Here is a 56,298-nt window from a genome sequence, read left to right as displayed (position 1 = left end):
TAATTTGATTAACGCGCGATGTCAGCCAACCCGTCATTGCGAGCGAAGCGAAGCAATCCAGACTGGTTCTGCGGCGGGATTCTGGATTGCTTCGCTTCGCTCGCAATGACGAAGAATGCGGCGACAGCGCGTGTCACAACGCACGATTCGAGTATGCGGAAGCAGACCCCTCACCCAGTCAGCCCGCGTCGACCAGCGGTGCTGCCCTCTCCCGCAAGGGGAGAGGGCACTGCAATGCGCAGCTCGCTCTCAATGCGTCCCCGACCATATCTGGATACACCCGATCGCGACCTCGATCAGGATCAGCACCACCACGGCGATCTCGAGGCGCAGCGAGCGCTGGGTGTCGATGATGTCGGTCAGCGCATTGGCGGTCTCGGATACGGCGGTGAGCTTGCGCTCGAGCGTGTCCAGACGCTCCTTCAATTCGTACTCGTCTTCGAGGCGGGCATAGAGGCGGTCGAGCTCGGGCTTCTCCCAGAGCACATCGGGCTTCTCGGCAACCGCGACGCGGCCCGCAACGCGCTGCTGCACCAGCAGCGCGTTGCCGATCAGTTGCAGAATGGCCCTGCGCCGGCGCGGCGTGCGGCCGCGCTCGGCGAGCTCGCGCGCGAACGGCTCGATGACGTCGAACACCGCCGCGACACGCCGTTCGTCGCGTGCCAGCGACGTGCTCTTGGCGAGCGCGTCGGCGACCAGAAGCAGCCGGTCGTCGGAGAATTTGGCGAGGCAGATCGGCCCGCCCGGCTGGATCGCCTCGGCGCTCTCGTCGTTGCAGAGCTGCGCCTGCGCGGTCTCCTCCTCATAGGGGCTGAATTCGCCGATCACACGCGGCTTCAGGCCGTCGATCAGCACCTTCTCCTCCGAAGGCAAAAGGCCGATCAGCACCACGACACCGTAGCGGAAGATCACGGCAAGGCCGGCATGGACGCGGAAGGCGGCCGGCGTCGACGACACCAGCGCGCCGAGCTCGAGGCCCGAGGCATTGATGCGGTCGCCCAGCATCAGCGCCCGGATCCGCAAGGTCGGCGCGGCGGCCGGCCTGGGAGATGTTGACGGCGCGCTAACGGCGAGTTGATCGGCGGTCATGCGAAGCTCTCTCCAGCACCGTGGATTGCCTGCTTTTCCCGTTCCCGGGCGTCGTCTCGCTCCGGATTAATACGGTCAAGGCGAAATTGCGCCGAAATATTCGGCAATATTGCCACCTCGCGCGGAACATCTTTGGATGCGATGGCGCTGTCAGGTTAGCTCCGGCAGTTTACCATCGAACAGCGAAGCCCCGCCGAAAAGTTGCACTCGGCATTGCCGCGTGTTTATGACAACATCATAACAAGTTACGCTTCTCCCGAAGTGCGGACATCGAAGCCTCAATCATGCTGAGCGTCATCATTCCGACCGAGGGCGTCGAGCAGACGGCGGTTGCAACTCTGGCCGCGCTGGTCCCCGGTGCCGCCGCGGGCGTCATCCGCGAAGTGCTCCTGGTCGACGGCACCCGCAACGGCGTCATCGAGCGCGTGGCCGACGTCGCCGGCTGCCGTTTCATCGGCTACGAGGGATCCTCGCAGGGCGCGGCGCTCGCCGCCGGCGCGCTCCAGGCCCGCTCGCCCTGGCTGATGTTCCTGCCCGCAGGCGCCGTGCTGGAAACCGGCTGGATCGATGAGACCACCCAGTTCATCCAGGCCGTCGCGAGCAGCGGCCGGGACCGGGCGGCAGTGTTCCGCTATGCCCGCTCGCCGTACACCGATACTGGATTCCGCGACGTGCTCCGCGCCGTGGCCCGCAAGCTGGTCGGCCCGCTCGGCGATCAGGGACTCTTGATCGCGCGCGACCATTACGACCGGATCGGTGGCTACCCGCCCCAGGCCCGCCGCTCCGAGGCGCGGCTGCTGCGGCGGCTCGGCCGCTCGTCCCGGACCATGCTGCGCAGCCGGATCGTCATGGTCGGCTGACGCCACCAAATACTTGCCAGCGTCAAATAATTATTTGACAATGGCAAGTATCGAGGTGACCCATGGCATTTGACGGGACAGACGACCACATCGCGGCGGTCCGCGCCTTCAACCGCTTCTATACCCGCAAGCTCGGCGTGCTCGACCAGCACCTTGGGCAAAGCCCGTTTTCCCTCAGCGAGGCCCGGGTGCTCTATGAACTCGCGCACCGCGACGATCTGGCGGCGAAAGAGATCGGAATCGAGCTTGGTCTCGACCCCGGCTATCTCAGCCGCATCGTCCAGAGCTTCGACGAAAAGGGGCTGATCACGCGAAGGCCCCTGCCCGCAGATCGCAGGCAATACCAGCTCAGCCTCACCGCCAAGGGCCGCCAGACCTTCGCCAAGCTGAACCTGAGCTCGCAAAATGAGGTCGCCGCGATGCTGGCTCGGCTTTCAGCCGGCGATGCAACGCGGCTCACGCAGGCCATGGCGACCATCGAGGCTGTGCTGGATCCACGTCGAAGCCAGCCTGCGGCCTTCATGCTGCGCAGCCATCGCGTCGGCGACATGGGCTGGGTCATCTCCAAGCAAGCCGCCGCCTATGCCGCGGACTACAACTGGGACATCAGCTACGAGGCGCTGGTCGCCGAGATCTGCGCGCAGTTCATCAAGAACTATGACGCCGCACGCGAACATTGCTGGATCGCGGAAGCCGGTGGAGAGCCGATCGGCTCGATCTTTCTGGTCAAGGCCACGGACGAGATCGCCAAGCTTCGCCTGTTGCAGGTGGAGAAGAAAGCGCGGGGGCTCGGTGTCGGCCGCGCGCTGGTCGAGCAGTGCATCCAGGGCGCTCGCGAGAGGGGTTACAGCAAGATGACGCTGTGGACGCAGAGCATCCTGCTCGCCGCGCGCGGCATCTATCAAAATGTGGGCTTCAAGCTCGTGAAGGAAGAGAAGCACCACAGCTTCGGGGTGGATCTGGTAGGCGAGACCTGGGAGCGGGATCTCTGATTTCGCTGCGGGCGCGATGCGCATGATTATGCCCTCTCCCCTTGCGGGAGAGGGCTGCGACGCCGGTAGACGCGGGCTCAGTTGGGTGAGGGGTTGTCTCAACGAGCACTGGTGTCCGCGGATAAATACCCCTCATCCGGCGCTTCGCGCCACCTTCTCCCGCATCCGCCTTCGCCAAGGCTTCGGCGGACATGAGGGGAGAAGAAAGATAAAGCTACACCGTCGCGCCCTGCGCCTTCGGCCGGCGCAGATGCTCGTCGAGGCGCGGCATGATCTCGACGAAATTGCAGGGGCGCGTACGGTAGTCGAGCTGGGCGGCGAGAATGCCGTCCCAGCCGTCGCGGCAGGCGCCGGGCGAACCCGGCAGGCAGAAGATGTAGGTCGCGCCGGCAACGCCCGCGGTGGCGCGGCTCTGGATCGTCGAGGTACCGATCTTGGCGTGGCTCAGCAGGTGGAATGCGATCGAGAAGCCGTCCATGCGCTTCTCGAACAAGGGCTCGATCGCCTCCGGCGTGACGTCGCGCCCGGTGAAGCCGGTGCCGCCGGTGGTGATGACGACGTCGACGCCGGCATCCGCAATCCAGCGGCGGATGACGGCGCGGATCGCCTCGACGTCGTCGGTGACGATCTCGCGCGCCGCAAGATGATGGCCCGCACCGGTGAGGCGGTCGGCGAGCGTCTGGCCGGACTTGTCGTCGGCGAGCGCGCGCGTGTCGGAGACGGTCAGCACCGCGATGTTCAGCGGGATGAACTGTTTTGCTTCGTCGATGGAGGCCACGACTTCACTCCTGTTTCCCCAGCCACCGCCGTCATCCTGAGGTGCGCGCCTCGAAGGATGGGCCGGGGGCACGTCATCCTTCGAGGCTCGCCAAGAGGCGAGCACCTCAGGATGACGCCACTACTACTGCATTCCCGGTTGCGCAATTGCGCATCATAGTTCGCGCTGCGCTAGGTCCGAGGCACAAAGTCCAGTGTACTACGACCCGCCGCCGAACGTGTTGCAGGCCTGCACCGTGCCCTGCTGGTAGCCGGTCATGAACCATTGCTTGCGCTGCGCGGCCGAGCCGTGGGTGAAGGAATCGGGCACGACGCGTCCCGTGGCCTGGCGCTGCAGCGTGTCGTCGCCGATCGCGCTCGCTGTGGTCAGCGCCGCGTCGATATCGCCGGCTTCCAGGAAGTTCGGACGCTTCTTCGCCTCGCGGTTGACCCAGACGCCGGACAGGCAGTCCGCCTGCAACTCCACCTTCACCTGGAGCGCGTTGGCCTCGGCCTTGCTGCCGGCCTGCTGCTGAAGCCGCGTCACGCGCGGAATGATGCCGAGCAGGTTCTGGATGTGATGGCCGGCTTCATGCGCGATGATGTAGGCGGTGGTGAAATTGCACGCCGACTTGCCGGAGCAGCCGCGGAAGCGCGTCTCGACCTCGCGGAAGAAACCGGTGTCGAGGAAGATGGTGCGATCCGGCGGACAGTAGAACGGGCCCATCGCCGACTGCGCCATGCCGCAGCGGCCGCCATTGGTGGCGTTGCGGAACAGCACGATCTTCGGACCGGTGTAGGACTGGCCGCTGGCCTGGAAGATCTCGCTCCAGCGGTCGTCGATCTCACCGAGGATGCCGGAGATCATGCTGCCCATCTCGTCGGTCGGCGCGCCGCGCTTGGCCGACGTCGACTGGCGGTCGGTCTGGTAGGTCGGCGCCTGGTTGCCGCCGGTGAGGATCTCGGCGCCGCCGATCAGGATGCGCGGATCGATGCCGAAGGCATAGCCGATCAGGCCGAGCACGATGATAGTGCCGATGCCGAGCCCGCCGCCGCCCATGGGCAGGCCGAACCCGCCGCCTCCACCGCCGCCGCCACCACCATCGTCGCGACGATCCTCGATGTCGTCGCTGCGGCGGAAATCATCGTAGCGCATGGTGGCTTCCCTCAGTCCTTGATGGCGTCAATTGGGGCGCAAATGCGCCAAAGTTCAACGCGCCACATACGTAAAATTTCCGTTGCCTTTATCAATATCCCGCTCGGCAATTATTGCCTAGTGCGACAGCATGCCGATGCCAGCAATTTTTTCCGAGGGTTGAGCAATTTTTTCCGAGAGAAATTTGGAGTCGTTTCGCGGCTCCAGCTGCTCCCGCAGCGCGAAGAAACGCGAAATACACTGTAAAACTCGGCGAATGCGAATAGCGAACCACGCACGACGCGCGATGCAAGGCCTGCACACGAAAGCGGCGGATTAAGTCGATTTTTACTTTGCGCCTTCAATGTAACGGCCAGTCGGTTGTTTGGTCCCGCGTCGCCGACAGCGTCGCCTGAGTCAGAGTTCTTGAGTCATGGTAGTGTCGCGTCGCGGGGCGTCTGCAAGGGCGCCCCGCACAAATTTTGAGTCTTCGTCGCATCGCATCATCCTCGGTGATTGCGTCGCCGAGATGTCGAAGCTTCAGGCTGGTTCGGTCGATCTGGTGTTCGCAGATCCGCCGTACAATCTCCAGCTCAAGGGCGATCTCAAGCGCCCCGACGAATCCCATGTCGATGCCGTCAACGACGACTGGGACAAGTTCGATTCATTCTCCGCCTATGACGATTTCACCCGCGCCTGGCTGCTTGCCGCCCGCCGCGCGATGAAGCCGTCGGCGACGATCTGGGTGATCGGCTCCTATCACAACATCTTCCGCGTCGGCGCGATCATGCAGGACCTCGGCTTCTGGCTCCTGAACGACATCGTCTGGCGCAAGACCAACCCGATGCCGAACTTCCGCGGCCGCCGCTTCACCAACGCGCACGAGACCATGATCTGGGCCGCGCGCGACGAGAAGGCCAAGGGCTACACGTTCAACTACGAAGCGCTGAAGGCCGCGAACGAGGACGTGCAGGCGCGTTCCGACTGGCTGATCCCGCTCTGCACCGGCGAGGAGCGCCTCAAGGGCGCCGACGGCAAGAAAGTGCACCCGACGCAGAAGCCGGAAGGCCTGCTCGCGCGCGTGCTGCTGTCGTCGTCGAAACCCGGCGACCTCGTGATCGACCCCTTCAACGGCACCGGCACCACCGGCGCCGTCGCCAAGCGCCTCGGCCGCTCCTATATCGGCTTCGAGCGCGACAAGACCTATGCCAAGGCCGCCGAGGCCCGCATCGCCGCGGTCGAGCCGCTGCCTGAGGAAAGCCTCGCCCCGTTCATGACCGCGCGCGAGGCGCCGCGGGTCGCGTTCTCCGAACTGATCGAGCGCGGCATGATCATGCCCGGCACGAAGCTGTTCGACGCCAAGAAGAAGCTCGGCGCACTGGTTCGCGCCGACGGCGCCATCATGCTGGGCGACAAGGTCGGCTCGATCCACCGCATCGGCGCCGTGGCGCAGGGGGCGCAGGCTTGCAACGGCTGGACCTTCTGGCACGTCGAGACCAAGAAGGGTCTCAAGCTGATCGACGAGCTCCGCGCCGAAATCCGCGCCGGCATGGCGGCGGAATAAGATCCTCTCCGTCGTCATTCCGGGGCTCGCGAAGCGAGAACCCGGAATCCATCGGGCTACAGCGTCGGTGGATGAATGGATTCCGGGTTCGCGCCCAGTGGCGCGCCCCGAAATGACGGCGGCAGTGGTTGAAAGCCGCCGCCGCCAGGACTAGATTCGTCCGATCAGCCCCGTCCTGACCGGTGGGCCCCATGCGACGACAGTCCGAGACCTTGCTGCTGGTGCCGCTGCTGCCGATCTTCCTGGTCGGCATGTTTCCGATGTTCCTGATCGCGCTGCTGGGATTTTTCGGCCTCGCCCTGTTCGGCGTGCTCGTGATCTGCGTAGGGCTCGCCAGCAGCAACGAGGCGCACGACAATTTCAATCACGACGTCATCGTGCATGGCTATTCGCGTGGATCGGAGCGATCGGCGCGGGCCTCCGACATGCATCTTGCCGCGCGGCTCGGGCTGCGGCTGGAAGCCGTCGGCGCCGGGATGATTATTGCGGCGGCGATCGGCCTTTGTTACGCCGGCTGATCTGCGCGGGGCGCAGGTATCGCCCGGCAAACTCTCCGGTTGCCCTCCCCGACGAGCTTCAGGCAAGAGAGGCCGGCCCCGCGGCAATGGTGCTGCGTTCGCTCTCGGCAAGAAACACTGGGAAGATGCTCGATGCTCAAATTCTATTTCAACGGTTCGCCGAACCCGACCAAGGTCGCGCTTTATCTCGAAGAGTCCGGCCTGCCCTTCGAGCCGGTGAAGATCGACACGCGCAAGGGCGAGCAGTTCACGCCGGAATTCCTCAAGATCAATCCGAACGGCAAGGTGCCGGCGATCGACGACGGCGGCACGATCGTGTTCGATTCGAACGCCATCCTGCTTTATCTCGCCGAGAAGACCGGAAAGTTCCTGCCCGCCGCCTCGTTGCGCGGCGAGACGCTGTCATGGCTGATGTTCATCGCCACCGGCGTCGGCCCGTATTCGGGCCAGGCCGTGCACTTCAAGCATTTTGCGCCGAAGGACCAGAACCACGACTACGCCAATAACCGCTATCAGTACGAGACCGATCGCCACTACAAGATTCTCGACGGCCACCTCAAAGGCCGCCGCTACATGGTCGGCGACAGCTATTCGATCGTCGACATGGCGCTGTGGGGCTGGGCGCGGATGGTGCCGTTCAAGCTCGGCGACGACGCCTTTGCGCGATACCCGAACGTGAAGCGGCTGGTGGACGAGATCTCGGCGCGCCCCGCGGCCGCGCGCGCGATCGCGTTGAAGGACAAGTTCACCTTCAAGGCCGAGATGGACGACGAGGCGAGAGGCAACATGTTCAAGCACATGACGACCAAGGTCGCCTGATCGCCCTACGCCTTCAACCCGGGTCCACGCGCATGCGCGTGGACCTTTGCTTTTGAAACGCCCGCGACGATCAGGCGGCGTGGACCGAGTTCAGGAATTTGGCGACCTCCTGCTTCAGCCGGTTGCTGTCTGAAGACAGCGAGCGCGCCGCGGAGAGCACCTGCGAGGAGGCCGAACCGGTCTCGGAGGCGCCGCGCTGCACGTCGCCGATATTGGTCGAGACGCGCTGGGTGCCGTGGGCCGCCTGCTGGACGTTGCGGGAGATTTCCTGCGTCGCCGCGCCCTGCTGCTCAACGGCAGCCGCGACCGCCGAGGAGATCTCCGACAGCCGCTCGATGGTGCCGCTGATTTCCCTGATGGCGCCGACTGATTGCTCGGTGGCGGCCTGGATGTTGGAGATCTGCTGGCCGATCTCGCCGGTGGCCTTCGCGGTCTGCTCGGCCAGCGCCTTGACCTCGGAGGCAACCACGGCAAAGCTGCGGCCGGCCTCGCCCGCGCGCGCCGCCTCGATGGTGGCGTTCAGCGCCAGCAGATTGGTCTGGCCGGCGATGGTGCTGATCAGCTCGACCACGTCGCCGATGCGGGCGGCGGCCTTGGAGAGCTCGCCGACCCGGTCGTTGGTCCTGCTCGCCTGCCCGACGGCCTCGCTGGCAATCCGTGCCGATTCCTGCACCTGGCGGGCGATCTCCGACACCGAGGAGGAGAGTTCTTCTGTCGCGGACGCAACCGCCTGCACGTTGGACGAGGCTTCCTGGGAGGCGCTGGCGACCTCCGTCGACAGGTCCTGGGCTCGCGAGGCGGTCGTGGTCAGCGTGCCGGCCGAGGCCTCCAACTCGTTCGACGCCGACGACACGGTGTCGACGATCTCGCCGACCGCCTGCTCAAACTGGTCGGCGAGCCGGACCATGTCTTTCTTGCGGCTCTCCGCCTGCCGCGCCTCGACCTCCACCTGCTCCGCGCGCAGGCGCTCGGTGTCGACCATGTTGTTCTTGAACACCTCGATCGCCTTGGCCATGTCGCCGATCTCGTCGGCCTTGCCGCGGCCGGGAATCTCGACCTCGAGATTGCCGCCGGCGAGCAGCCCCATCGCGCGCGTCATCGAGGTCAGAGGACCCACGATGCTGCGGGCGATCAGGAAGGCGACGATCAATCCGAACAGGACGGCGAGGCCGCCCGCGACGGCCTGCACCGAGGTCGTGCCCTCGATCACGGCTTCGGCGGTGGTGCGCGAGTCCTTGTAATCCTTCTTCAGGGCGGTTTCCGCGACCTTGAGCTTGCCGATGCTCTCGACGACGAGCGGGGCGAGGTTCTTGTGGTAGATCTCGTCGGCCTGGAGCATCGCGGCCGAGGTCGTCTCGAACGCCGATTTGTAGATTCCGAGCGAGGTCTTCACCGGCGCGAGTGTGGTGCGCAATTCCGTCGCCTGCGGGCTCTTTTCCAGCGCCGTGAGCCGCTGCATGGCCCTGTCCACATTCGTCCTGAAGTTGGCAGGCCCCTTGGTGTCGCGCAGGGCAAGGAAACGCCAGTTTGCGATTTGGACGAGAAGGAGCCTGGATTCGAGGTCCGCAACGAGGGCCGCGGTGTCTTCGTCAACGGCCGCGCGCGCCGCATCGACCAGCTTGCCCATCTTGACGGTCAGCTCGTCGCCGCTCGGCAGCAGCGTCGCCTTGCCCGTTCTCGCCTCGTTGACGGCGTCACCGAGATTGTCACGCAGGCTTCGCATCCTGGCGATGTCGGCGATCAGATCGTTGTAGAGCTTGCGCCGCTCCTCGGAGGCCGTCCCCTTGGCCCCGACCTGCAACAGCTCGGTCGCCGCGGTTTCCCGTTCCGAAGCTTCCTTCATCGCAGGTTCGCTGGCGTCGTAGATGTAGCGCAGATTGGCCCGCTGGATCGCCTGGAGATGGGTCGAGATCTCCAGAACCCGCGCCGTGCTGTCCGAGAACGCCGAGAGTTTTGCGACCTGATCCTGCACGGCCCGCAAGTTCCAGACGGCGACCACCGCCATCACCAGACCGACCGCCACCAAGGCCATGAAGCCTGCGTACAGGCGTCCCCTGATCCGCAAACGAAATTTCGGCATTCCCACTGTCCACCCAGATGCATGTGAATTCGAGCGGCCGAACGTCCGGCGATCGTCACCGGCCACCCTGGCAGCCGCGAGTCGCTTCTCGGCGACCTGCGCTGCACCGCGACACAATGGAGGACACTCGTTAATTGAACCTTCTGATTCTTCGCGCCTGCGCGCACAGGCCCGCACAAAACCTGCTGATTTTGTCGGCAGTTGCGCAAGGTTTTGGCGCAAGGCCCGCAGGCGCATGCAGATCGCTGCATGCGCCGCCCCGGTGGACGTTCGTCACGCCGCCCCTGCGTCATTTTGCCGGGCGTTCTCGACCGCTTCCAGCGGAGCCGAGGCAACGCGCCGCGTCCCTTCCGATCCGATTTTCGCGGCGATCTTATGCAGCTCGTATGCAATCTCCGACCGGGACATCCCACAGTCCTGCAGCTCCCGTTCGGTCATGGCAGCGAACTGACACCGGGCCCGGGACCGCTCCCGCCGGACCCGCATGATCTCCACCAGCGTCCGCCAAGCCCGCACGACCATCGACGGCCGTGACGGACCGGGTCGGTCGGCGGACGCGACGTCGTTCGATCCGGTCAGCTCGCAGCCCTCACGGGTGTTTGCGGAAACGGGCCGAGCGCCCTCTCGGTCAGGATCGAGTCGCAATATTCCCGGATCTCCTTGATCTTGCCGTCCTCCAGGCGAAACACCAGGCAGTAATCGTTGTCGTAGCGCACGCCTTCCGGCGTGACGTTGTCGCCCTTGGCTTCGACCACGACGATGTCGCCATCGGCGATGAAGCGGTGGGCAACGGTGCGCGTCCGGTCGCGCAGGCGGGTGCGCACATAGCCGTGCAGATCGTTGAGGATCGCCTCCTTCCCTAAGAAGGTGCGCGACCAGGAATATTGGCCGGTCACGACCCATCTGGCGTCGTCGGCGAGGCTGGCGGTGAACAATGCGCGGTCGCGCGCGGAAGGATCGGGGTTGGCGGCGGCGGCGAAAATATCCTGCATCAGTTTCTTGTTGGCAGCAGTGCTCATGGCGGCATCTCCGTGTGTGGCCTCGTGGAGATCATCGTCCGCCGATCAGCATTCTTCAAATCGATAGCGAATATGATATCTATTCACCTCATGAATTTGAATTCGCTTGACCTCAATCTGCTGACCGCACTCGACGCGCTGCTGCGCGAGGCCAATGTCAGCCGCGCGGCCATGAGGATCGGCCTGTCACAGCCGGCGACGAGCCACGCATTGCAACGCTTGCGCGACATCTTCGGCGACCCGCTGCTGGTGCGCACCGGCGCGCGCATGGAGCTGACGCCGCGGGCGCAGGGCCTGCGCGCGCCGCTGGCACAGGCGCTCGATCAGGTGCGCGGGCTGTTCGTGCCGGATGAATTCGACGCCGCGCGCAGCGAGCGGCAATTCCGCCTGATGATGCCGGATCTCGCGGTCGAGCTGTTGATGCCGCCCCTGATGGAGAAGGTGACACGCCTTGCGCCCAACGTCCGCGTCGACGTCGTGCCGTGGCGGGGACCTGCGATCTTCCACGCCGAGTTCGCCCGCACCATCGACCTCGTGATCTCGATCGGCAACGCCTTCAAGGGCTTTCACCGCCAATTGCTCTACACCGACAGCGATGCGCTGGCGGTGCGGCGCGGCCATGCCATGGGAGCCAAGCTGAAGCGGCGCGAGACGTTCCTGGCCGCGCGCCATGTCGGCGTGATCATCCGCGGCAATAGCGAGGATCTGATCGACACCTGGCTGCGAGCCAAGGGCATCGAGCGGCACATTACCCTCGTCGTGTCAGGCTATCTCGAGGCGCTGCACGTCGCCGCCCGCACCGACCTCGTCGCCTTCGTGCCGCGCCGGCTGATCGCGGCGCTGTCGAAGCAGCTCGGCCTGGTCGCGGTGACCCCACCGCTCGACCCCGGCATCGACGAGCAGTTCATGTTCTATCCGACGCGGGCGCAGATGGACCCCGGCTCGATCTGGCTGCGGCGGCTGATGCTGGAGACGGGACGGGAGCTGGAGAAGCGGAAGGCTGGGTAGGACGTCGCTTCAAAACATTCGGTGTCGTCCCGGCGAACGCCGGGACCCATAACCACAGGAAGGAGTTTGGCGAAGACCCGTCGTTCGGTACTCCTACCGAACGCGGTCGATAGATTCCGCGATATGGGTCCCGGCGTTCGCCGGGACGACAGCGGAATTCGTGGCCACGCTTACGCTTGTCCGGGACGACACCGGGTTTGTTACGCCTTCTGCGCGTCCATCACCTTGCGTACCGCTGGCCGGTCTGACATCCGCTTGAAGTGATCGGCGATCTTCGGCGTGGCGTTGATGTCGACACTGTCGCCTTCGAGCCAGGTCGACAGCGTGTAAAGATAGGGATCGCAGATCGTGAACTGATCGCCCATCACCCAGGGTCCCCTGAACATCTTCTGTTCGATCAGGGCGAAGCAGGCAGCCATGGTCTTCGGGACCATCGCCTTCATGTCGGCGAACGAGCTCTCCTGTGTCGCCCAGCGCGCACCGCGCATCTTGTGCGCATGGTTGATGTGCACGGTCGAGCAGAGATAGGAGTTGAACGACTGCACCTGGGCGAAGTCGAAGGGATCGTCGAGCGGCGCGAGCTTCACCTTGGGAAAGGTCTGCGCGATGTAGGCCAGCATCGCCGGCGTCTCGGTGAGGACGCCGCGGTCGGTCACCAGCGCGGGCACGCGGCCTTTCGGGTTGATGGCGAGATAGTCCGGGCTGTTCTGCTGATTGTCCTTGAAGCTCAGCCGCTCGGCCGCGTAGTCGGCGCCGGCCTCTTCCAGGGTGATGTAGGTGGCGAGCGCACAGGTGCCGGTGGCGTAGTAGAGCTTGAGCATGTCGGACCTCATGGGAAAATTGGAAACTAACGGCTGCCGGCCCTGAGGTCCATAGCACGACATCCTCTTCGCAGTTGCCCACATCCGCCCGCCTGTGCCAAGACGCACACAATTGGAGGGGTTTTTGTCATGACCGTACTCATCGCCGGTGGCGGCATCGGCGGGCTGACGCTTGCGCTCAGCCTGCACGGAATCGGCGTTCCCGTAAAAGTGTTCGAAAGCGTCGCGGAACTGAAGCCGCTCGGCGTCGGCATCAACGTGCTGCCGCATGCGGTGCGCGAGCTGATCGAGCTCGGGCTGATGGACAAGCTCGATGCCAGCGGCGTGCGCACAAGCGAGCTCGCCTACTTCTCCAAGTACGGCAAGCCGATCTGGAGCGAGCCGCGCGGGCTGGAGGCCGGCTACAAATGGCCGCAATTCTCGATCCATCGCGGCACGCTGCAGCAGCTCCTGCTCGACACCGCGATCGGGCGGCTCGGCCGCGACAACATCCTCACCAGCCACCATCTGACCGGCTGGAGCGAAACCGCCGATGGCGTCCGCGCCGATTTCATCGACAAGGCGACCGGCAGGGCCGCAGGCACTTACGAAGGCGCGATCATGATCGCAGCCGACGGCATCCATTCCGCCGCACGAGAAAAGCTCTATCCCGATGAAGGACCGCCGATCTGGAACGGCCGCATCCTCTGGCGCGGCGTGACACCGGCAAAGGCATTCCTCACCGGCCGCACCATGATCATGGCCGGGCACGAGATCCTGAAATTCGTCTGCTATCCGATCAGCAAGGTGCCGGATGCGGCGGGCAACCATCTGATCAACTGGGTCGCCGAGCGCCACATGCCGCCGACCTATCAGTGGCGGCGCGAGGACTATAACCGCACCGCGCGGCTCGAGGAGTTCTTGCCGTGGTTCGAGAGCTGGCAGTTCGACTGGCTCGACGTGCCCGGCCTGATCCGGAACTGCCCGCACGCCTATGAATATCCGCTGGTCGACCGCGATCCGGTGTCGCGATGGACGTTCGGCCGCGTCACGCTGATGGGCGATGCCGCGCATCCGATGTACCCGATCGGATCGAACGGCGCCTCGCAGGCGATCCTCGATGCCCGCGTCATCACCCGCGAGATCCTGGCACATGGCCCGACGCAGGCAGCGCTGCTCGCCTATGAAGCCGAGCGGAGGCCCGCGACCACCGACCTCGTCCTACTCAACCGCAAGAACGGCCCCGAGCAGGTGATGCAGCTCGTCGAGGAGCGCGCGCCCGACGGCTTTGAGGTCGTCACCGACGTGCTGTCGCAGCAGGAGCTGGAAGACATCGCCGCCAACTACAAGCGCGTCGCGGGGTTCCAGGTGGAAGCGCTGAATGCCAAGCCGCCGATCGTGCCGCGGCACGCCGATGCGAGACGCGCGAGCACCTAGGTCGTTGCCCCACACTCCGCCATGCCGTTGACGGGCGCGCGTTACGCGGAGCGACGGCCGCCCAACGTCGACGACATCCGCTTAAGCTTGTTGATGGCGCGGATAGCGTAACCGAACCCGACGGGATTGGTCTGGCGCAAGAAGGCGACTTTTCTCACATAGTCTTCGATGTGCCATTTGGCGTGCGCACCGTCGCGGAAAAAGACAACGTCGCCGACACCGTAGCGTTTCGGTGGCATTCCATCGCTCTCGATCACCGCTGATCCTTCGAGGATCATGATCGTCTCGTCCAGATCGTAGTACCAGTTGAACTTGCCCTTGGTGCAGGACCAGATCAGGGTGGTGGCGGTGCCGCACGCGCTGGTCGACAGCAGGCGCGAGCTCGCTTCGGGCTTTCCTTCAATGATCCAGGATGGCTCAATCGGAGACGATTCAAGATCGACGTTGCAGTGGCCGGTCTCAATAAGCGCAAGCGGCATGACTCACCTCAAGGCCTCAAATAAAGAAATAAAGCGCGGCTTGAAAAATCATCCCGTTCAATTTTGTGAATTTTTTATCGGGGCATCTATACTCAAAGCTTCCGCGGAAAATATGAATGGGCCAATTTGCCGCAAGCAAGGTCGATCATGCGTCGAACATCGCGATTCGCCTGCGGATTTCGCGCTTCCACCCTGTTCCTTTCCGACTGCGACAATATGCGCCAGTCCAATACTCGCGATGCTAGAATTGGTCGATCCGCACTCCATTGCGCACAAGTAATTCGCTAGCATACTATCAAATTGCACGCGCCGGTAGATATTATCCGCTTCCATGCTGACGCAACGCGCACTTCACCCTATTCGAGCAGCATAAAGAAGCCCCACCACACCGGTATCAGCGCACCACCCGCGCCGCTTCCAGCAGCCGCTCGCTCGCTGTCGCGGTGGCAAGCACGGTGCCATCCTCGGTCATCAGCTTGGCCTCGACGAAGGCGACAGTCTTGCCGAGTTGCGTCACCCTGGCCTCGGCGATGATCGGGCCGGGCTTGGCAGGGCTGAGGAAATTCACGGTCATGCTGATGGTGGTGGTGTAGAGCCGGCCCTCGCTCATCACCAGCACGGCGGGGCCCATGGTGTCGTCGAGCATGGCCGAGAGCATGCCGCCCTGGATGAAGCCGGCCGGATTGCAGAATTCGGGCTTGCCCTCGAAGCCAAGCTTGATCCAGCCCTCCTCCGGACGGGCATCGAGCAGGCGCCAGCCCAGCAGCTCGGCACAAGGCGGCCTGGGAAAGTTGTCGAGCGCGGTCTTGACCATCGGGGAGCCTCCGTGTCGCCCCTGTTAACGCGGCCCTGCTGCCAGCATGGTGTCAGGAGGATGCGGCCGGCGGAAGGTCCAATCCGTGCGCGATCACCTTGCGCATGACGTTCGGCAGTGCTTCCCCGGCCAGCGTCGCGATCGGCACCCAGCGCATGCCCGCTGGTGCCCGCGTGCGGGCTTCGGCCTTGGCGGTATAGACCACCAGTTCCAGCGGAAAATGCGTGAAGACATGGGTGACGACGCCCACCCTGCGCTGCCAGCGCGACAGTCCCTTCAGCGCGGGCGCCTGCCGCTTCGCCGTCGCGTCCTCCTGACCGGCGAGCCAGTCCGAGCCCGGCACTTCCGTCATGCCGCCGAGCAGACCCTTTTCGGGCCGGCTGCGGACCAGCAGCTCTTCGCCGCGCGTGACGACGAAGGCGGCGCCCCGCCGCAACGTCCCGCTCTTCTTCGGCGCCTTGCGAGGAAACGTCTCCTGCGTTCCCTGTGCCCGCGCCAGGCAACCCGCATTGAGCGGACACAGCGAACAGGCCGGCTTCTTCGGCGTGCAGATCGAGGCGCCCAGATCCATCAGCGCCTGCGCGCTGTCGCCCGCGCGAGACTTCTCGTCGCCGGCGCGAGAGACGGCAAGGAGCGTCGCCGCCAGTTGCTGGATCAGCGGCTTGGCCTGCGGCAGCTCCTCCTCGACCGCGAACAGGCGCGACACCACGCGCTCGATATTGCCGTCGACCGGCATGGTGCGGCGATCGAAGGCGATCGCGGCGATCGCAGCTGCGGTGTAAGGCCCGATGCCCGGCAGCGCGCGCAGCCCCTCCTCGGTGGCGGGAAAGGCGCCGCCATGCTCGCGCGTCACCGCGACTGCGCAGGCATGGAGATTGCGCGCACGGGAGTAATAGCCGAGCCCGGCCCACATCCGCAGCACGTCATCCTGCGAGGCCCGCCCCAGCGCGGTGACGTCAGGCCAGCGCGCGACGAATTTTTCGAAATATGGCCCGACCGCCTTCACCGTGGTCTGCTGGAGCATGATCTCCGACAGCCAGACCCGGTAAGGGTCCGAGGCCTCACCAGGCGCCGCCCGCCACGGCAGGCGGCGGCGGTGGCGGTCGTACCATTGGAGGAGTAGCGTCGGACGCGACGACACTTCCGGCTGCACTGGTTCCGGCTTGGCCTTGAGGGCAGATCTGGGGCTCATCCTCTCAGTGTAACGACGTCACGCCAATCTCTCCACGTCATGCCCGCGCTCGTCGCGGGCATCCACGTCTTTCTTCCGCGAAGAACGTGGATGGCGGGACATAGGCGAGCGGAAGCGACGCCGTCCTTCGGACGGTTATGCCCGGCCATGATAGCGAAGCGCCTGTGGCTTGCGCTTCGAGGTGGTATAAGGCCCGATGTCCAAATTCCCCCCAAAGCCGGGCCCCATCAGCGCCAAGCCGCTCTCGCTGCTGCTCAACGACGTCTTCGCCGAGGCCTATGCCAAGCAGGGCTTTGCCGCGCGCGAGCTGGTGACGCGGTGGGCGCAGATTGCCGGGCCGGAGATCGCGGCCCATGCCGAGCCGCTCAAGATCCAATGGCCGCGGCCGGTGGAGGGCCAGCCGCAGGAGCCGGCGACGCTGGTGCTGCGGGTCGAGGGGCCGATGGCGCTGGAGATCCAGCATTCCGCGGATGTGATCCTGGAGCGGGTGAACCGCTTCTTCGGCTGGAGCGCAGTCGGCAAGCTCGCCTTCCGCCAGGCCCCGCTGTCCCGCGTCCGGCGGCCAGCGCGGCCCGGCCCGCCGGACCCCAAATCGGTGGCCAAGGTGGAGGAAAGCCTGGGCGACATCGAAGATGAACAGCTCAAGTCGGCACTGGCGCGGCTCGGCGCCGCCATCAAGCGAAATTGAGCCTCATTTCGCGGCCAATCTGGACCCGTTCCTGCGGCCCGCCATTGCCTCAAACCACGTTTCAAGCTAGCGACAGGCCGCCCAAACGGACCTTGGGGCAAGACCACGCCAATTCGGGAGCCGACCTTGATCATCACCCGCCGCGCCTTCACCACGATGCTGTCGCTGACCGGGCTTGCCGCGGTCGCCGGGTTCTCCCCATTGCGGTTCATCTCCGAAGCCATGATCCCTGAAGCCATGGCGCAGGCCGCCGGCGATGTGGCGAAGCCCGTGTCGCTGCCCGACATGGCGCTCGGCCCGAAGGACGCCGCCGTCACCATCACCGAATATGCCTCGATGACCTGCCCGCACTGCGCGGCCTTCAACGAGCAGGTGTTCCCCAAGATCAAGTCCGAATACATCGACACCGGCAAGGTGCGTTACGTCTTCCGCGAGTTCCCGCTCGACATCAAAGCCGCCGCCGGCTCGATGCTGTCGCGCTGCATCGCCAATGGCGACGCGCCGAAATACTTCGCGGTCACCGACATGCTGTTCCGCCAGCAGAACGACTGGGTGATGAAGAACACCACCGAGACCTTGACGCGGATCGGCAAGCAGGCCGGCCTCACCCAGCAGCAGGTCGAAGCCTGCCTGAAGGACCAGGCGCTGCTCGACAAGATCGCCGCCGACCAGAAATACGCCAGCGACATTCTCAAGGTCGATTCGACGCCGACCTTCTTCATCAACGGTGAGAAGATCAAGGGCGAGACCTCGTTCGAGGAATTCGCCAAGAAGATCAATCCGCTGCTGAAGAGCTGATTCTTCAGCCCCCAACGCCTGATTCGCATCTCGAAAGCCGTATCATTCCCGGCATAAATCCCTTGGGAAAAACGGCTTTCGCCGGTTGCCCTCGCGGCGCACCGCGGCCATTGTCCAGCCGCATGAGGCGCCTCGCGCGACTCGCCCGGATAGCGACATTGCCTTCCATGGTATTGTCCCGGCAGGGGGATTCGCGCCTGCCAACAGAGATGCGTGCTTATGAAAATCACCCGCCTGCGCCTTCACGGCTTCAAGTCCTTCGTTGAGCCCACGGACTTCGTCATCGAGCCCGGCCTGACCGGCGTGGTCGGACCCAACGGTTGCGGCAAGTCGAATCTCGTCGAAGCGCTGCGCTGGGCGATGGGCGAGACCTCGTACAAATCGTTGCGCGCCGCCGACATGGACGCGGTGATCTTCGCCGGCTCCGGCAACCGTCCGGCACGCAACCACGCCGAAGTGACGATGACGATCGACAACGCCGATCGCACTGCGCCGGCGGCGATGAACGACAGCCAGCTTCTGGAAATCTCCCGCCGCATCGAGCGCGAAGCGGGCTCGGTCTATCGTATCAACGGCCGCGACGTGCGCGCCCGCGACGTGCAGATCCTGTTCGCGGACGCCGCCACCGGCGCACGCTCGCCCGCCCTCGTCCACCAGGGCAAGATCGGCGAGATCATCCAGGCCAAGCCCGAACAGCGCCGCCGCGTGCTGGAAGACGCCGCCGGTGTCGCCGGTCTCCATGCCCGCCGCCACGAAGCCGAGCTGCGGCTCAAGGCGGCCGAAACCAACCTCACCCGCGTCGAGGACGTGATCGGCCAGCTCTCCGGCCAGATGGAAGGCCTGAAGAAGCAGGCCCGCCAGGCCGTGCGCTACCGCGAAGTCGCGGCCAAGGTCCGCAAGGCCGAAGCCACGCTGTTCCATCTGCGCTGGATCGGCGCCCATGCCGACGTCAACGAATCCGGCCAGACGCACGATCTCGCCGTCCGCGAGATGGCCGAGCGCACCCAGCACCAGGCCGAAGCCGCCCGCATCCAGGCCATCCGCGCCGCCGAGATGCCGGCGCTGCGCGATGCCGAGGCGCGCGCCGCGGCCGGGCTCCAGCGCCTGACCAATGCCCGCGAGCTGCTCGACCGCGAGGAAGAGCGCGCCAAGGAGCGCGTCGCCGAGCTCGAGCGCCGCCTCGCCCAGTTCGAGGGCGACATCTCGCGCGCCCAGCAGCAGACCATGGACGCCGACGTCGCGCTCCAGCGGCTCGACAGCGAAGACGCCGAGCTGAAGGAAGAGATCAAGTCGCGCGTCGAGAAGCGCTCCGGCGTCGACGAGCGCGTCGGCGAAGCCGAGGCGGTGCTGACCGAAACCGAGCAGCAGTTCGCCGAGCTCACCACCGCGCTCGCCGACCTCACCGCCAAGCGCAATCAACTCGAAGCCAATGTCCGCACCCACCGCGACAAGCTCGCCCGGCTCGACCAGGAGATCGCGAACGTCGCGGCCGAGGAGCAGAAGCTTGCTGATGAAACGGGCGGCTTCGGCGACCTCGACGAGCTGACCGCCACGGTCGAGAACGCCGAGCAGACGCTGGCGGCCTCGGAGGCCGCAGCCCAGGCGAGCGAGGCTGCGCACGTCGCTGCGCGCCAGACGCTGGAATCCTCGCGCTCGCCGCTGAACGAAGCCGACAAGCGCGTGCAGCGGCTCGAGACCGAGGCCCGCACGATCTCCAAGATCGTCAACGGCGAGACCAAGAATCTGTGGCCGCCGATCATCGACGGCATCACCGTCGACAAGGGTTTTGAAAAGGCCATCGGCGCCGCGCTCGGCGACGATCTCGATGCACCGATCGACCCGTCGGCGCCGATGCGCTGGACCAATGTCGGCGAGACCGACGGCGATCCGGAGCTGCCCGAAGGCGTCGTGCCGCTCGCAAACCACGTGCAGGCCCCGGCCGAGCTGGCCCGCCGATTGGCGCAGATCGGCGTGGTGCCGCGCGAGCGCGGCGCCGAGCTGGTCTCCCAGCTGAAGACCGGCCAGCGGCTGGTCTCGCCCGAAGGCGACGTCTGGCGGTGGGACGGCTTCGTCGCGGCGGCTCACGCCCCGACCGGCGCAGCACGCCGCCTTGCCGAACGCGCCCGCCTCGTCGACATCGAGAACGAGCTGGAGCAGGCCCGCATCGACGCGCAGATCAAGCGCCAGGCGCTGGAGAATGCCGAGTCCGAACTGCAGATGGCGGCCAGCACCGAAGGCGCGAGCCGCGAAGCCTGGCGCGCCGCGCAGCGCGAGCTCAACACCGCGCGCGAGCGCCATGCCACGGCCGAGCGCGAAATCAGCCGCCACGCCGCGCGCAAGGCGACGCTGTCGGAAGCGCACAGCCGTCTCGCCGCCGACCGCGCCGAAGCCGAGGCTGCCTACGAATATGCCGAGGCCGGCATCTCCGAACTGCCGTCGAGCGAGGACACCGAGACCCGTCTCGCCGCCGTCCGCAGCGACATCGAAGGCCATCGCCGCATGGCCGCCCAGGTCCGCGCCGAGGCGCAGGCGCTGGCGCGCGAGGCGGAACTCGCCGACCGCCGCGTGCAGGCGATCCTCGCCGAACGCACCGAGTGGGCGAACCGCAAGGAGAGCGCGGCCTCCCACATCGACACCATCCAGGCCCGCATCGCCGAACTCACGATCGAACGCAGCGATCTCGAAAACGCGCCGCAAGTGTTCGCCGAGAAGCGCAGCGCGCTGATCACCGAGATCGAATACGCGGAAAACGATCGCCGCATGGCCGCGGACGCGCTCGCCACCGCGGAAAGCGCGATGGCGGAGACCGATCGCGTCGCCAAGCTGACGCTGGAAGCGCTCTCCAGCTCCCGCGAGGCCACCGCCCGCGCCGAAGAGCGCATGGAAGGCGCGCGGCGCCGGCTCGAGGACATCGAGCGCGAGATCCGCGACATGCTGGAGGTCGAGCCGCAGGCCGTCGCCGGCCTTGCCGAGATCGAGCCCGGCGCGGAGCTGCCGCCGCTGCACGACATCGAGGAAGACCTCGAAAAGATGCGCCGCGACCGCGAGCGCCTCGGCGCAGTCAACCTGCGCGCCGAGGAAGAGCTGCGCGAGGTCGAGACCCAGCACAACGGCCTCGTCACCGAGCGCGACGACCTCGTCGAAGCCATCAAGCGGCTGCGCCAGGGCATCCAGAGCCTCAACAAGGAGGCCCGCGAGCGGCTGCTGACCTCGTTCGAGGTCGTCAACAACCACTTCAAGCGCCTGTTCGTCGAGCTGTTCGGCGGCGGCGAGGCCGCGCTGCACCTGATCGAGAGCGACGACCCACTGGAGGCTGGTCTGGAAATCATCGCCAAGCCGCCGGGCAAGAAGCCGCAGACGCTGTCGCTGCTCTCGGGCGGCGAGCAGGCGCTGACCGCGATGGCGCTGATCTTCGCGGTGTTCCTCACCAATCCTTCGCCGATCTGCGTGCTGGACGAAGTCGACGCGCCGCTCGACGACCACAACGTCGAACGGTACTGCAACCTGCTGCACGAGATGACCGGCTCGACCGATACGCGCTTCATCATCATCACGCACAACCCGATCACGATGGCGCGGATGAACCGCCTGTTCGGCGTCACCATGGCCGAGCGCGGCGTCTCCCAGCTCGTGTCGGTGAGCCTGGCCGAGGCGGTGGACATTCTCGACCAGAACGTGGCGTGACGTTATTCGCGTCATTCCGGGGCTCGCGAAGCGAGAACCCGGAATCTCGCGCCACAATCGCTGGATCCCGGGTTCGCGACTTCGTCGCGCCCCGGGATGACGGTGAGCGAAGATGATCTCCCCCACCCTCCCCGCCGAACTGAAAGCCGCACTCGACGCGAAGCTGCAAGGCTTCTCCCGCACCGACGCCGCGCAGCGATCCCAGAAAATCTCGAACACCTATCGCGGCGGCGGCGGCTCCGGCACGATCAAGTCCGAGGCCGATGCGCTCGCTTACGCGCTCGCGCGCATGCCGGCGACCTACGCGGCGGTGGCGGCGAGCCTGAATGCGTTGACCGAGATCGCGCCGGACCTCGCGCCGGAAACGCTGCTCGACGTCGGCGCAGGTCCGGGCACCGCAAGCTGGGCCGCCGCGGAGGCGTTTCCCTCGCTGCAGGACTTCACCCTGCTCGACGCCAACGCCACCCTGAGCCGGCTTGCGCTCGAACTCGCGCATGACAGTACGCGTCTGGCGGAATGCCGCTATTTGCCCGGCGATGCCGGCGGCAACCTCACCGAGGTCTCGCAAGCCGATCTCGTCGTCGCGAGCTACATCATCGGCGAGCTCGGTGAAGCCGATCAGCGCAAGCTCGCTGAGGCGATGTGGGCGAAAGCGCGCCATGCGCTTGTCGTGATCGAGCCCGGCACGCCGGCCGGCTACGCCCGCATCCTCGCGCTGCGCGAGCAGCTGATCGCGCTGGGTGCATTTGTCGCCGCGCCCTGTCCACACGAAAAGCCCTGCCCGCTCACGGCGCCCGACTGGTGCCATTTCAGCCAGCGCCTGCCGCGCTCCCAGGCGCACCGCCAGATCAAGGGCGCCGAGGTGCCGTTCGAGGACGAGCGCTTCATCTACGTCGCCCTGACCCGCACGCCGCCCGCAACGCGCGCCGCGCGCGTGCTGGCACCGCCGGATGTCGGCAAGGCCGAGATCACGGCGAAGCTTTGCACCGGGGAAGATGTCGAACTCGCCAAGATTCCACGACGCGACAGGGCTGCCTATGCAAGTGCCCGGCGCTGGCGCTGGGGCGATGCCGTCATTGCCGAAAGTTAACCTCGATCGGCGCTTTTGCCTTGAACTCGGATGGTTCCCGATCCGACCAAGTCTTACCTCCCCTCCGCGCCGGGGCTCTCGCCCTGCGCCATTTTGGTCTAGGCTGCGCCCGCCTTAAATCCCCTTCAGGAGTTCTCCATGTCGACCGGCTGGATCGTTCTCGGCGTCATCGTCGTTCTCGTGTTCTTGGCCTTCAGCGCCTACAACCGCCTGGTGGCGCTGGGCCAGCGCGTGGGCCAGGCCTTTGCCGATATCGACGTGCAGCTCAAGCAGCGCCATGACCTGGTCCCGAACCTGGTCGAGACGGTGAAGGGCTACGCCTCGCATGAGCGCGGCACGCTCGACGACGTCATCAAGGCGCGCAATTCGGCGATGTCGGCGCAGGGCCCGGCGCAGGTGTCCGCCGCAGAAAACCAGCTCTCCGGCGCGCTCGGCCGGCTGATCGCGCTGTCGGAGGCCTATCCCGACCTCAAGGCCAACGCAAACTTCCAGCAGCTCGCCAGCGAGCTCTCCGACCTCGAGAACAAGATCGCGGCGAGCCGCCGCTTCTTCAACAGCGCGGTCCAGGAATACAACACCGGCATCCAGCAGATGCCGGCCGCGTTGTTCGCCGGCATGTTCGGCTTCACCAAGAAGGACTTCTTCGATCTCGGCGCCAGCCGCACCGAGGTCGAGGCCGCGCCTCGGGTGAAGTTCTGATTGCTGCGTGAGCGACCTCTCACACTTCGTCATTCCGGGGCGCGTCGAAGACGCGAACCCGGAATCTCGACCGAGACACTAAGCTCTGGATTCTGGGTTCAGGCCTGCGGCCTGCCCCGGAGTGACGGGAGCTAACGGAAGCAGCCATGGCCGCGTATGGTCTCTACACGCACATCGCATCGAACAAGTTTCGTTCGATGCTGCTGCTCGCCGGCCTGTTCGCGCTGGTCTATGTGCTGGTCTATGCCGGTGCGCTGGTCGCCGAAGTCGTCATCAACAGCAATGAAACCGTCGCCTATTATCTGAACCGCGCCTTCTACGACCTGCTCAAGGCCGCGCCCTTCGCGACGATCGCCGCGGCCGTCTGGGTCGTGATCGCCTATTTCTTCCACCAGTCGATGATCGACGCGGTGACCGGCGGCCACGACGTCACCCGGAAGGAGGAGCCGCGGCTCTACAATCTGCTTGAAAATCTCTGCATCTCGCGCGGCATCACCATGCCGAAGCTGAAGATCATGGAGAGCCCGGCGCTGAACGCGTTCGCGACCGGCCTCAACCCGCGGCAATATTCGATCACCGTCACCACCGGCCTCCTCGACGCGCTGAACGACAAGGAGATCGAGGCGGTGCTGGGCCACGAGCTGACCCACATCAAGAACGGCGACGTGCAGCTCATGGTGGTCGCCGTCATCATCGCCGGCGTGGTCGGTTTCTTCGGCGAGCTGTTCTTCCGCCTGTTCACGAATTTCAGCTGGAACTCCGGCGGCTCGTGGTCGTCGGGCTCCTCCTCGTCGTCGCGCTCGTCCTCGTCATCGAGCGACAGCAAGAGCTCCGGCGGCGGCGCCGTGATCGTCATCATCATCGCGGTCGTACTGATCGTGGTAGCCTGGCTGATGTCGCAGGTGGTGAAGCTGGCGCTATCGCGCTCGCGCGAATACCTCGCGGATGCCGGCTCGGTCGAGCTGACGAAAGACCCTGACGCCATGATCTCGGCGCTGCGCAAGATCGAGAACCGCGGCGAGCTGCCGGGCGCGACCTCGGCCGTGATGGAGCTCTGCGTCGACAATCCGCGCGAGGGCTTTGCCGATCTGTTCGCGACCCATCCGTCGGTGCAGTCCCGGGTCGATGCGCTGGTCAAGTTCGCCGGCGGCCATGATCCAGGTCCGCTGCCGGACCCGACTGACGAGACGGAACAGCCCGAGGCGCGGGCCGCCCCGCAGAACGCCCCGCCACCGCTGTCGCAGGGACCATGGAGCGATAGAGGCAGCGCGGCCAATCCGCCGCCCGTGCCCGCGCCCGGCCCCTCCGGAACCGCGGCCGGCAACCCGATCGGGAATCCCATGGGGCCGTGGGGCCGCCACTGAGCGCGCCCCGTGGTCAGTTTCACGGCAATCTGGAAAAACCTCAGGAATTGCCGCAAGCGGGGCCTGCGGATTGAATTCTCCCTTGTTTCTGCCATGTTCGCGCCCAACAGCAGACTTGGGACATCGATTTGGGGCCCGGCCGATTGCGACCTCGCGATCGGGGGCGCGCGTTAGGGGACAGCAATGGCAAAGCCGGCAGTGGTTGTGGTGGGCGCGGACAAGGGCGGGGTCGGCAAGACCACGGTATCGCGCACCTTGCTCGATTATTTTTCCGCCAACAACGTGCCGACGCGTGCCTTCGACACGGAATCCCCGCGCGGAACGCTGAAGCGCTTCCATCCTGACATCACCGAGATCGTCGACATGACGACGACGTCCGATCAGATGAAGATCTTCGATACGCTCAACGCGACCAGCCCGTCGGTCACCGTGATCGACGTCCGAGCCGGCCTGCTCTCGCCGGCGCTCGCCTCGCTGCGCGACATCGGTTTCCTCGACGCCGCCAAGGCCGGGCAGATCACCTTCGCGGTGTTCCACATCCTGGGACCCTCGATCGCCTCGCTCGACGAAATCGCCGAGACCGCGAATTTCATGACCGGCGCAAAATATTTCCTGGTGAAGAACTTCATCAACGACACCCAGTTCTTCCAGTGGGACCAGGCGACCTACAACTCCTACTTCCACCGCATCAAGGACGCCACCGAGCTGACCATCCCCAAGCTCAACGAAATGGCCTATGAGCAGGTCGAGGTCTCCTCCGTCCCGTTCCTGAAATTCGTCGCCAACAAGGGCATGAGCGACGAGGCCGCCAACTACTCCTTCGTGCTGCGCGGCTATGTCCGGCACTGGCTGGCCAATGTCTGGAGCGAGTTCGACCGCATCCGCCTGACCGACATCGTCGGTTCGAAACCCGGCGCCCGCAGCAGCGAAAAATAGTTGCGCAAGCAGGGCTGATACGGCTGGATTGGGCGACAAGTTCGCTCAGATAATAGTTCGTGATGCCCGCGACACCCGTCTACATCATCTGCTCGCCCCGCCCGCAGGTCGGCAAGACGCTGCTGGCGCGGCTATTGAGCGAGTTCCAGCTGCTCAAGAACGGCAACGTCGCCGCCTTCGACGTCAACCTGAAGGAGCCGTCGCTGCTCGACTATTTGCCGAAGATCACCGAGACGGCCGACGTGATCGACACCTACGGCAAGATGCAGCTGATGGACCGCGTCATCGTCGATGACGGGCTTGCCAAGGTCATCGACCTCGGCTTCCACGCCTTCGACGAGTTCTTCAAGATGGCCGACGAGATCGGCCTGTTGAAGGAGGCGGCACGCCGCCATGTCGCACCCCAGATCCTGTTCGTCGCCGACACCGACCGCGTCTCGGCCCGCGCCCATGAGATGCTGCGCGAGCAGATCCCGCGGATGAACCTGATCACGGTGGACAACGAGCACATCGTGCGCGGCGAATTGCCGGCCGCAATGGGCACCGGACGGGTGTTCCGCCTGCCCGCGCTGCCCGGTTTCCTGAAGACCTATATCGACCGGCTGAACTTCTCCTTCACCGGCTATCTGCGCCATGAGAAGGACGCCTCGACCGAGCTGCACCAATGGACCCGGCGCAATTACCTCGCCTTCCGCGAGCTCGAGCTCAACCTGATCCTGCAGCGATCCTGAGAGAGACGTCATTCCGGGGCGCGACGAAGTCGCGAGCCCGGAATCTCGAGATTCCGGGTTCGGCTCTTCGAGCCGCCCCGGAATGACTACCACGAGGGCCAAATATTTCACCCGGGTAATATTGACGTACTGCAGATCGCCCGCTACTGAAGCTGCGTAACCACAGCCGTCAGCGAGGCCCCCCCCCGTGAGCATCGACCGGAAAGCAGCCATCGCCGCCTACAAGGAGCGGAAGACCATTGCAGGCATCTTCGTCGTGCGCTGTACGGCGTCGGGCGAAGCCTGGGTCGGCCAGGCGCCCAACCTCGAGACCATCCAGAACCGCATCTGGTTCTCGCTCCGCCAGGGCAATCATATGTGCCGCAGCCTTCAGGCTGCGTGGAACGCGCATGGCGAGGCAGGCCTGACGTTTGGCGAATGCGAGCGTCTGGAGGACGAGGAGACTGCCTATGTCAGGAACGCGCTCCTGAAGGAGCGCATGCTGCACTGGCAGGCGGAGCTGAAGGCCGAGGCGATCTGACGCTCTCAGTGCCCCTCGAACGTCATCAGCGTGCGCACCGGCACATCCATGGCGCGCAGCTTGGCGGCGCCGCCGAGCTCGGGTAGGTCGATGATGAAGCAGGCGGCGACGACATTGGCGCCGATCTGGCGCAGCAGCTTCACCGCGCCCTCCGCGGTACCGCCGGTGGCGATGAGGTCATCGACCAGGATGACGCGTTCGCCGGGCTGGATCGCGTCGACATGCATCTCCATCTCGTCGATGCCGTATTCGAGAGAGTAAGCGATGCGCACGGTGGTGTGCGGCAGCTTGCCTTTCTTGCGGATCGGCACGAAGCCGGCGGAGAGCTGGTGCGCCACCGCGCCGCCGATGATGAAGCCGCGCGCTTCCATGCCGGCGACCTTGTCGATCTTGTTGCCGGCCCAGGGGTTGACGAGCTCGTCCACCGCGCGGCGGAACGCGCGCGCATCCGCGAGCAAGGTCGTGATGTCGCGGAACATGATCCCCGGCTTGGGATAGTCGGGGATGGTGCGGACGCTCGCCTTCAGGTCGTGGTCAAAGGTCATTGGTGCCTCTCAATCAACACGCGCATCCAGCCGGAACGCGTTCTCGACAATACGCAAGCCCACCTCGCCACCGAGCGACATCAGCGATTCCGGGTGGAATTGCACGCCGGCGACCGGCAGGGTCTTGTGCTCCAGCGCCATGGCGACGCCGTCCTCGGTGCTGGCGGTCACGTTCAGCACCTCCGGCATGCTGTCGCGCTCGACATAGAGCGAGTGATAGCGGCCGATGACGATCTCGTTCGGCAGGTTACGCATCAGGCGTCCGCCGCGCACCTGCACCCGCGAGGGCCGGCCGTGGGCGGGATGCGTGAGCTGGCCGAGCTCGCCGCCAAAATATTCGCCGATCGCCTGCACGCCGAGGCAGACGCCGAACACCGGCAGCTTGTTCTCCAGCGCCGCGTCGATCGTCTTCTTGATCCCGAAATCTTCGGGCCTGCCCGGGCCGGGCGACAGCACCAGCAAATCCCACCTCTTCTGCTTGAGCATGTCGAGCGCATGCACATAGCGGACCACGGTGACGCTGGCGCCGACCTGGCGGAAATAGTCGGCGAGCATGTGCACGAAGCTGTCGTCGTGGTCGATCAGCAGCACCCGCTTGCCGCTTCCGGTCGCATCGGGCGCGAAGGTCGACAGCGGTTTTGGCGGATCGCCGCGCAGGGCCTGGAACAGCGCCGCGGCCTTGACCTGGCATTCGCGGTCTTCGGCGGCGGGATCGGAATCGAACAGGCAGGTGGCGCCGACGCGCACCTCGGCGAGGCCATCCTTCATGCGGATGGTGCGGATGGTGAGACCGGTGTTGATGCTGCCGTCGAAATTCACCGCGCCGATCGCGCCGGCGTACCAGCGCCGCGGCGACCGCTCGTGATCCTCGACGAACTGCATCGCCCACAGCTTTGGCGCACCGGTCACGGTGACCGCCCAGGCATGGGTGAGGAAGGCATCGAGCGCGTCGAAGCCGGGACGCAGCATGCCCTCGACGTGGTCGACCGTGTGGAACAGTTTTGAGTAGGTCTCGATCTGCCGCCTGGCCAGCACCTTGATGGTGCCGGGGACGCAGACGCGCGCCTTGTCGTTGCGATCGACGTCGGTGCACATGTTGAGCTCGAACTCGTCCTTCTCCGAGTTCAGGAGCTGGCGTATCTGCTCGGCATCGCCGATCGCATCGGTTCCGCGCGCGATGGTGCCCGAGATCGGGCAGGTCTCGACGCGGCGGCCGTCCGAGCGCACGAACATCTCGGGCGAGGCCGAGACGAGAAACTCACCGTCGCCGAGATTCATCAGCGCGCCGTAGGGCGACGGGTTGATGACGCAGAGCCGCTGGAAGACTTCGGCCGGCGAGCGGTCGCAGGGCTCGGCGAACAGCTGGCCCGGCACGGCTTCAAAGAGATCACCGCGGGCAAAGGCCGCGCGCGCGGTCTCGACGGTGGCCTGGTATTCGCCGGGCGCGTGATCGGCAAAGCCCTGGCGCGGTGTCTTCAGGTACGGGCTGTCGGCGGTCTCGCGCGGCAGGCCCTCGGTGGACTTGCCCTTCCACGCGAAGTCGTAGGAGAGCACCACGCCGCGGCCGGTGGCGCGGTCATAGGCCAGCAGGCGATCGGGCACGTAGAGCACGATGTCGCGCTGATCCTGCTCGCGCGCGCGCTTCTGCACGAGGTCCTCGATCTGGAACACGAGGTCGTAGGCGAAGGCGCCGAACAGGCCGAGCAGCCCGTCATCGTTGGCCGAGAAGGCGGCGACGAGGTCGCGCACCAGCGACATCACGCTGGCGCGCCGGGTGCGCTGGTCTTCCTCGACCGGCGCATCGCCGCGAATGATGTGGCCGGCGAGGCGCGAAGCGGTCGTCTCGGAGATCACCACGCAGGGCTCGCGCAGGACGTCGGCAAGGAAGGCGATCAGCACCTGGCCGCGTTCGTTGAGCGCTTCCAGCTTGAAATTGACGCCTGTGGTTTCGAGCTTGAGCGGCGGATCGGAGAAGCCGAGGTCGAAGCTCTCGTAGCGGCCGGGCACAGTCGTGCCCGACGACAGCACCACGCCGCGGCGGCGGTCGAGCAGGCTGACGAGATCGTCGAGCCGGTTGGCGCCGCCGGTAAACTGCTCCGCCACGCGCGTGATCGCGAGACCCGCGCGGGTCACGTAATCGCTTCTGGCCGGGAGGGCAAAGACTGTCCTGTTCATGTGGTCCTCTTACGAGACTTGCCGAGGGAACGCCACACAGGACAAACGATCAGGCCGCCGCACTGCGTGGGCGACCTTCGACGATTTTGGGAAAAGAAATCGCACCGGCCACCTCTTAGGAGGTGCGCCACCAAAGACGGGCTGGGCGGACGGCGGTGCTCATGGGCGGATACTCACCATGGCGCGGGGGCGGCGTCAAGGGCGGCCCCGGCGGCTGCTGGTCGTCCGTGATCGGACGACGCCAATCTCCGCCGTCGTCCCGGCCTAGTGCGTAATTGCGCACTAGGCCGGGACGACATTGAAATTGTTGCGCGACTGGCGCGCCACACTTACCCCAGATGCTTCCGGAAAAACTCCATCGCCCTGCCCCAGGCGAGTTCGGCGGCTTCGCGGTCGTGCACGGCCTGGCGCTGCTCGTTGACGAAGGCGTGCTCGGCGTCATAGCGGAACAGCTCGAGCGACTTGCCGGCGGCCTTCATGGCCTTCTCGAAGCCGCTGACCAGCTCCGGCGTGCACCAATCGTCCTTGTTGGCGAAATGGGCCTGGAGCGGGATCTTGACGTCGGCGGGCTTGGCCGCCTGCTCCGGCGGAATGCCGTAGAACACGACGCCGGCGGCGAGCTCTGGCACGTGCACCGCGCCGATGATGGTGACGGCACCGCCGAGGCAGAAGCCGGTCAGCCCGACCTTGGCGCCGTTGCGCGACAGATATTGCGTGGCGCCGCGCACCGTCTGCGTGGTGGCATCCATGAAGTCGAGCGAGTTCATCTCTTTGCCGGCCGCGTCCGTGTCGTGATACGGCACCACCTTGCCCTTGTAGAGATCGGGCGCGAGCGCATCGAAACCGGCCAGCGCAAAGCGGTCGCACAGGCCCTTGATCTGGTCCGACAGGCCCCACCATTCCTGGATCACGACCACGCCCGGCGCGTTGCCGCGCGCGGCGTTGGCGAGGTAGCCCGAGGCATCCTTGCCGTCCGGGCGCTTGAAGGTGATGGTGGTTCCCATGGTGTCCTCCGATGAGTTTCTGGGGGAGCGGTTGGCGGTATTTTGGCCGCTGGCGGCGCGCGGCGCAATCCACACTCTTGTCATTCCGGGGCGCGCGATAGCGCGAGCCCGGAATCCATCTGGCCGCAGAGTTGGTGGATGAATGGATTCCGGGCTCGATGCTGGCGCATCGCCCCGGAATGACGGCAACAAAAAAGCCCCCTCACGGGGGCTTCTTCGTTTCGTCTCGTCTCGCGCCGCTCAGTGGGAGTCGGCCCAGACCTTCTTCTTGGTGAAGTACATCAGGCCCGCGAAGATGATCAGGAAGACGAACACCTGGAAGCCGAGGCGCTTGCGCGCTTCCATGTGCGGCTCGGCAGTCCACATCAGGAACGTGGTGACGTCCTTGGCGTATTGCGCGACCGTAGCCGGCGAGCCGTCGTCATAGGTCACCTGGCCGTCGCTGAGCGGCTTCGGCATCTTGATGGCGTGGCCCGGGAAGAACTTGTTGTAGTAGGAGCCCTCCGGAATGGTCACACCCTCCGGCACCTTCTCCTCAAAACCCTGGAGCACCGCCGAGACGTAGTCCGGGCCCTGCTCCTGATACTGGGTGAAGAAGTCGAAGATGAACCAGGGGAAGCCGCGGCCGTAGGAGCGCGCCTTGGTGATCAGCGACAGGTCGGGCGGCGCCGCACCGCCGTTCGCCGCACGGGCTGCCTGCTCGTTCGGGAATGGCGAGGGGAAGTAGTCGGCCGGCCGGCCCGGGCGCTCGAACATGTCACCGGCATCGTTCGGACCGTCCTTGATCTTGTAATCCGACGCGAACGCCGCCGCCTGCGCCACCGAATAGCCGGGACCACCGGCTTCCGCGAGGTTGCGGAAGGCGATGTAGGACAGGCCGTGGCAGCTGGCGCAGACCTCCTTGTAGACCTTGAGGCCGCGCTGGAGCGCGCCGCGGTCGAACTTGCCGAAGGGACCGGCGAACGACCATTTGTTGCCCGGCGGCTTGTCGCTGCCTTCCGAGGCGCGCGCGTCCTGCAAGCTGCCGAGGAACAGCGCGCCGGCGGCAACGAGCACGATGGCGACGGAGGCCACCGCCTTGCCGCCCTTGGCGAGGATCGACTCCGAGATCGAGTTCGGCACCGGCCGCGGCGTCTCGATGCGCGAGAGCAGCGGCAGCACGATCAGGAAGTAGGCGAAATAGCAGAACGTCAGGACCCGGCCGGCGATCACGTAGATGCCTTCCGGCGGCTGCGCACCGAGATAGCCGAGCAGGATGCAGACCGCGACGAAGATCCAGAAGAACTGCTTGGCCAGCGGGCGGTACTTCGACGACCTGGTCTTGGCCGCATCGAGCCAGGGCAGGAAGCACAGGATGATGATCGCCGAGAACATCCCGATCACGCCCGCGAGCTTGTTCGGGATCGAGCGCAGGATCGCGTAGAACGGCAGGTAATACCATTCCGGCACGATGTGCGGCGGCGTCACGCCGGGGTTCGCCGGAATGTAGTTGTCGGCGTCGCCGAGATAGTTCGGCATGTAGAAGATGAACCAGGCGTAGAGCAGCAGGAAGCACGAGACGCCGAACATGTCCTTGATGGTGGCATGCGGCGTGAACGGCACCGTGTCCTTTTCCGTCTTCGGCTCGACGCCGTCGGGATTGTTCTGGCCGGCGACATGCAGCGCCCAGACGTGGAGCACGACGACGCCCGCGATCAGGAACGGCAGCAGGTAATGCAGCGAGAAGAAGCGGTTCAGCGTCGGGTTGCCGACCGAATAGCCGCCCCACAGCAGCGTCACGATGCTCTCGCCGACATAGGGAATGGCGGAGAACAGATTGGTGATGACGGTGGCGCCCCAGAAGCTCATCTGGCCCCAGGGCAGCACGTAGCCCATGAAGCCGGTCGCCATCATCAGGAGGTAGATGATGACGCCGAGGATCCACAGCACCTCGCGCGGCTCCTTGTAGGAACCGTAATAGAGGCCGCGCAGCATGTGGACGTAGACCGCGAAGAAGAACATCGACGCGCCGCAGGCGTGCATGTTGCGCAGCAGCCAGCCGTAATTGACGTCACGGACGAGCAGCTCGACCGACTTGAAGGCGAGATCGGCATGCGGCGTGTAGTGCATCGCCAGGATCACGCCGGTCAGGATCTGCATCCCCAGCATGAAGGAGAGGATGGCGCCGAAGGTCCACCAGTAGTTCAGGTTGCGCGGGGTGGGATAGGCGACGAAGGAGGAGTGCATGAGGCCGAGGATCGGCAGGCGCCGCTCGATCCATTGCAGGGCCGGATTGCTCGGCTGGTAGTCGGATGGTCCGCTCATGATGCGATCCTGAGGAAATAATACGACGAGACGGCGCGAAGCTTCGGACGAGGGTCCGAAGCTCAGCCGATCTGGATTTTGGTGTCGGAAACGAACTGGTACGGCGGCACCGGCAGGTTCGCGGGCGCGGGCCCCTGACGGATGCGGCCGGACGAATCGTATTGCGAACCATGGCAGGGGCAGAAGAACCCGTCGTAATTGCCCTCATGAGCGATCGGGATGCAGCCGAGATGGGTGCAGATGCCGATCACGACCAGCCACTGCTCATGGCCGGACTTGACCCGGGCCTCGTCGGACTGCGGATCGGGCAGGCTCGCCACGTTGACGGCGCGCGCCTCGTCGATCTGCTTCTTGGTGCGGTGGCTGATGTAGATCGGCTTGCCGCGCCAGAATACCTTGATGTCCTGCCCCTCGGCGACCGGGCTGAGATCGACCTCGATCGGCGCACCGGCCGCGATGGTCGAGGCATCAGGATTCATTTGGGAGATGAAGGGCCAGAGCGCGGCTGCGCCCCCTACTGCTGCAGCTGCCCCCGTTGCAACGAATAAGAAATCACGGCGTGTCGGATGGTCCGCCGAAGACGCTGTCGTCACGATTCCAACCCTTTCTTCTTATGCTACCGGTGGAACCGCTCCAGGGGCCCCCAAGGTCCCCAGAACTGGCTGCCGGCGCCCGCGGCCCCCCGCGGCGGCAGAACTTCGCTTGTCCCCGCCAAAACAAGCGAAAACAGCAGTCCAGAATCGTTCTATTGGCACCCTTGCCGGGCGAGCGCAAGCCCGCTAACGGCGGGGAAGCGTGCAATGCACGAATTCCCGCGCCAGCGATGTTTTATTGAGACATTTCCGGCCCACAACCAACCGTCCGCCGCCCATGCAGATAGCGCTTTTCCAACCCGACATCCCCCAGAACACCGGCACGATTCTCAGGCTCTGCGCCTGCCTCGGGCTGGACGCCCACATCATCGAACCGGCAGGGTTCCCCGTCTCCGACCGGCATTTCCGCCGGGCGGGAATGGATTACCTCGACCATGTCAGCATCGTCAGGCACGTCTCCTGGCCGCAATTCGAGGAGTGGCGCGCGGCACAGGGCTGCCGCCTGCTGCTGTTCACCACCAGGGCCGCCACCGACTACCGCGATTTCCGTTACCAGACGTCGGACATCCTGCTATTCGGACGCGAGAGCGCCGGCGTCACCGACGCGGTGGTCGAGGCCGCGGATGCGCGGCTGGTGATCCCGATCGCCCCGGGACTGCGGTCGCTCAATGTCGCCATGACCGCGGCGATGGCCGCAGGCGAGGCGCTGCGGCAGATCCGGAACCCGCAAGGTTGATATGTTGAGGAGACACCATTGAGTTACGCGGTCAAGGAAATCTTCCTGACCCTGCAAGGCGAAGGCGCCCATGCCGGGCGCGCGTCCGTGTTCTGCCGTTTCGCCGGCTGCAATCTCTGGAGCGGCCGCGAGGCCGATCGGGCCGATGCAACCTGCAAATTCTGCGACACGGATTTCGTCGGCACCGACGGCACGCTCGGCGGCCGCTACGCCTCGGCTGCGGAGCTCGCCGACACCATCGCTGCGCAATGGACGGCAACGGCCGCCAACCGCTACGTGGTGCTCACCGGCGGCGAGCCGCTGCTCCAGGTCGACGACGCGCTGATCGATGCGCTCCATGCGAGAGGCTTCGAGATCGGCGTCGAGACCAACGGCACCATCGCCGCACCTGATGGCCTCGACTGGATCTGCGTCAGCCCCAAGGGCGGCAGCGAGCTCGTCCTGCGCCGCGGCCACGAGCTGAAGCTGGTCTATCCGCAGGCCCTCGCCGCGCCGGAGGCCTTCGAGGGCCTCGCCTTCGAGCGCTTCTCGCTGCAGCCGATGGACGGGCCCGAGGTCGCCGAAAACACCGCGCGCGCGATCGACTATTGCCTGCGCCATCCGCAATGGCGGCTCAGCGTGCAGACGCATAAATCGCTCGGCATCAGATAGGATTGGTTTTCGAACAGATGTGGGAATTGACGAAATCGTTCCGCTTCGAGGCGGCGCATTCACTGTCGGGAACGACGTTCGGCGCGGCGAGCGAAGAGATCCACGGCCACTCCTTCCGCGCCGAGGTGACGGTGCGCGGCACGCCGGACCCTGCGACCGGCATGGTGGTCGATCTCGGCCTCCTCCAGCGCGCCATCGAGGACGTCAGGTTGACGCTGGACCACAAGTTCCTCAACAAGATCGAGGCGCTGGGCAAGCCGACGCTGGAAAACCTGTCGCGCTTCGTCTGGGAGCGGCTGGCGCATATCGGCAAGCTCACCCGCGTCAGCATCCATCGCGACAGTTGCAACGAGAGCTGCACCTATTACGGCCCGCAGGGCTGACGGAATGGCATCGACAATGGACCCGAGCTTGATCGAAGACCGCAAGACGCGCGCCCGCGCCTGGTTCGAAGCTTTGCGCGACGACATCTGCGCGAGCTTCGAGCGGCTGGAGGACGACGCGCCACAAAGCCTCTATCCAGGCAAGGCCGGCCGCTTCAACCGTACGCCCTGGCAGCGCACCGATCACAGCGGCGCGGCCGGCGGCGGTGGCGTGATGTCGATGATGCATGGCCGGCTGTTCGAGAAGGTCGGCGTGCACTGCTCGACGGTGCACGGCGAATTCGCCCCCGAGTTTCGCGCGCAGATCCCGGGCGCGGCGGACGATCCGCGGTTCTGGGCCTCCGGCATCTCGCTGATCGCGCATCTGCGCAATCCGCACGTGCCTGCCGTGCACATGAACACGCGCTTCGTCGTCACCACAAAAGCCTGGTTCGGCGGCGGCGCCGATCTGACGCCGGTGCTCGACCGCCGGCGCACGCAGGACGACGCCGACAGCATCGCCTTCCACGCGGCGATGAAAGAGGCCTGCGCGCAGCCGAACGGCGTTGCCGATTACGACAAGTACAAGACATGGTGCGACGAGTATTTCTACCTGCCGCACCGGAAAGAGGCGCGCGGCATCGGCGGCATCTTCTACGACTGGCACGACAGCGGCGACTGGGACGCGGACCTCGCCTTTACCCAGGATGTCGGCCGCGCCTTCCTGAAGATCTACCCTGATATCGTCAGGCGCAATTTCGCGAGTGCCTGGACCGTTGCGGACCGCGAGGAGCAGCTGATCCGGCGCGGCCGCTATGTCGAGTTCAACCTGCTCTACGACCGCGGCACCATCTTCGGGCTCAAGACCGGCGGCAATGTGGATTCGATCCTCTCGTCGCTGCCGCCGGAGGTGAAATGGCCATGACTGCGATGAAGCCCGCTGTGAGGCCGCTGCCCCGCGCCATGCTGATCGATATGGACGACACCATCCTGTCGGCCTATGGCCGGCCCGAGATCGCCTGGAATACGATCGCGAACGAGTTTGCCGAGGAGCTTGCGCCGCTGCCGCCGCAGCAAGTCGCAACCGCAGTGCTGGCTTTCGCGCGAAACTTCTGGGCCAATGCGGAAGCCGCCTGGCGGATGAAGCTCGCCGAGGCGCGGCATCTGACGGTGAAGGGCGGGTTCGCGGCGCTCGCGGCCGCCGGCCACCGTTCACTATCCGACGATCTCGCCATTCGCCTCGCCGACCGCTTCACCGCCTATCGCGAGGAGGAGATGTTCGTCTTTCCGGGCGCGCATGAGGCGATCGACAAGTTGAAGGCGCTCGGCATCAAGCTCGCGCTGGTGACCAACGGCGCCGCCGACACCCAGCGCGCCAAGGTCGAGCGCTTCGAGCTGGCGCACCGCTTCCATCACATCCAGATCGAGGGCGAGCACGGTTTCGGCAAGCCCGAGGAGCGCGCCTATCTGCACGCGATGGAGGCGCTGGGCGTCACCGCCGAGCACACCTGGATGATCGGCGACAACCTCGAATGGGAAGTCGTGACGCCGCAGCGCCTCGGCATCTATTCGATCTGGATCGACGTGCACGGCGACGGCCTGCCCGAAGGCTCGACGGTGAAGCCCGACCGCATCATCCGCTCGCTGACCGAACTGGTGCCTGACCGGTCGTAACCACGGGCGCGAAACAAAAACTCGAAAAACAACCCCATGCACAGTAGCCGGCTGCTGCAAAATCAAACGCTTACGGATTTTACGAAATCGTTTGACCCGTCGGGCAAAACAGGCGCATGATGCCATCATCGCGGCGCATGGGACGGACAAGCCCCTGCGCAACCCATCGCGCAGGCGCCCTCGCCTCCGTCATGGTCCCGCTTCCGGCCTGAAGCTCCGTCGTCGGCGTTTCAGCGGCCTGGCCGCGGATGCGCGCTGCCGCAGCACATCCACTGATCCCGCAGCCCGTGATCGGCGTGTCATGCCGGCTTGCTAGCCTCTCAAGTCAATCAACCCCGAAAGGACCATCCATGGAACTGAAAGCCGGCGATATCGTCATGCTGAAATCCGGCGGCCAGCCGCTGACCGTCGCAGAAGTGAAGGGCGACGACGTGATCTGTCTCTGGATGGGCGTCGAAGGCGACCTGTTTCGCGAGACGCTGCCGCTCGCCGTGCTCGAACACCTGGAAGAGGTGGACGAGGATGAAGAAGAGGACGACGAAGACGAGGAGTAGGCGCGGCTAAGGCCGCGAACTAATCAGATCGGAGCGCTTTGCTCCGGCGCGCGTGATGTCCGCTTTTCCGCCAATAATGGCGCAATGGCGGACATCGCTGCATGGCGCAGAAGCGCCAACAGCCGACGTTCAAAGAGACCGCGCTCCGGGCCGAACAACGACAACGGGCTCGTGGTCGTGCGAGCAGCCACGTAACGTCAAGGCATGAGCGACGCCGTATAGGCGACTAGCGCGATCATGTCGTCGATGCTGAGGTGTTCGACAACCGGTTTCATGAGCTCGCTATTGGAGCCCTTCCGCGCGCCCGACTTGAAGTCGTAAAGCTGACGGAACATGTACGTGGGCGAACGGGCCGCAATCCCTGGCGCCACGGCAGTCCCTTTGAGGTCGGCACCATGACAAGCTGCGCACTGGACGCGGAGGTCGCCGCTCGCTGCCAACGCCCGTCCTTTCTGAATGCTGCCAACCGGGACGTAGGCGATGAAACGAGCGCGCGAGTCCCGGCTGAGAAAGTGTTCAACGTTTTCCGGAATCTCGATGATGCGCTGGCCGATGGGCTCTTTCTCGCCGCCGTCCATCGGCGCCAGGAACAAGTCCCTGACATGTGTCTTCGGAACGGTGTCGGTTTCTACGACCGCAATGTTCGATCTCGGTTTGATTGACGCAAAATAGTTCGCAGCCTCCTTGAGTTCCTGGTCAGTGATGTCCTTGGACGTCTTGATCATCAGGTCGGTGGCGACGCGGGGCACCGAATTCGTACGCAGGCCCGTCTTGAACTCCACCGTTTGCCGGATGATGTAGTCCGCGGAGAAGCCAAACAGGCTGGCATTCTCAGGGCCGCCCGGTCCGTCTGCCCGGTGGCAGACGCCGCACGCGAACACGTCAGGCTTTCTCCCCTTTGCGACGATCTCTGGCAAAGCCGGATGGTCTTCGGGATGCCAGTCGGGAGCGGCGAACAGATCGCGCAGCTGCGTGAGCGTAAAACCGGCGGCGCTGTCAGGGACTCGCCGGATCGTGCCGTCGTCGCGGGCGCGTTGAAAATTCGGCGGGTTTACCGGATAGGCCCATGGCGGTGGGCCGTCTTGGCTCTGTGCAGGCGCCCCCGCTGAAGCAAGCGACGTCAGCGAAAGGGCGAAAAGCGCTGAAGACATCCTCATGGCCAAGACCTCCATGCGCATCGGCGGACCTAGACCTTCGAAGCCGAAAGCGTGAAGACCGGCCGCTCGCGAGGCAGTGCCGCAGAAATCTGCGGCCAGGCGCTCCTCCATCAGGCGTTCCAAGAAACATTCAAGGGCCGAGACAAGCTGGCGTCAATCAGGGATTTGGGTGCTGACGCGGGTTGAGTGCACCGTCACCGTAATCTAGAGTTTGCAACCTACGTTTGCGGGGTAACAATGATTGCTCGTCGGGATTTTCTGCTTGGTGCGATGGCGAGTTCTGTCTTGGCAGCAACAGCACGCGCTGATTTTGCATCCGACGATGAAGTTCGCGACATATTGCGCGAGCGCATCGACCGCGCCCATCAGAGCGTCGGTATTGTCGCGATTTCGTTTGATTCGGCCCGCGAGAAGATCGTGACCTACGGTCAGTCCGGTTCTGCCGTCGACCAACTCGATCGCGACACCGTGTTTGAGATCGGTTCCATCACCAAGGTCTTTACAGCGCTTTTGCTGACCGAGATGGTCACTCGCGGTGAAGTTGCCCTCGATGATCCGGTTTCAAAATGTCTTCCCGGCACCGTGAAGATGCCAGATCGGAATGGCAAGCAGATCACCTTGCTCGATCTCGCGACCTACACATCCGGTCTTCCGCGGATTCCCGACGGGATACCAGCGTCCGGCGATAATCCGTATGCTGCCTATACGGTCGAGCAACTCTATGCGTTTCTGTCTAGCTACACCCTGCATTACGACCCGGGCACTCACTACGAGTATTCCAATCTCGGCTTTGGCCTGCTCGGGCACGCGCTCGCGCTGAGAGCCGGCAGCAGCTACGAGGATCTGCTTGTGTCGCGTGTATGCGAACCCCTGGGATTGCGGGATACGTGCATCTCGCTGAGCAATTCGATGCGCGAGCGCCTTGCCCAAGGCCATGCCTCCAACCTCAAACCGGCATCGAACTGGGACATCCCCACGCTGGCCGGCGCCGGCGCGTTGAGGTCGACGGCCAACGACCTAGTCAAATTCGTGAAGGCGACCTGCCTGTCCGGAGCCAACGCGCCCCTTCGTTCCGCCATCGACATGTTGCTACAGACCCGCCGTCCAACAAACCTTCCCAACACGGAAGTCGGCCTCGGCTGCTTCATCAGGACCGGCAATAAAGACGAGATCATTTGGAAAGATGGAGGGACCGGAGGATATGCCTCGTTTGCCGGGTTCTCCACTACACTGCGGTCCGGAGCTATCGTTCTCTCGAACTCGATAAACTCCGTCAACGACATTGGATTTCGGCTGACCAATCCAGCCTACACGATTGCGCAATATCCGCCTGAAGTGGCTGTCGATCCTGCCGTGCTCGCGACCTATCAGGGGGTCTACGAGATGAGCCCCAAATTTGCTCTGACCATTCGAGCCGAGGCTGGCAGGCTGTTCGTACGCGGGACCGGGCAGCCAGAGTTCGAACTGTTTGCCGAGGACCAGAACCGCTTCTTCATGCGCTTTGTCGACGCCCAAGGAACGTTTCTGCGTGACAAGGATGGTGCGGTTGATCGGCTGTTGTGGCACCAGAACGGAAGGTACGCGTACTGCCCCCGGGCTCATTGATACTGGCGGTCGTGAACGCCCCAGGTGAGCTCCGAGAGCGCGGACTCAGGAGTTGAAGATTTTATCGCGCGTGGGTTCCATCATGACCAGGAAGAGCACGATGAACAATGCGACCGCGATAGGGTATGCGAAGATCAGCAGAACAGATGCCAACATGACTTCGCCGCGCGCTCCGAAGAAAAATGGAGCCAGTTCGAGCGGCATGACGACGCCGAAGCCCGAGCTAATTCCACCAATGACTGCCACCACAACGCACGTTGCAACCCTCTTCAGGAACAGCGCGAGCACGAAACAAACTAGTGCGACGGCGATGAGAGCCCCTTCCGTCCGGTGCATCAATTGGACTGGCCAGCCAGACTGTTGATTGCCGAGCGAGGCAAACACGAACATCATGCGAACTACCAATGCCTAACCTGACTCAACGGCCAACCTTCATACGATTGACCGCATCCTCGATGATTGCACGCCTTGGTTGATGATTTGTGAACTTGCGCGAGACCTGGCGCCGAGTGCGCGATGCGGTCCCGCCATCGCAGCACGAAAGCGGACCTCGCCGATGGTCCTTCCGGGTCAAACTCGGAAGTCGGCGGGTCTATGGTAGATGGTCTGTTCTGCCACTGTGGCGGACATCACCGGCTCCGTGTTCAGGCACGCGAAGGGCAGAAGCGGTCATCATCGCACATCAATCAAAGTGAGGGCTCGCAGTGTCAGGCAGCCAAAGATGAATGTGCTTTCTTCCCGAATTGGATAGCCTGAGCTATGCCTGGGAAATTGGCCAATTGCCATCTCGGGAGACCACCAATGAAGTGGATAGTCATTGCCGCCATTGCGCTTGCTGCTTCGGTAATGTTCGCAGCCGCGCAGCCAGCAAAAGAGCTCTACCAACCGGGCCTTGGCGAATTCATGACAGCTACGCAGCTTCGCCACGCCAAGCTATGGTTTGCTGGCAAACAAAATAACTGGGACCTCGCTGCTTATGAGATCGACGAGATCAAGGAAGGTTTAGAGGACGCCGCAAGGCTTTTTCCAACACATGACGGCATCCCTGTCGCTGAGATGATCAAGACCATCATCGATCCACGGATAGAGGAGCTTGAAAAGGCCGTTAGAGCAAAGAGCAGTACCAGATTTACGGCCGCCTTCGACGAGCTTACCAGCGGCTGCAATAGCTGCCACGCGGGAGCCAGCAAGCCGTTTATACGCATTCAGCGTCCAATCGCGTCTCCACTGACCAACCAGAATTTTGCGCCGGAAAGATAACGGGAGTTGCGCGCATCGACCACATGACTTCCGAAACGGGTCATAAGCAGCGGTAGATGTGATGCTGGATTGCCGTCCGGTTTGCCCCTGACAGCCGACATGACACGCGCTCAATCGACCTTCGGCAAAATGCCCAGAAGCAGTCATCGCACCCAACCCATCAATAAGAGAGGTCGCCTTGCGAACGACCTCTCCTTTGTCCGACAAATGCACGCCTATTGTGATCAGCTTTTTTGAACGGCGGCAGCAGCCTTGCGAATGACGTCGATAACGATGTTCGGCTGGGAGAGCATCGGCACGTGGCTGCTCGTCACCTCGGTGACGGTCGCTCCCATGCGCTTCGAGACCCAGCGTTGCAGATCGGGATGCACAGTGTGGTCTTGCGTGGCCAGAATGTACCAGCTTGGCTTCGACCTCCACGCGACTTTGTCGGCGCTGAGCTTCTGCTGCTGGAACAGATTGTAGACGGGCGCATAATGGGTGGCCCAAACCAGCTTCTGGTCTTGCTCGGAGAGGTCTCCTGCGAAGAACTCGGTGCCATTCGGAAGCATCCAGGCACGCCCATCGGCGACCTCGACGCGAGAAAAAATATCCGACGGATACTTGTCGAGCTGGTCCTGTACGGTCTCGCCGGCATCCGGAGCGACCGCTGCAATGTAGACGAGGCCAACCACGCGCTCGTCGGTCCCCGCGCCCGTGATGGTGGCTCCTCCATAGGAATGACCGACGAGGAGGACCGGGCTGCCGACACGATTGAGCGTGCGTTTAACCGTCGCAAGGTCCTCTTCGTAGGAGTCGAGGCCATATTGAACGGCGATGACCTCGTAACCATCAGCCTGCAACGCAGGAATGACTTTGTTGAAACAAGAACCATCGGCCCAGATGCCGTGGCAGAAAGCGATCGTTGGTTTGGTCTGTGCAGGCATACTGCATTCCCTTTTCTTGCACGAGTTTGAGCGATGGAGGCATGTTGGAAGGCTTGGAACGCGGCTGACGGGGATCCCCCATTGCGAGGCTCAACCTATTCGGTCATAAATGTCCGAATAGCTGTGTTTCGTTCGGTTCTTTCATGATTAGAAGTCCGAAATGACCACGATTTTGGAAAGAACAGCTGGTCTGCTGGCCTTCGTACGAACGGTTGATACGGGTTCTTTCGCGGGCGCCGCGAGGCTCATCGGCGCCAGTCCTTCGGCCGTATCCAAAAGCGTCGCGCGCCTCGAACAACGTCTCGGTGTGCGCTTGCTGCAGCGCTCGACGCGCACGCTCAGCCCGACGTCCGAAGGCGCCGCTTATTATGAACATGTTGCCCCCCATTTACGCGCGATCGAGGAAGCCGATGACATCGTGCAGGCTCCGGGCAACGTACGTGGCGTGCTTCGGGTCACCGTGCCGAGTACGTTCGGACGTCCATTGATCTCCGCATGGGCGGGCTCGTTCCTGGAACGCTATCCAGACATCAAGCTCGACCTCAGCGTCACGGACCGCCGTGTCGATCTCATTCGCGAGGGTTTCGACCTCGCGGTAAGAATTGGAGAACTGGAAGACACCAACCTGATCGGCCGCTCGTTGGGCGTGCTGCAATATGTTCTGGGCGCATCGCCGGAATACCTTCAGCGCCGGGGAATTCCGCGGTCGATCGACGATCTCAGGCAGCATGCCTGCCTTCGCCACCTGCTCGGCGGCCGGCCGCAAGCATTCACTTTTGCGGACGGCACCCGGGTCATCCCCAACGGCCCCTTCGATAGCGACGATGCTCAGTCGTTGATTGAGGCGGTCGTAAAGGGCGTTGGCATCACGCAGTTCATGCGCATCGCGATCGAGGACGAGCTTGCCGCTGGGCGACTGAATGTCGTGCTGCCGGAGATACCGATGTTCACCACGCCGGTCTACGTCCTGCACGCGTTCGGACGGCAACTCCCGCTGCGGGCGCGCTTGTTCATCGATTTTCTCGTCGAGGCCTTGGGCGTGTCGCGCAACCCTGAACTTTCGGTGCGGGCCAGCCGCTGACCGTCGCGGACGTGAAAGGCGACGACGTGATCTGTCTCTGGACGGCGTCGAACGCGACCTGTTTCGCGCGACGCTGAGATTACGGTGACAGTGCACTCAATCCCCCGCTCATCACGCGCGAAACCTTTCGCGACAGCAAGTTAGTTGCACTGTCACCGTAATTCTGAGTTGGGTGATAAGCCGCCGATGACGGCCAAGCCGGGCGGCTTCCGGCTTGGGCTCGCAAGCCGACGGTCATGAGTACACGGCCCGAGAGAGGTTCGATCCGCGGTCCGGGCGCGAATGCGGCCTGGGCCGGGGTCATCACGCGATTATTCGGCCCGTGCTGGAATACGCACGGCTCCCTCTCGTCTCGGGACATCCGAGGTCTGTTGGTCGCGGCGCATCAGGCTCCACTTGCGGCCCCAACCGATGAGCGGCGCCTCAATGATGATGTGTAAGGCAAAGGCGAGACCGATGGAGAGCAGAATGCTGGCAGCGATTGTCCCGGCCGTAGATAGCAGCCACATCCCAGTAAAGTTGGTGATCCATTTTATCACCAGGTAGTGGACGATATACAGCGAGTACGAAATCTTGCCGAACCATTGGAGGATCGGCGAAAAGGACTGCCCTTCGACCTCGGCAGACACGACGGCATGGATGAGCAATCCCGCAGCGAGGCCATACGTGGGCACGCGTGCGAATTGCGGATCGGCCGATCCGGACACGAAGATCCAGTACCAGCCGGCCGCAAACAGGCCTGCGGAAATTGCCAGAATGCGGCGCGAAAAGCGCAATCCGCCGTTCCTGTGGAGATAGGCGATGCCGACGCCGGCGCCGAATTCCAGGACCAGCGGATGGGAATAGATGCCAAGCTGCAGGCGGAATACGACGGCAACAACGACCATGCCGAGCCCCGCGAACAGCAGCTCGAACACCCGGTTTGGCGCGATCGCAAGGATGGACGCAACTGCGGCGTAGAAGTGCAATTCGAAAGCAATCGACCAGGCCGGCGCGAGGTACCAGTTCGGATATGTCCACGCGAAGATGAGGCCGAGGTCGAGTGGGGGACGCTTCTCCGGCGACAGCTCGATCCAAGACGAGCTAACGAACGCCACCAGCAACACGAGCCAGTAGACCGGATAAATTCGAACAGCTCGTCTGAAGGTGAAATTCAACGGGTCGCGCTGCCCCGCCGCCGTGGTTGCGATGATGAAGCCGGAGATAACAAAGAAGACGTCGACGCCGCTTGCAAGAATGGTGAGGACGCCTTCGGCGACGCCCGGGCCGACCATATCGGGTCGCGCGCTGACTGCGTGTCCGCAGACCACCGACAGCACGGCAACGCCGCGCATTGCCTCTACACCCGCGAAGACCCGCAAAACGCCTCGGCACTCTCAATTACAAATTGCACCCTATCTGCACGCCAGAATATTAATAAATGGTTGTGACAACCTAATAGTATCTACTTTCGGATGTATTGAGTGAACTGCGACGGGGCCGCATTCTGGCATGACCGCTATGGTCATCAGCCGCCGATGACGGCCAAGCCGGGCGACGGCCGGCTTGGGCTCGGAAGCCGACGTTCATGAGTACGCCCCAGCCGATCGCGCGCCCATGCGGGTCCGTGATGGCGGGGATGTGATCAGGCGTGAAGCCGATGTCTATTGGGGCTCAGCGGCCGAGCGTTAGATAACGAGCCGGGGGGCAGCTGGAGAAAAAGCGATGCGTTTCATCCTGGCGTTGAGCCTATTGATCCCCCTGTATGGCGTTGCGAACGCGGCGCCGGCGCATAACTCCCACCGGCACGCTGCTGTTCGCTCCCATCAGGGCACGTTCGCACCAAGTTCCGCTTCGAGCTTTGCCTACGCGCCATCTGGGCCGCCGACCGAATACCGTTCCGCCCCCTCCTATGGCGACCATGAAGCGTATTTCGGCGCTTCCCAGGGTTATGCGCCTGGCGAAAAGGAGCGTTTTCTCCACAGCTTGTTCGGCCCATAAATGCTTGGGGCCAGCAACCTTCCATGCTGAGCCAAGGGCGCAGCAAATGACGTCTTCGGCTTGCATTGGGCCAATCGCGGAATCTGCGGTCCGGGCACGAATGCTCTAGGCGATCAGTTGCCTTGCCGCGGCCGAGATCATCACCATTCCGCCCGTGATCACCGCGACGTCGAGGATCGCCGTGTGGATGTGCACCGGCATCCGCTCGACGAAGGCTTTTGCGAGGAACGCGCCGGGGATCGCGATCGCCCCGATCAGCAGCGCGAAGGCGAGCACCTGCGCATTCACGGCGCCGGCGAGGCCAAACACCGAGATCTTGATGAGGCCGGTGCCGAGCGAGATCATCGCATCGGTCGCGATCACGGCGGCGCCTTCGAGGCCAGCAGCCATCAAGAGCGAGAGCAGGATCACGCCGGATCCCGACGTGCCGCCGACCAGCACGCCGTAGCCGACGGAACCGGCGGCAAGGCCGGTATCGCCGATCCTGACCTGGCGGCGGCGAAGCACGCGGCGCAGCGGCACGCTCAGGATCAGCATGGTGCCGATCACGAGCGCGGCGCCCGCATTGGTGAGGCGCGTGTAGCCGTAGGCGCCGAGCGCGGTCGTCAAGCCTGCGCAGGCGAGCACGATCAGCGCGCGGCGGCGGTCGGCATAGCGGACATAGGCGACTGCACGGCTCGAATTGGTGAAGATCGCGGAGATCGCGATGATCGGCACCACGGGCTCGGCACCGACCAGCGGCACCAGCACCAGCGGCATCAGCGCGCCGGTGCCGTAGCCGGCGAGACCACCGATGATCGAAGCAAACAACGCCATCAACGCGACCAGCAGGAGCTGGAAAATCGAGATGTCAGCGAAGCCTGAGACGATGGTCACGTTTTCCGTTCGCGGCTGACGCGGGCCGCAGCTTGATCTGCGATGGAAGCGAGCGCGGCTTCCTCTAGTGGAAAATCCGCCGCCAGCCAAGCGTCCTCGGCGAGTGTCAACACATGTCCGAGCGCAGGCCCTTCCGCCATCCCGCGCGCGATGAAATCGGCGGCGCGAAGCGGAAATTTCGGCGCAGTCCAGCGCTGCGGCAGCTCGGCGAGCGCGCGCCAGCGCGACGAATGCACGTCGCTCGCTGCCCGCGCCCAGCCGAGCAACACGCGATCGTGATAGCGCTCCGCACCGAGCCGGTAGAGCAGCCGCCGCGCATTGGCCTCGTCCTTGGTGGCGAAGCGCCACCAGCGGTGCCCCATCGAATCCAGCGCCTTGGCCTCGGCATTGGAGAGCCGCAGGCGCGTGGCGACGCGCTTGGCGTCTTCCGTCACGGCCACCGTCAACGCGGCCAGCCGCCGCGTGCTGCTTGCCGGCAGGCCGAGCGCACGCTCGATCGCGACCATCGTCGCCAGCGGCCCGGTATAGACGACGCCGCCGGTCAGCGCCTGCAGCAATCCGCCCTCGGCCATGGCCAGCACGGCGGCAGACGCGCCGCCGGCCACCAGCAGCTTCAGCATCTCCATGCGCACCCGCTCGGCCGACAGGCTGGCAAGGCCCGCGCGTCCCCGGATGCAGGCGAGGTAGCCGTCGCGGTCGGGCTCGCCGGCGCCGAAGGCGGCGTGGATGCGGAAGAAGCGCAGGATGCGCAAATAATCCTCGGCGATGCGCTGGTCGGGGTCGCCGATGAAGCGCACGCGGCGCGCTCTGGCATCCGCGATCCCGCCGACATAGTCGTAGACGACACCTGTCGCATCGACCGACAGGCCGTTCATGGTGAAGTCGCGCCGCTCGGCGTCCTTCACCCAGTCGCGGCCGAACGCGACCTTGGCCTTGCGGCCGAAGGTCTCGGTGTCCTCGCGCAGCGTCGTGACCTCATAGGGATGCCCGTCGATGACCAGCGTGATGGTGCCGTGCTCGATGCCGGTCGGCACGCTCTTGATGCCGGCGGCCTTGGCGCGCCGCACCACCTCCTCCGGCAGCGCCGTGGTCGCGATGTCGATGTCGCCGGGCGCGAGTTCGAGCAGCGCGTTGCGCACCGCGCCGCCGACCACCCGCGCCTCCTCGCCATCGGCGCCCAGCAATTGCAGGACGCGCGCGGTCCCGCCGGAGATCAGCCATGGCGCACCGGCGAGGATCGGCTCCGCGCTCATCGGCAGGCCCCTATCTTTCCGTGCCCGGCACGAACTTGCCGTTCTCGATATGGGCGGGAACGTAGGTCGAATCCGGGCCGGCGCCGGAGAATTGCGCCAGGCCGATCAGACCCGCGATCACGAGCACGATCGCCACGAGAGCAAGGCGGGCGACGATGGTGACCGGCCAGGACGATTGCACGAACAGGCCGGACCGGCTGGCAGCCAGGAACAGCGCATAGACGGCAAAGGGAACGAGGAAGATTCCGATCTCGGTCAGAACCGTCCGGATCATGATGAGTAGATCCGCTCATAAAGCACACGCAGCATTCCGGCCGTTGCACCCCAGATGTAACGCTCAGCGAACGGCATCGCATAGTAAAAGCGCTCCATGCCGCGGAATTCCTTGCTGTGCAGCTGGTGGTTCGCCGGATTCATCAGGAAGGATAGCGGCACCTCGAACGCATCATCAACCTCGGAATGGTTGATCGTGAGCGCAAAGCCGGGCCGGACCCTCGCGACCGTCGGCAGGATGCGGAAGCCGAAGGCGGTGCCGTAGAGATCGAGATAGCCGATCGGCTCGATGAAGTCGCGCGACAGCCCGACCTCCTCCTCGGCCTCGCGCAGCGCCGCATCGACCGGCGAGGCGTCGGTCGCGTCGATCTTGCCGCCGGGAAAGGCGATCTGGCCGGCGTGGTCGTTGAGATGCGCCGAGCGCTGCGTCAGCAGGATGGTCGGCTCGGGATGGTCGACCACCGCGATCAGGACCGCCGCCGGCCGCACCGGCTGCTCGCGCGCGACGATCTCGAGCATCTTGTCGGTCCCGGGATCGCCCGAGGCCGGAATGATGTTGGGATCGTAGAGGCCGGCCGGCACGTCGAAGCCGAGCTTCGCCCTGGAACGGGCAAAGAAATCCGCCGCTCGAAACGCGACAGGTTCGCTCCTGGGAATAGGCTTGTTCAAAGCGCGGCCCTCACCTGCTCCGCATCGGCCATGGCGAAGAATTCGCCGGCCGACTCGACGCCGAACATCGGCTGGCCATCGACCATCCGCTCCTCGCCCATGTCAACCAGATCGTAATAGAGCGCGCGGGTCACCTTGGCCCATAGATCGGCGCGGACGTGCAGATAGGGCGTCAGCCCGCCGTCCTTTGCCGGCTCGAAGCGCAGCCGGTGCGCGGCATCGCAGGTGACCCAGTCGTCGACATTGGTGCGGAAGCGCAGCACGCGATGGTTGTCCTCGCCGTCCTCTTGCATTTCGACCGCCATGAACGGCGCGTCGTCGACGCGAATGCCGACCTTCTCCACCGGCGTCACGAGGAAGTGCTTGTCGCCCTCGCGCTTCAGGATGGTCGAGAACAGGCGGACCAGCGCGTGACGCCCGATTGGCGTCCCCATGTAGAACCAAGTACCATCGGAGGCGATTCGGATATCGAGATCGCCGCAAAACGGCGGATTCCACAGATGCACCGGAGGCAGGCCCTTTTTGGCGCCTTCGGCACCGGCGGCACTCTTGGCAGCGGCAGTCAGCCCCTCAAGACCGCGATCGGCGCTCTGCCCTTGGTTCGCCATGGTTTGCCCTGACTTTGTCCTTTGGCACGATTGGTGCAGGTCTACGTCGTACTCAGGTGCACGGTTCCACCCCGGATTAGTCCGGTGTGGAGGTCGCCACTTCGTGATGCCCTACATACCCTTAAGCCGATAAGGTGGGGATAGGTTAATTCAACGAATACATGGCCTTCCTGCAAGTCTAGCATAGGGCCCATGTGATGATGTGATGCATCTGACGCGATGCATCTGACGTGATGCGATGACATGGCGACGCGAGCGAGCCGCGCGGCAGGCTGAAGGAGCTAACGGATGGCGGAGAGTGTCGAGAAACTCGAGGATGGAATCGTCCGCTCGGCCGAGCAGGTCTCGAGCCAGATTCGCGCGGCGAAGGAGGCGATCGGGTCCGTCATCTTCGGCCAGGACCGCGTGATCGAGAACACGCTGGTCACGATCCTCTCCGGCGGCCATGCGCTGCTGATCGGCGTGCCCGGCCTTGCCAAGACCAAGCTGGTCGAGACGCTCGGCGTCACGCTGGGTCTCGACGCCAAGCGCATCCAGTTCACGCCCGACCTGATGCCGTCGGACATCCTCGGCGCCGAGGTGCTCGACGAGAGCACCGCGGGCAGACGTGCCTTCCGCTTCATCGCAGGTCCGGTGTTCGCGCAGCTCCTGATGGCCGACGAGATCAACCGCGCCAGCCCGCGCACGCAATCGGCGCTGCTCCAGGCGATGCAGGAGCAGCACATCACCGTTGCCGGCGCGCGTCACGACCTGCCGAAGCCGTTCCACGTGCTCGCGACCCAGAACCCGCTGGAGCAGGAAGGCACCTATCCGCTGCCCGAAGCGCAGCTCGACCGCTTCCTGATGGAGATCGACGTCGACTATCCCGATCGCGACGCCGAGCGCCGCATCCTGTTCGAGACCACCGGCGCCGAAGAGACGCTGGCGAGGGGCTCGATGACCGCGGATGCGCTGATCACCGCGCAGCGGCTGATCCGCCGCCTGCCGGTCGGCGATTCCGTGGTCGAGGCGATCCTGTCGCTGGTCCGCTCGGCCCGTCCGGGTCCGGACAGCGGCGAGACCGGCAAGTTCATCGCCTGGGGCCCCGGCCCGCGCGCCAGCCAATCCCTGATGCTCGCGGTGCGCGCACGCGCGCTGATCGACGGACGGCTCGCACCCTCGATCGACGACGTGCTCGACCTCGCCGAACCTATTCTGAAGCACCGCATGGCACTGACCTTCCAGGCGCGCGCCGAAGGGCGCACGATTCCGGACGTGATCCGGCAGTTGAAAACACGGATCGGTTGATGGCCGCTGAGAACGGGCACACAGCGAAGGAGATCATCGCGATCCGACGTGCCGATGGCGAAAGCCGCACGCTCGCAGCTTCCTTGCCGCGCCTGGTGCTCGAGGCCCGCCGCGTCGCCGCCAACGTCATCCACGGCCTGCACGGCAGGCGCCGCGCCGGCTCCGGCGAAAATTTCTGGCAATACCGCCGCTTCGTCTCCGGCGAGCCGTCGCAGAACGTCGACTGGCGGCGCTCGGCGCGCGACGACCATCTCTATGTCCGCGAGCTCGAATGGGAAGCCTCGCACACGGTCTGGATCTGGCCCGACCGCTCGCCGTCGATGGCCTTTGCCTCGAAGACCGCGCGCGAGTCCAAGCTCGAACGCACCCTGATCGTCGCCTTCGCGCTGGCCGAGCTGCTGGTCTCGGGCGGCGAGCGCGTCGGCATTCCCGGGCTGATGGCACCGACCGCGAGCCGCAGCGTCATCGACAAGATGGCACAGGCGATGCTGCATGACGATGCCGACCGGCTGAGCCTGCCGCCGTCCTTCGTTCCTTCCGCGCTCGCCGAGATCATCGTGCTGTCGGATTTCTGGTCGCCGATCGCGGAGATCAGTGCGACGCTCGCAGGGCTCTCCGGCTCCGGCGCCCATGGCACGATGGTGCAGGTCGTCGACCCCGCCGAGGAGTCGTTCCCCTATTCCGGCCGCATCGAGTTCGTCGAGCCGGAAGGCTTTGGCGTGATCACCGCCGGCCGCGCCGAGAGCTGGGCGCAGGATTACACCGCACGGCTCGCGCTGCACCGCGACCAGATCCGCGCCCAGACCTCAAAGCTCGACTGGCTGTTCACGACGCACGCGACCGACCGCTCCGCCGCCGAATTGCTGCTGTTCCTGCATGCCGGCATGCAGGTGAGCAAGTCGGGCGCGCGCACCACCTTCATCAAAGCGGGGCCGGCCGCATGATGGGATTGCCGCTCGCCTTCACCGAACCGCTGCTCCTGATCGGCCTCGTCAGCCTGCCGGTGCTGTGGTGGCTCCTGCGCGTGATGCCGCCACGGCCGCGCCGGATCGAGTTTCCGCCGACGCGCCTGTTGTTCGACATCGCGCCAAGGGAAGAGACGCCTTCGCGGACGCCGTGGTGGCTGACTGCGCTGCGCCTCCTGGCAGCGGCGCTCGTCATTTTCGCCGCCGCCGGCCCGATCTGGAATCCGCAGACGGGGCTTGCCGGCAGCAAGGCGCCGCTGATGATCATGTTCGACGACGGCTGGAGCGCGGCCTCGAACTGGGACATCAGGATCAGGGCCGCCGACGAGCTGATCGCCAACGCCGACAACGACCGCCGCGCCATCGCGCTGGTGCCGCTGTCCGAGCCGAACCGCGACATCACCCTGATGCCGGCGGGGGCGGCGCGCGTCGCGCTGCGCCAGCTGGTACCGAAACCCTATTCGATCGAGCGCGTCGAAACCCTCGCAGCGGTCGATCGTTTCCTGAAAGCGACCGGCGACTGCGAGATCGCCTGGTTGTCGGATGGCGTCGATACCGGCCGCGGCGAGGAATTCGTGCAGGCCCTCGGCAAGACCATCGGCGATCGCAGCCTGACCGTGTTCGAAGGCGGCACCTCCTCTCCGCTGGCGCTCGTCGCGGCCGAGAACGCCGCCGCCAGGATGACGGTGAAGGTGCTGCGCACCGACAGCGGCATTGCCGTCGGCACCGTGCGCGCGCTGGACCAGAAGGCTTCGCCGATCGGCGAAGCCCGTTATTCGTTCGGCCCGCAGGACAAGGAAACCGAGGCCGCGTTCGACCTGCCGGTCGAGCTGCGCAACGACATCACGCGGCTCGAGATATCGGGCGAGCGCTCCGCCGGCGCGGTGCAGCTGCTCGACAAGCGCTGGCGCCGCCGCGCCATCGGCATCGTCTCGGGCGCGACCAGCGAGACCGCGCAGCCGCTGCTGGCGCCGACCTTCTACCTCACCCGCGCGCTGGCGCCGTTCGCCGACGTGCGGCTCGCCGACAAGGGCTCGCCGCAGCAGGGCATCACCCAGTTCCTCGACCAGAAGCTGCCGATGATCATCCTGGCCGATGTCGGCACCATCGCGCCTGAAATCCGCGAGCGTCTCAATGCCTGGATCGACCAGGGCGGCGTGCTGGTGCGGTTCGCAGGGCCCCGCCTGGCGCAGGCCGAAGACGATCTCGTGCCGGTCAAGCTGCGCAAGGGCGGCCGCACGCTCGGCGGCAGCCTGACCTGGGAAAAGCCGCAGCACCTCGCCGCCTTCGCGGCCGACGGTCCGTTTGCCGGCGTCGTGGTCCCCAAGGACGTCACCGTGAGCCGCCAAGTGCTGGCCGAGCCCGATGCCGTGCTCGCCACCAAGAGCTGGGCGTCGCTGGAAGACGGCACGCCGCTGGTGACGGGCGAGCATCGCGGCAAGGGCATCGTCAGCCTGTTCCACGTCAGCGCCGACATGCGCTGGTCGGATCTGCCGATGTCGGGCATCTTCGTCGAAATGCTGAGGCGGGTCGTCGACATGTCCGGCTACACCGCCAAGCCCGGCGCCGGGGTCGCCAGCGAGGCGACCACCGAGACGGTGGCGCCGCTGCACATGCTCGACGGCTTCGGCGCCTTCGGTCCGCCGCCGGCCACGGCAAAGCCGCTGCCCGCGGACTATCGCGACCGCGCCACACCCGATCATCCGCCGGGCTTCTACGGTCCGGCAGAAGGACCGCTCGCCGTGAACACGCTTGCTAGCGCCGACCGCATCGCAGCCCTAAACACCGCGAGCCTGCGCGCCCGGCACGCCACCTACACCAATGCCGAGCCGCGCGACTTACGCGGCTGGCTGCTGTCGACGGCGCTCGCCTTATTCCTGGTCGACGCCATCATCGTCGCGGTGCTCGGCGGCGGCCTCGCCGCGCTGCTGCGCCGCCGCGCCGCGCCTGCAATGATCCTGCTCGGCCTCGTGCTTGCGGGCCTCCCGGCGCTGTCGCCGACACCCGCGCGCGCCGACAGCACCACGGACGAGTTCGCGATGAAGGCGGTATCGCAGACCCGCCTCGCCTATGTCGTGACAGGCAATGCCGACGTCGATTCCATCGTCAAGGCCGGCCTGACCGGACTGACGCTGTTCCTGGCGCAGCGCACCGCGCTCGAGGCCGGCGATCCCGTCGGCATCGATCCCGCGCGCGACGAACTCGCCTTCTTCCCGCTGATCTACTGGCCGATCGTGCCCGGCGCGCCCAAGCCGCCGCAGGACGCCATCAACAAGATCGACGCCTACATGAAGCAGGGCGGCACCGTGCTGTTCGACACCCGCGACGCGATCGAAGCGCCGGCCGGCGACAACGGCGCCTCGCAGACGCCGGGCATGCGGGCGCTGCGCGACATCCTGTCCTCGCTCGACGTGCCCGAGCTCGAGCCGGTGCCGCGCGAGCACGTTCTGACCAAGACCTTCTACCTGCTGCGCGACTTCCCCGGGCGCTTCAACAGCGGCCAGACCTGGGTGGAGACCCTGCCGCGCGATGACGACGACGAGAGCGCGCAGCGTCCGGCGCGCGGCGGCGACGGCGTCTCGCCGATCATCATCACCTCGAACGATCTTGCCGGCGCCTGGGCCGTGCGCCCCGACGGCCAGTACATGCTGCCGGTGACCGGCGGCGACCCACGCCAGCGCGAATTCGCCTACCGTGCCGGCGCCAACATCGTGATGTACACGCTGACCGGCAACTACAAGGCCGACCAGGTGCACGCACCGGCCCTGATCGAACGGCTGGGGCAATAGGATCGACATGAATTACGGCATCGCGTTCACGCCGCTTGTTCCCGCGATCGTCCTGTGGCTCGCGCTGGCCGCGATCGTCGTCATCGCGCTCGTGCTGCTGCTGGCGCGTGCGCGCGGCGCTGCGGTGCGCGTGGCCGCGCTGGTGCTGTTCCTGCTGGCGCTCGCCAATCCCTCCTTCACCCGCGAGGACCGCGATCCCCTCACCTCGGTCGCCGCGGTCGTGGTCGACAAGAGCCCGAGCCAGAATTTCGGCAACCGCAATCGCGAGGCAGCAGCGGCGCAGGAAGCGCTGGTCGACGGCCTGAAGAAGATCAAGGGCCTCGAGGTCCGCGTCGTCGACGCCGGACAGGCCGACGGCGAGACCGACGGCACAAGACTGTTCGGCGCCCTCGCCTCGGCCTTGTCCGACGTGCCGGTCGACCGCGTCGCCGGCGCGTTCCTGATCACCGACGGCCGCGTCCACGACATTCCCGCGAACGCCGCCGCGCTCGGCTTCCAGGCCCCGGTGCACGCGCTGATCACCGGGCAGAAGGACGAGCGCGACCGCCGCATCGCGATCACGGCGGCGCCGCGCTTCGGCATCGTCGGCCAGGTCCAGACCATCACCTACCGTCTCGACGACCAGGGCGTCTCCGGCGAGCGCGCCAAGGTCACGGTTCGCCGCGACGGCGAGGTCATCAACGAGCGCACGCTGGGAAGCGGCCAGAGCGCGAGCGTCGACGTCGACATCAAGCATGCCGGCCCGAACATCGTCGAGATCGAGGCCTCGCCGCTCGAGCGGGAGCTGACGCCGGTCAACAACCGCGCCGTCGTCGCCATCGACGGCGTGCGCGACAAGCTGCGCGTGCTGCTGGTCTCGGGCGAGCCGCATTCCGGCGAGCGCACCTGGCGCAACCTCCTGAAGTCCGACGCCAGCGTCGATCTCGTGCACTTCACCATTTTGCGCCCGCCGGAGAAGCAGGACGGCACGCCGATCAACGAATTGTCGCTGATCGCGTTTCCGACCCGCGAGCTGTTCCAGCAGAAGATCAACGAATTCCAGCTAATCATCTTCGATCGCTACGCCCGCCAGGGCGTGTTGCCGATCGCCTATTTCGACAACATCGCGCGCTATGTGCGTGGGGGCGGCGCGGTGCTCGTCTCCGCCGGTCCCGACTACGCCTCCAATACCAGCATCTGGCGCACGCCGCTGGATTCGGTGCTGCCGGCCGAGCCGGTCGGTGTGACCGAGAAGCCGTTCTATGCGCACCTGTCCGACATCGGCAAACGCCATCCGGTCACGCGCGGGCTGGAGGGCTCGGCAAGCGAGCCGCCGCGCTGGAGCCGCTTCTTCCGCACCGTCGACACCCGCAATTCCGTCAACCCGCCTGTGATGACGGGCGTCGACGGCAAGCCGCTATTGTTCCTGTCGCGCTTCGGCGAGGGACGGGTCGCGCTGCTGCTCTCCGACCACATCTGGCTGTGGGCGCGCGGCTATGAGGGCGGCGGCCCGCATCTCGACCTGCTCAGGCGGATGTCGCACTGGCTGATGAAGCAGCCGGATCTCGATGAAGAAGCACTGCGCCTCCAGGTGCAGGGCAAGGACCTCGTGGTGGTGCGCCAGACCATGTCGGACAGCGTGCAGCCGGTGAGCGTGACCTCGCCGTCGGGCGTGTCGCGCGACCTGACGCTGAGCGCCGGCGATCCCGGCGAGTGGCGCGCCAGCCTGCCGGCCAACGAACTCGGCCTGTGGCAGGCGACCGACGGCACGCTGAAGGCGCTGATCAATGTCGGCCCGACCAATCCGAAGGAGTTTTCGGAGGTCACCTCCACCACCGAAACCCTGAAGCCGCTGACGCAGGCGACCGGCGGCAATGCCGTGCGCGTGGTCGACGGCTCTAGCGTCGAGCTGCCGCGCGT

54 protein-coding genes (2 of these 54 cut by a window edge) are annotated in these 56,298 nt (G+C 65.0%); 31 read left to right on the top strand and 23 right to left on the bottom strand.

The window, feature by feature from the left end:
* Positions 1-3 carry the final stretch of an acetate/propionate family kinase gene (locus tag XI08_RS26625; protein ID WP_271576623.1) on the top strand. 1,191 nt of this gene lie to the left of the window's left edge, so 3 of the gene's 1,194 nt are visible here — the last part of the coding sequence; its start codon lies off the left edge, out of view; it ends in the stop codon at positions 1-3.
* Positions 4-249: 246 nt separating this feature from the next.
* Here the strand turns inward: XI08_RS26625 and XI08_RS26620 are convergent, their stop codons facing one another.
* A complete protein-coding gene (locus XI08_RS26620) occupies positions 250-1,089 on the bottom strand; it encodes an RMD1 family protein (protein WP_271576622.1) in 840 nt (279 codons plus the stop codon).
* Between the two features lie 284 nt (positions 1,090-1,373).
* Between XI08_RS26620 and XI08_RS26615 the strand changes: the two genes are divergently transcribed.
* Together XI08_RS26615 and XI08_RS26610 are read left to right on the top strand one after the other, a co-directional pair.
* Positions 1,374-1,949 (top strand): glycosyl transferase, encoded by a 576-nt coding sequence (locus XI08_RS26615; protein WP_271576621.1) that lies wholly within the window; start codon positions 1,374-1,376, stop codon positions 1,947-1,949.
* A gap of 62 nt (positions 1,950-2,011) precedes the next feature.
* Positions 2,012-2,941 carry a bifunctional helix-turn-helix transcriptional regulator/GNAT family N-acetyltransferase gene (locus XI08_RS26610; protein ID WP_271576620.1) on the top strand — a complete coding sequence of 310 codons (930 nt, stop codon included), beginning with the start codon at positions 2,012-2,014 and terminating at the stop codon, positions 2,939-2,941.
* 214 nt (positions 2,942-3,155) lie between these two features.
* On the opposite strand, the gene moaB is transcribed toward XI08_RS26610, so the two are convergent.
* Both moaB and ypfJ read right to left on the bottom strand, forming a co-directional pair.
* Complete coding sequence (moaB, locus tag XI08_RS26605; RefSeq protein ID WP_092187696.1) at positions 3,156-3,719, bottom strand: molybdenum cofactor biosynthesis protein B; 564 nt, start codon at positions 3,717-3,719, stop codon at positions 3,156-3,158.
* Between the two features lie 198 nt (positions 3,720-3,917).
* The gene (ypfJ, locus tag XI08_RS26600; RefSeq protein ID WP_271576619.1) at positions 3,918-4,853 is read right to left on the bottom strand and encodes a KPN_02809 family neutral zinc metallopeptidase; all 936 of its coding nucleotides are present in this window, start codon (positions 4,851-4,853) and stop codon (positions 3,918-3,920) included.
* Between the two features lie 412 nt (positions 4,854-5,265).
* Between ypfJ and XI08_RS26595 the strand changes: the two genes are divergently transcribed.
* The 3 genes from XI08_RS26595 to XI08_RS26585 all read left to right on the top strand — a co-directional run bounded on the left by XI08_RS26595 (position 5,266) and on the right by XI08_RS26585 (position 7,733).
* A complete protein-coding gene (locus tag XI08_RS26595; RefSeq protein WP_271576618.1) occupies positions 5,266-6,396 on the top strand; it encodes a site-specific DNA-methyltransferase in 1,131 nt (376 codons plus the stop codon).
* A gap of 191 nt (positions 6,397-6,587) precedes the next feature.
* Positions 6,588-6,914, top strand: a complete 327-nt coding sequence (locus XI08_RS26590; RefSeq protein ID WP_271576617.1) for a hypothetical protein — start codon at positions 6,588-6,590, stop codon at positions 6,912-6,914.
* A gap of 132 nt (positions 6,915-7,046) precedes the next feature.
* Positions 7,047-7,733 (top strand): glutathione S-transferase family protein, encoded by a 687-nt coding sequence (locus XI08_RS26585; RefSeq protein WP_271576616.1) that lies wholly within the window; start codon positions 7,047-7,049, stop codon positions 7,731-7,733.
* 70 nt (positions 7,734-7,803) lie between these two features.
* Here the strand turns inward: XI08_RS26585 and XI08_RS26580 are convergent, their stop codons facing one another.
* Both XI08_RS26580 and XI08_RS26570 read right to left on the bottom strand, forming a co-directional pair.
* A complete protein-coding gene (locus XI08_RS26580) occupies positions 7,804-9,813 on the bottom strand; it encodes a HAMP domain-containing methyl-accepting chemotaxis protein (RefSeq protein ID WP_271576615.1) in 2,010 nt (669 codons plus the stop codon).
* A 575-nt stretch (positions 9,814-10,388) separates the two neighbouring features.
* Positions 10,389-10,832, bottom strand: a complete 444-nt coding sequence (locus tag XI08_RS26570; RefSeq protein ID WP_271576614.1) for a nuclear transport factor 2 family protein — start codon at positions 10,830-10,832, stop codon at positions 10,389-10,391.
* Positions 10,833-10,922: 90 nt separating this feature from the next.
* Here XI08_RS26570 and XI08_RS26565 point away from each other — a divergent pair, with 90 nt between their 5' ends.
* Positions 10,923-11,840 (top strand): LysR family transcriptional regulator, encoded by a 918-nt coding sequence (locus XI08_RS26565; protein WP_271576613.1) that lies wholly within the window; start codon positions 10,923-10,925, stop codon positions 11,838-11,840.
* A gap of 200 nt (positions 11,841-12,040) precedes the next feature.
* Here the strand turns inward: XI08_RS26565 and XI08_RS26560 are convergent, their stop codons facing one another.
* Positions 12,041-12,661: a glutathione S-transferase family protein gene (locus tag XI08_RS26560; protein ID WP_271576612.1), complete on the bottom strand. Its 621-nt coding sequence runs from the start codon at positions 12,659-12,661 to the stop codon at positions 12,041-12,043.
* Positions 12,662-12,790: 129 nt separating this feature from the next.
* On the opposite strand from XI08_RS26560, the gene XI08_RS26555 reads away from it, so the two are divergent.
* Positions 12,791-14,077 carry a flavin-dependent oxidoreductase gene (locus XI08_RS26555; RefSeq protein ID WP_271576611.1) on the top strand — a complete coding sequence of 429 codons (1,287 nt, stop codon included), beginning with the start codon at positions 12,791-12,793 and terminating at the stop codon, positions 14,075-14,077.
* Between the two features lie 41 nt (positions 14,078-14,118).
* Here XI08_RS26555 and XI08_RS26550 read toward each other — a convergent pair whose 3' ends face one another.
* From XI08_RS26550 to mutY, 3 genes are all read right to left on the bottom strand, one after another.
* A complete protein-coding gene (locus tag XI08_RS26550; RefSeq protein ID WP_271576610.1) occupies positions 14,119-14,556 on the bottom strand; it encodes a cupin domain-containing protein in 438 nt (145 codons plus the stop codon).
* A gap of 394 nt (positions 14,557-14,950) precedes the next feature.
* The gene (locus tag XI08_RS26545; protein ID WP_027543644.1) at positions 14,951-15,370 is read right to left on the bottom strand and encodes a PaaI family thioesterase; all 420 of its coding nucleotides are present in this window, start codon (positions 15,368-15,370) and stop codon (positions 14,951-14,953) included.
* Positions 15,371-15,422: 52 nt separating this feature from the next.
* Complete coding sequence (gene mutY / locus XI08_RS26540; protein ID WP_271576609.1) at positions 15,423-16,562, bottom strand: A/G-specific adenine glycosylase; 1,140 nt, start codon at positions 16,560-16,562, stop codon at positions 15,423-15,425.
* A gap of 196 nt (positions 16,563-16,758) precedes the next feature.
* Between mutY and XI08_RS26535 the strand changes: the two genes are divergently transcribed.
* The 9 genes from XI08_RS26535 (at position 16,759) to XI08_RS26495 (ending at position 27,072) form a co-directional block, all read left to right on the top strand.
* Positions 16,759-17,250, top strand: a complete 492-nt coding sequence (locus XI08_RS26535) for a DUF721 domain-containing protein (protein ID WP_271576608.1) — start codon at positions 16,759-16,761, stop codon at positions 17,248-17,250.
* Positions 17,251-17,376: 126 nt separating this feature from the next.
* Complete coding sequence (locus XI08_RS26530; RefSeq protein WP_271576607.1) at positions 17,377-18,048, top strand: DsbA family protein; 672 nt, start codon at positions 17,377-17,379, stop codon at positions 18,046-18,048.
* A 219-nt stretch (positions 18,049-18,267) separates the two neighbouring features.
* Positions 18,268-21,732, top strand: a complete 3,465-nt coding sequence (gene smc / locus XI08_RS26525) for a chromosome segregation protein SMC (protein ID WP_027543648.1) — start codon at positions 18,268-18,270, stop codon at positions 21,730-21,732.
* A gap of 112 nt (positions 21,733-21,844) precedes the next feature.
* Positions 21,845-22,822: a small ribosomal subunit Rsm22 family protein gene (locus XI08_RS26520; RefSeq protein WP_271576606.1), complete on the top strand. Its 978-nt coding sequence runs from the start codon at positions 21,845-21,847 to the stop codon at positions 22,820-22,822.
* Between the two features lie 138 nt (positions 22,823-22,960).
* Entirely contained in the window at positions 22,961-23,521 is a 561-nt protein-coding gene (locus XI08_RS26515) for a LemA family protein (protein ID WP_271576605.1), read from the top strand.
* Positions 23,522-23,667: 146 nt separating this feature from the next.
* Positions 23,668-24,885 (top strand): M48 family metallopeptidase, encoded by a 1,218-nt coding sequence (locus XI08_RS26510; RefSeq protein ID WP_271576604.1) that lies wholly within the window; start codon positions 23,668-23,670, stop codon positions 24,883-24,885.
* A 183-nt stretch (positions 24,886-25,068) separates the two neighbouring features.
* On the top strand, positions 25,069-25,821 hold the full coding sequence (locus tag XI08_RS26505; protein WP_027543651.1) for a hypothetical protein: 753 nt from the start codon (positions 25,069-25,071) through the stop codon (positions 25,819-25,821).
* Between the two features lie 62 nt (positions 25,822-25,883).
* Positions 25,884-26,552, top strand: coding sequence for a hypothetical protein (locus XI08_RS26500; protein ID WP_271576603.1), 669 nt, complete (start codon positions 25,884-25,886; stop codon positions 26,550-26,552).
* 187 nt (positions 26,553-26,739) lie between these two features.
* Positions 26,740-27,072, top strand: coding sequence for a GIY-YIG nuclease family protein (locus XI08_RS26495; RefSeq protein ID WP_027543653.1), 333 nt, complete (start codon positions 26,740-26,742; stop codon positions 27,070-27,072).
* A gap of 5 nt (positions 27,073-27,077) precedes the next feature.
* Here the strand turns inward: XI08_RS26495 and XI08_RS26490 are convergent, their stop codons facing one another.
* From XI08_RS26490 to petA, 5 genes are all read right to left on the bottom strand, one after another.
* A complete protein-coding gene (locus XI08_RS26490) occupies positions 27,078-27,617 on the bottom strand; it encodes an adenine phosphoribosyltransferase (RefSeq protein WP_011085277.1) in 540 nt (179 codons plus the stop codon).
* Positions 27,618-27,626: 9 nt separating this feature from the next.
* On the bottom strand, positions 27,627-29,792 hold the full coding sequence (locus XI08_RS26485; protein WP_271576602.1) for an anthranilate synthase component I: 2,166 nt from the start codon (positions 29,790-29,792) through the stop codon (positions 27,627-27,629).
* A gap of 329 nt (positions 29,793-30,121) precedes the next feature.
* Entirely contained in the window at positions 30,122-30,796 is a 675-nt protein-coding gene (locus XI08_RS26480) for a dienelactone hydrolase family protein (RefSeq protein ID WP_271576601.1), read from the bottom strand.
* 240 nt (positions 30,797-31,036) lie between these two features.
* Positions 31,037-33,100 carry a cytochrome b/c1 gene (gene fbcH, locus XI08_RS26475; protein ID WP_271576600.1) on the bottom strand — a complete coding sequence of 688 codons (2,064 nt, stop codon included), beginning with the start codon at positions 33,098-33,100 and terminating at the stop codon, positions 31,037-31,039.
* A gap of 62 nt (positions 33,101-33,162) precedes the next feature.
* Positions 33,163-33,693: a ubiquinol-cytochrome c reductase iron-sulfur subunit gene (gene petA / locus XI08_RS26470; RefSeq protein ID WP_026232845.1), complete on the bottom strand. Its 531-nt coding sequence runs from the start codon at positions 33,691-33,693 to the stop codon at positions 33,163-33,165.
* A gap of 277 nt (positions 33,694-33,970) precedes the next feature.
* On the opposite strand from petA, the gene XI08_RS26465 reads away from it, so the two are divergent.
* From XI08_RS26465 to XI08_RS26440, 6 genes are all read left to right on the top strand, one after another.
* A complete protein-coding gene (locus XI08_RS26465) occupies positions 33,971-34,429 on the top strand; it encodes a tRNA (cytidine(34)-2'-O)-methyltransferase (RefSeq protein WP_027543657.1) in 459 nt (152 codons plus the stop codon).
* Between the two features lie 18 nt (positions 34,430-34,447).
* Positions 34,448-35,080 (top strand): 7-carboxy-7-deazaguanine synthase, encoded by a 633-nt coding sequence (gene queE, locus XI08_RS26460; RefSeq protein WP_271576599.1) that lies wholly within the window; start codon positions 34,448-34,450, stop codon positions 35,078-35,080.
* A 17-nt stretch (positions 35,081-35,097) separates the two neighbouring features.
* A complete protein-coding gene (locus XI08_RS26455; RefSeq protein ID WP_027543659.1) occupies positions 35,098-35,463 on the top strand; it encodes a 6-pyruvoyl trahydropterin synthase family protein in 366 nt (121 codons plus the stop codon).
* Positions 35,464-35,479: 16 nt separating this feature from the next.
* Positions 35,480-36,367 carry an oxygen-dependent coproporphyrinogen oxidase gene (gene hemF, locus XI08_RS26450; protein WP_271576598.1) on the top strand — a complete coding sequence of 296 codons (888 nt, stop codon included), beginning with the start codon at positions 35,480-35,482 and terminating at the stop codon, positions 36,365-36,367.
* Positions 36,358-37,116, top strand: a complete 759-nt coding sequence (locus XI08_RS26445; RefSeq protein ID WP_271576597.1) for an HAD family hydrolase — start codon at positions 36,358-36,360, stop codon at positions 37,114-37,116. The genes hemF and XI08_RS26445 overlap by 10 nt, the downstream gene beginning before the upstream one ends.
* Before the next feature lie 350 nt (positions 37,117-37,466).
* Positions 37,467-37,670 (top strand): YodC family protein, encoded by a 204-nt coding sequence (locus XI08_RS26440; RefSeq protein WP_161536098.1) that lies wholly within the window; start codon positions 37,467-37,469, stop codon positions 37,668-37,670.
* Between the two features lie 197 nt (positions 37,671-37,867).
* On the opposite strand, the gene XI08_RS26435 is transcribed toward XI08_RS26440, so the two are convergent.
* Positions 37,868-38,938 (bottom strand): c-type cytochrome, encoded by a 1,071-nt coding sequence (locus XI08_RS26435; protein ID WP_271576596.1) that lies wholly within the window; start codon positions 38,936-38,938, stop codon positions 37,868-37,870.
* Positions 38,939-39,112: 174 nt separating this feature from the next.
* Here XI08_RS26435 and XI08_RS26430 point away from each other — a divergent pair, with 174 nt between their 5' ends.
* Positions 39,113-40,432, top strand: a complete 1,320-nt coding sequence (locus XI08_RS26430) for a serine hydrolase (protein ID WP_271576595.1) — start codon at positions 39,113-39,115, stop codon at positions 40,430-40,432.
* A 45-nt stretch (positions 40,433-40,477) separates the two neighbouring features.
* Here XI08_RS26430 and XI08_RS26425 read toward each other — a convergent pair whose 3' ends face one another.
* A complete protein-coding gene (locus tag XI08_RS26425) occupies positions 40,478-40,825 on the bottom strand; it encodes a hypothetical protein (RefSeq protein ID WP_271576594.1) in 348 nt (115 codons plus the stop codon).
* Positions 40,826-41,233: 408 nt separating this feature from the next.
* On the opposite strand from XI08_RS26425, the gene XI08_RS26420 reads away from it, so the two are divergent.
* Positions 41,234-41,692 carry a hypothetical protein gene (locus tag XI08_RS26420; protein ID WP_271576593.1) on the top strand — a complete coding sequence of 153 codons (459 nt, stop codon included), beginning with the start codon at positions 41,234-41,236 and terminating at the stop codon, positions 41,690-41,692.
* Positions 41,693-41,916: 224 nt separating this feature from the next.
* Here the strand turns inward: XI08_RS26420 and XI08_RS26415 are convergent, their stop codons facing one another.
* Positions 41,917-42,618 carry an alpha/beta fold hydrolase gene (locus tag XI08_RS26415; RefSeq protein ID WP_271576592.1) on the bottom strand — a complete coding sequence of 234 codons (702 nt, stop codon included), beginning with the start codon at positions 42,616-42,618 and terminating at the stop codon, positions 41,917-41,919.
* A gap of 160 nt (positions 42,619-42,778) precedes the next feature.
* On the opposite strand from XI08_RS26415, the gene XI08_RS26410 reads away from it, so the two are divergent.
* Positions 42,779-43,699, top strand: coding sequence for a LysR family transcriptional regulator (locus XI08_RS26410; RefSeq protein WP_271576591.1), 921 nt, complete (start codon positions 42,779-42,781; stop codon positions 43,697-43,699).
* A 311-nt stretch (positions 43,700-44,010) separates the two neighbouring features.
* On the opposite strand, the gene XI08_RS26400 is transcribed toward XI08_RS26410, so the two are convergent.
* Positions 44,011-45,060, bottom strand: a complete 1,050-nt coding sequence (locus XI08_RS26400) for an acyltransferase family protein (protein WP_271576590.1) — start codon at positions 45,058-45,060, stop codon at positions 44,011-44,013.
* Between the two features lie 343 nt (positions 45,061-45,403).
* On the opposite strand from XI08_RS26400, the gene XI08_RS26395 reads away from it, so the two are divergent.
* Positions 45,404-45,679: a hypothetical protein gene (locus XI08_RS26395; RefSeq protein ID WP_271576589.1), complete on the top strand. Its 276-nt coding sequence runs from the start codon at positions 45,404-45,406 to the stop codon at positions 45,677-45,679.
* A gap of 105 nt (positions 45,680-45,784) precedes the next feature.
* On the opposite strand, the gene XI08_RS26390 is transcribed toward XI08_RS26395, so the two are convergent.
* From XI08_RS26390 to XI08_RS26370, 5 genes are read right to left on the bottom strand one after another with little or no spacing between them, the layout of a single operon-like run.
* Complete coding sequence (locus tag XI08_RS26390; protein ID WP_271576588.1) at positions 45,785-46,555, bottom strand: sulfite exporter TauE/SafE family protein; 771 nt, start codon at positions 46,553-46,555, stop codon at positions 45,785-45,787.
* Positions 46,552-47,808, bottom strand: a complete 1,257-nt coding sequence (locus tag XI08_RS26385) for a CCA tRNA nucleotidyltransferase (RefSeq protein ID WP_271576587.1) — start codon at positions 47,806-47,808, stop codon at positions 46,552-46,554. Before XI08_RS26385 ends, XI08_RS26390 begins: the two co-directional genes overlap by 4 nt.
* A gap of 10 nt (positions 47,809-47,818) precedes the next feature.
* The gene (locus tag XI08_RS26380) at positions 47,819-48,082 is read right to left on the bottom strand and encodes a DUF6111 family protein (protein ID WP_027543671.1); all 264 of its coding nucleotides are present in this window, start codon (positions 48,080-48,082) and stop codon (positions 47,819-47,821) included.
* On the bottom strand, positions 48,079-48,750 hold the full coding sequence (locus tag XI08_RS26375) for a CoA pyrophosphatase (protein ID WP_271576586.1): 672 nt from the start codon (positions 48,748-48,750) through the stop codon (positions 48,079-48,081). The genes XI08_RS26380 and XI08_RS26375 overlap by 4 nt, the downstream gene beginning before the upstream one ends.
* Positions 48,747-49,358, bottom strand: a complete 612-nt coding sequence (locus tag XI08_RS26370; protein ID WP_092187737.1) for a DUF1285 domain-containing protein — start codon at positions 49,356-49,358, stop codon at positions 48,747-48,749. The genes XI08_RS26375 and XI08_RS26370 overlap by 4 nt, the downstream gene beginning before the upstream one ends.
* Positions 49,359-49,646: 288 nt before the next feature.
* Between XI08_RS26370 and XI08_RS26365 the strand changes: the two genes are divergently transcribed.
* The 4 genes in view from XI08_RS26365 to XI08_RS26350 are tightly spaced (at most 7 nt apart) and all read left to right on the top strand, a layout consistent with a single transcriptional unit that may run on beyond the window.
* A complete protein-coding gene (locus XI08_RS26365; protein ID WP_027543674.1) occupies positions 49,647-50,645 on the top strand; it encodes an AAA family ATPase in 999 nt (332 codons plus the stop codon).
* Complete coding sequence (locus XI08_RS26360) at positions 50,645-51,589, top strand: DUF58 domain-containing protein (RefSeq protein ID WP_271576585.1); 945 nt, start codon at positions 50,645-50,647, stop codon at positions 51,587-51,589. Before XI08_RS26365 ends, XI08_RS26360 begins: the two co-directional genes overlap by 1 nt.
* Positions 51,586-54,399, top strand: a complete 2,814-nt coding sequence (locus XI08_RS26355; RefSeq protein ID WP_271576584.1) for a DUF4159 domain-containing protein — start codon at positions 51,586-51,588, stop codon at positions 54,397-54,399. Before XI08_RS26360 ends, XI08_RS26355 begins: the two co-directional genes overlap by 4 nt.
* Before the next feature lie 7 nt (positions 54,400-54,406).
* On the top strand, positions 54,407-56,298 hold the 5' portion of the coding sequence (locus XI08_RS26350) for a hypothetical protein (RefSeq protein WP_271576583.1). The gene runs 172 nt beyond the window's last position; the window shows 1,892 of its 2,064 coding nt (coding positions 1-1,892); it begins with the start codon at positions 54,407-54,409; the stop codon falls past the right edge of the window.

The organism is Bradyrhizobium sp. CCBAU 11361, assembly GCF_028128935.1.
GTDB classification, from domain to species: domain Bacteria; phylum Pseudomonadota; class Alphaproteobacteria; order Rhizobiales; family Xanthobacteraceae; genus Bradyrhizobium; species Bradyrhizobium niftali.
Note: the sequence above shows the minus strand (reverse complement) of the source record. Positions and strands in the feature narration are given on the sequence as shown.

What these genes read in the sequence shown, in the direction of transcription:
- XI08_RS26620 (WP_271576622.1), bottom strand. Translation starts at nt 1,089, where the DNA reads ATGACCGCCGATCAACTCGCCGTTAGCGCGCCGTCAACATCTCCCAGG.
- XI08_RS26615 (WP_271576621.1), top strand. Translation starts at nt 1,374, where the DNA reads ATGCTGAGCGTCATCATTCCGACCGAGGGCGTCGAGCAGACGGCGGTT.
- XI08_RS26610 (WP_271576620.1), top strand. Translation starts at nt 2,012, where the DNA reads ATGGCATTTGACGGGACAGACGACCACATCGCGGCGGTCCGCGCCTTC.
- ypfJ (WP_271576619.1), bottom strand. Translation starts at nt 4,853, where the DNA reads ATGCGCTACGATGATTTCCGCCGCAGCGACGACATCGAGGATCGTCGC.
- XI08_RS26595 (WP_271576618.1), top strand. Translation starts at nt 5,266, where the DNA reads ATGGTAGTGTCGCGTCGCGGGGCGTCTGCAAGGGCGCCCCGCACAAAT.
- XI08_RS26590 (WP_271576617.1), top strand. Translation starts at nt 6,588, where the DNA reads ATGCGACGACAGTCCGAGACCTTGCTGCTGGTGCCGCTGCTGCCGATC.
- XI08_RS26585 (WP_271576616.1), top strand. Translation starts at nt 7,047, where the DNA reads ATGCTCAAATTCTATTTCAACGGTTCGCCGAACCCGACCAAGGTCGCG.
- XI08_RS26580 (WP_271576615.1), bottom strand. Translation starts at nt 9,813, where the DNA reads ATGCCGAAATTTCGTTTGCGGATCAGGGGACGCCTGTACGCAGGCTTC.
- XI08_RS26570 (WP_271576614.1), bottom strand. Translation starts at nt 10,832, where the DNA reads ATGAGCACTGCTGCCAACAAGAAACTGATGCAGGATATTTTCGCCGCC.
- XI08_RS26565 (WP_271576613.1), top strand. Translation starts at nt 10,923, where the DNA reads ATGAATTTGAATTCGCTTGACCTCAATCTGCTGACCGCACTCGACGCG.
- XI08_RS26560 (WP_271576612.1), bottom strand. Translation starts at nt 12,661, where the DNA reads ATGCTCAAGCTCTACTACGCCACCGGCACCTGTGCGCTCGCCACCTAC.
- XI08_RS26555 (WP_271576611.1), top strand. Translation starts at nt 12,791, where the DNA reads ATGACCGTACTCATCGCCGGTGGCGGCATCGGCGGGCTGACGCTTGCG.
- XI08_RS26550 (WP_271576610.1), bottom strand. Translation starts at nt 14,556, where the DNA reads ATGCCGCTTGCGCTTATTGAGACCGGCCACTGCAACGTCGATCTTGAA.
- XI08_RS26545 (WP_027543644.1), bottom strand. Translation starts at nt 15,370, where the DNA reads ATGGTCAAGACCGCGCTCGACAACTTTCCCAGGCCGCCTTGTGCCGAG.
- mutY (WP_271576609.1), bottom strand. Translation starts at nt 16,562, where the DNA reads ATGAGCCCCAGATCTGCCCTCAAGGCCAAGCCGGAACCAGTGCAGCCG.
- XI08_RS26535 (WP_271576608.1), top strand. Translation starts at nt 16,759, where the DNA reads ATGTCCAAATTCCCCCCAAAGCCGGGCCCCATCAGCGCCAAGCCGCTC.
- smc (WP_027543648.1), top strand. Translation starts at nt 18,268, where the DNA reads ATGAAAATCACCCGCCTGCGCCTTCACGGCTTCAAGTCCTTCGTTGAG.
- XI08_RS26520 (WP_271576606.1), top strand. Translation starts at nt 21,845, where the DNA reads ATGATCTCCCCCACCCTCCCCGCCGAACTGAAAGCCGCACTCGACGCG.
- XI08_RS26515 (WP_271576605.1), top strand. Translation starts at nt 22,961, where the DNA reads ATGTCGACCGGCTGGATCGTTCTCGGCGTCATCGTCGTTCTCGTGTTC.
- XI08_RS26510 (WP_271576604.1), top strand. Translation starts at nt 23,668, where the DNA reads ATGGCCGCGTATGGTCTCTACACGCACATCGCATCGAACAAGTTTCGT.
- XI08_RS26505 (WP_027543651.1), top strand. Translation starts at nt 25,069, where the DNA reads ATGGCAAAGCCGGCAGTGGTTGTGGTGGGCGCGGACAAGGGCGGGGTC.
- XI08_RS26500 (WP_271576603.1), top strand. Translation starts at nt 25,884, where the DNA reads ATGCCCGCGACACCCGTCTACATCATCTGCTCGCCCCGCCCGCAGGTC.
- XI08_RS26490 (WP_011085277.1), bottom strand. Translation starts at nt 27,617, where the DNA reads ATGACCTTTGACCACGACCTGAAGGCGAGCGTCCGCACCATCCCCGAC.
- XI08_RS26485 (WP_271576602.1), bottom strand. Translation starts at nt 29,792, where the DNA reads ATGAACAGGACAGTCTTTGCCCTCCCGGCCAGAAGCGATTACGTGACC.
- XI08_RS26480 (WP_271576601.1), bottom strand. Translation starts at nt 30,796, where the DNA reads ATGGGAACCACCATCACCTTCAAGCGCCCGGACGGCAAGGATGCCTCG.
- fbcH (WP_271576600.1), bottom strand. Translation starts at nt 33,100, where the DNA reads ATGAGCGGACCATCCGACTACCAGCCGAGCAATCCGGCCCTGCAATGG.
- XI08_RS26465 (WP_027543657.1), top strand. Translation starts at nt 33,971, where the DNA reads ATGCAGATAGCGCTTTTCCAACCCGACATCCCCCAGAACACCGGCACG.
- XI08_RS26455 (WP_027543659.1), top strand. Translation starts at nt 35,098, where the DNA reads ATGTGGGAATTGACGAAATCGTTCCGCTTCGAGGCGGCGCATTCACTG.
- hemF (WP_271576598.1), top strand. Translation starts at nt 35,480, where the DNA reads ATGGACCCGAGCTTGATCGAAGACCGCAAGACGCGCGCCCGCGCCTGG.
- XI08_RS26445 (WP_271576597.1), top strand. Translation starts at nt 36,358, where the DNA reads ATGGCCATGACTGCGATGAAGCCCGCTGTGAGGCCGCTGCCCCGCGCC.
- XI08_RS26440 (WP_161536098.1), top strand. Translation starts at nt 37,467, where the DNA reads ATGGAACTGAAAGCCGGCGATATCGTCATGCTGAAATCCGGCGGCCAG.
- XI08_RS26435 (WP_271576596.1), bottom strand. Translation starts at nt 38,938, where the DNA reads ATGGAGGAGCGCCTGGCCGCAGATTTCTGCGGCACTGCCTCGCGAGCG.
- XI08_RS26425 (WP_271576594.1), bottom strand. Translation starts at nt 40,825, where the DNA reads ATGATGTTCGTGTTTGCCTCGCTCGGCAATCAACAGTCTGGCTGGCCA.
- XI08_RS26420 (WP_271576593.1), top strand. Translation starts at nt 41,234, where the DNA reads ATGAAGTGGATAGTCATTGCCGCCATTGCGCTTGCTGCTTCGGTAATG.
- XI08_RS26415 (WP_271576592.1), bottom strand. Translation starts at nt 42,618, where the DNA reads ATGCCTGCACAGACCAAACCAACGATCGCTTTCTGCCACGGCATCTGG.
- XI08_RS26410 (WP_271576591.1), top strand. Translation starts at nt 42,779, where the DNA reads ATGACCACGATTTTGGAAAGAACAGCTGGTCTGCTGGCCTTCGTACGA.
- XI08_RS26395 (WP_271576589.1), top strand. Translation starts at nt 45,404, where the DNA reads ATGCGTTTCATCCTGGCGTTGAGCCTATTGATCCCCCTGTATGGCGTT.
- XI08_RS26385 (WP_271576587.1), bottom strand. Translation starts at nt 47,808, where the DNA reads ATGAGCGCGGAGCCGATCCTCGCCGGTGCGCCATGGCTGATCTCCGGC.
- XI08_RS26380 (WP_027543671.1), bottom strand. Translation starts at nt 48,082, where the DNA reads ATGATCCGGACGGTTCTGACCGAGATCGGAATCTTCCTCGTTCCCTTT.
- XI08_RS26370 (WP_092187737.1), bottom strand. Translation starts at nt 49,358, where the DNA reads ATGGCGAACCAAGGGCAGAGCGCCGATCGCGGTCTTGAGGGGCTGACT.
- XI08_RS26365 (WP_027543674.1), top strand. Translation starts at nt 49,647, where the DNA reads ATGGCGGAGAGTGTCGAGAAACTCGAGGATGGAATCGTCCGCTCGGCC.
- XI08_RS26360 (WP_271576585.1), top strand. Translation starts at nt 50,645, where the DNA reads ATGGCCGCTGAGAACGGGCACACAGCGAAGGAGATCATCGCGATCCGA.
- XI08_RS26355 (WP_271576584.1), top strand. Translation starts at nt 51,586, where the DNA reads ATGATGGGATTGCCGCTCGCCTTCACCGAACCGCTGCTCCTGATCGGC.